The organism is Ensifer soli (assembly GCF_041928815.1).
Lineage (GTDB): Bacteria > Pseudomonadota > Alphaproteobacteria > Rhizobiales > Rhizobiaceae > JBHFEI01.
The window spans coordinates 1-57,270 of sequence record NZ_JBHFEI010000002.1 but is presented as its reverse complement, the minus strand read 5'-3'; the positions used below and the strand labels follow the sequence as shown (position 1 = coordinate 57,270).

Annotated in this window: 48 protein-coding genes and 2 pseudogenes (1 of these 50 only partly in view); 30 read left to right on the top strand and 20 right to left on the bottom strand. The window is 67.2% G+C overall.

Going from position 1 to position 57,270, the window contains the following annotated elements:
- From ACEVQ6_RS02960 to ACEVQ6_RS02950, 3 genes are all read left to right on the top strand, one after another.
- A protein-coding gene (locus tag ACEVQ6_RS02960; protein ID WP_374887413.1) for an NAD(P)/FAD-dependent oxidoreductase crosses the window boundary here: on the top strand, positions 1-1,308 show its 3' portion. It extends 3 nt beyond the left edge of the window; 1,308 of the gene's 1,311 nt are visible here — the last part of the coding sequence; its start codon lies beyond the left edge, outside the window; the stop codon is at positions 1,306-1,308.
- Between the two features lie 94 nt (positions 1,309-1,402).
- Positions 1,403-1,963, top strand: a complete 561-nt coding sequence (locus ACEVQ6_RS02955) for a response regulator (protein WP_374887412.1) — start codon at positions 1,403-1,405, stop codon at positions 1,961-1,963.
- A gap of 155 nt (positions 1,964-2,118) precedes the next feature.
- Entirely contained in the window at positions 2,119-2,535 is a 417-nt protein-coding gene (locus ACEVQ6_RS02950) for a hypothetical protein (protein ID WP_374887411.1), read from the top strand.
- Here the strand turns inward: ACEVQ6_RS02950 and ACEVQ6_RS02945 are convergent.
- Positions 2,527-3,873 (bottom strand): formimidoylglutamate deiminase, encoded by a 1,347-nt coding sequence (locus ACEVQ6_RS02945; protein ID WP_374887410.1) that lies wholly within the window; start codon positions 3,871-3,873, stop codon positions 2,527-2,529. The two genes, ACEVQ6_RS02950 and ACEVQ6_RS02945, sit on opposite strands and share 9 nt — an antisense overlap.
- A 120-nt stretch (positions 3,874-3,993) precedes the next feature.
- On the opposite strand from ACEVQ6_RS02945, the gene hutI reads away from it, so the two are divergent.
- The 5 genes from hutI to ACEVQ6_RS02920 are packed head-to-tail and all read left to right on the top strand — an operon-like array spanning position 3,994 to position 9,853.
- Positions 3,994-5,247 (top strand): imidazolonepropionase, encoded by a 1,254-nt coding sequence (hutI, locus tag ACEVQ6_RS02940; protein WP_374887409.1) that lies wholly within the window; start codon positions 3,994-3,996, stop codon positions 5,245-5,247.
- A gap of 2 nt (positions 5,248-5,249) precedes the next feature.
- On the top strand, positions 5,250-6,785 hold the full coding sequence (hutH, locus tag ACEVQ6_RS02935) for a histidine ammonia-lyase (RefSeq protein WP_374887408.1): 1,536 nt from the start codon (positions 5,250-5,252) through the stop codon (positions 6,783-6,785).
- Between the two features lies 1 nt (position 6,786).
- Entirely contained in the window at positions 6,787-7,599 is an 813-nt protein-coding gene (gene hutG / locus ACEVQ6_RS02930) for an N-formylglutamate deformylase (protein WP_374887407.1), read from the top strand.
- 2 nt (positions 7,600-7,601) lie between these two features.
- The gene (gene hutU / locus ACEVQ6_RS02925; protein ID WP_374887406.1) at positions 7,602-9,275 is read left to right on the top strand and encodes a urocanate hydratase; all 1,674 of its coding nucleotides are present in this window, start codon (positions 7,602-7,604) and stop codon (positions 9,273-9,275) included.
- Positions 9,276-9,277: 2 nt separating this feature from the next.
- On the top strand, positions 9,278-9,853 hold the full coding sequence (locus tag ACEVQ6_RS02920) for a HutD/Ves family protein (RefSeq protein ID WP_374887405.1): 576 nt from the start codon (positions 9,278-9,280) through the stop codon (positions 9,851-9,853).
- Between the two features lie 35 nt (positions 9,854-9,888).
- On the opposite strand, the gene ACEVQ6_RS02915 is transcribed toward ACEVQ6_RS02920, so the two are convergent.
- Positions 9,889-10,788 (bottom strand): transglutaminase family protein, encoded by a 900-nt coding sequence (locus ACEVQ6_RS02915; RefSeq protein ID WP_374887404.1) that lies wholly within the window; start codon positions 10,786-10,788, stop codon positions 9,889-9,891.
- A 249-nt stretch (positions 10,789-11,037) separates the two neighbouring features.
- On the opposite strand from ACEVQ6_RS02915, the gene ACEVQ6_RS02910 reads away from it, so the two are divergent.
- Together ACEVQ6_RS02910 and ACEVQ6_RS02905 are read left to right on the top strand one after the other, a co-directional pair.
- Complete coding sequence (locus ACEVQ6_RS02910) at positions 11,038-11,517, top strand: DUF2938 domain-containing protein (protein ID WP_374887403.1); 480 nt, start codon at positions 11,038-11,040, stop codon at positions 11,515-11,517.
- Between the two features lie 135 nt (positions 11,518-11,652).
- Complete coding sequence (locus ACEVQ6_RS02905; protein WP_374887402.1) at positions 11,653-13,398, top strand: chemotaxis protein; 1,746 nt, start codon at positions 11,653-11,655, stop codon at positions 13,396-13,398.
- Here the strand turns inward: ACEVQ6_RS02905 and ACEVQ6_RS02900 are convergent, their stop codons facing one another.
- The 12 genes from ACEVQ6_RS02900 to ACEVQ6_RS02845 all read right to left on the bottom strand — a co-directional run bounded on the left by ACEVQ6_RS02900 (position 13,399) and on the right by ACEVQ6_RS02845 (position 26,542).
- On the bottom strand, positions 13,399-14,097 hold the full coding sequence (locus ACEVQ6_RS02900; RefSeq protein WP_374887401.1) for an AAA family ATPase: 699 nt from the start codon (positions 14,095-14,097) through the stop codon (positions 13,399-13,401).
- Positions 14,098-14,218: 121 nt separating this feature from the next.
- Positions 14,219-15,307 (bottom strand): protein-glutamate methylesterase/protein-glutamine glutaminase, encoded by a 1,089-nt coding sequence (locus ACEVQ6_RS02895; protein ID WP_374887400.1) that lies wholly within the window; start codon positions 15,305-15,307, stop codon positions 14,219-14,221.
- Positions 15,308-15,312: 5 nt separating this feature from the next.
- A complete protein-coding gene (locus tag ACEVQ6_RS02890; protein WP_374887785.1) occupies positions 15,313-16,155 on the bottom strand; it encodes a CheR family methyltransferase in 843 nt (280 codons plus the stop codon).
- Between the two features lie 130 nt (positions 16,156-16,285).
- On the bottom strand, positions 16,286-16,780 hold the full coding sequence (locus tag ACEVQ6_RS02885) for a chemotaxis protein CheW (protein ID WP_374887399.1): 495 nt from the start codon (positions 16,778-16,780) through the stop codon (positions 16,286-16,288).
- 2 nt (positions 16,781-16,782) lie between these two features.
- Positions 16,783-18,618: a methyl-accepting chemotaxis protein gene (locus ACEVQ6_RS02880; RefSeq protein WP_374887398.1), complete on the bottom strand. Its 1,836-nt coding sequence runs from the start codon at positions 18,616-18,618 to the stop codon at positions 16,783-16,785.
- A 236-nt stretch (positions 18,619-18,854) separates the two neighbouring features.
- Complete coding sequence (locus ACEVQ6_RS02875) at positions 18,855-20,963, bottom strand: HAMP domain-containing methyl-accepting chemotaxis protein (RefSeq protein WP_374887397.1); 2,109 nt, start codon at positions 20,961-20,963, stop codon at positions 18,855-18,857.
- A 56-nt stretch (positions 20,964-21,019) separates the two neighbouring features.
- Entirely contained in the window at positions 21,020-21,508 is a 489-nt protein-coding gene (locus ACEVQ6_RS02870) for a chemotaxis protein CheW (protein WP_374887396.1), read from the bottom strand.
- Positions 21,505-23,490, bottom strand: coding sequence for a chemotaxis protein CheA (locus tag ACEVQ6_RS02865; RefSeq protein WP_374887395.1), 1,986 nt, complete (start codon positions 23,488-23,490; stop codon positions 21,505-21,507). Before ACEVQ6_RS02865 ends, ACEVQ6_RS02870 begins: the two co-directional genes overlap by 4 nt.
- Positions 23,487-23,855, bottom strand: coding sequence for a response regulator (locus ACEVQ6_RS02860; protein WP_374887394.1), 369 nt, complete (start codon positions 23,853-23,855; stop codon positions 23,487-23,489). The genes ACEVQ6_RS02865 and ACEVQ6_RS02860 overlap by 4 nt, the downstream gene beginning before the upstream one ends.
- Positions 23,852-24,175: an STAS domain-containing protein gene (locus ACEVQ6_RS02855; protein ID WP_374887393.1), complete on the bottom strand. Its 324-nt coding sequence runs from the start codon at positions 24,173-24,175 to the stop codon at positions 23,852-23,854. The genes ACEVQ6_RS02860 and ACEVQ6_RS02855 overlap by 4 nt, the downstream gene beginning before the upstream one ends.
- Positions 24,176-24,197: 22 nt before the next feature.
- On the bottom strand, positions 24,198-25,268 hold the full coding sequence (locus tag ACEVQ6_RS02850) for an HD domain-containing phosphohydrolase (RefSeq protein ID WP_374887392.1): 1,071 nt from the start codon (positions 25,266-25,268) through the stop codon (positions 24,198-24,200).
- A 482-nt stretch (positions 25,269-25,750) separates the two neighbouring features.
- Positions 25,751-26,542, bottom strand: a complete 792-nt coding sequence (locus ACEVQ6_RS02845) for a response regulator transcription factor (protein WP_374887391.1) — start codon at positions 26,540-26,542, stop codon at positions 25,751-25,753.
- Positions 26,543-26,631: 89 nt separating this feature from the next.
- Here ACEVQ6_RS02845 and ACEVQ6_RS02840 point away from each other — a divergent pair, with 89 nt between their 5' ends.
- The 5 genes from ACEVQ6_RS02840 (at position 26,632) to ACEVQ6_RS02820 (ending at position 35,068) form a co-directional block, all read left to right on the top strand.
- Positions 26,632-27,387: a winged helix-turn-helix domain-containing protein gene (locus ACEVQ6_RS02840; RefSeq protein WP_374887390.1), complete on the top strand. Its 756-nt coding sequence runs from the start codon at positions 26,632-26,634 to the stop codon at positions 27,385-27,387.
- A gap of 231 nt (positions 27,388-27,618) precedes the next feature.
- On the top strand, positions 27,619-29,484 hold the full coding sequence (locus ACEVQ6_RS02835) for a calcium-binding protein (protein ID WP_374887389.1): 1,866 nt from the start codon (positions 27,619-27,621) through the stop codon (positions 29,482-29,484).
- Positions 29,485-29,652: 168 nt separating this feature from the next.
- Entirely contained in the window at positions 29,653-30,375 is a 723-nt protein-coding gene (locus ACEVQ6_RS02830) for a response regulator (RefSeq protein WP_374887388.1), read from the top strand.
- The gene (locus ACEVQ6_RS02825) at positions 30,372-32,372 is read left to right on the top strand and encodes a PAS domain S-box protein (RefSeq protein WP_374887387.1); all 2,001 of its coding nucleotides are present in this window, start codon (positions 30,372-30,374) and stop codon (positions 32,370-32,372) included. Before ACEVQ6_RS02830 ends, ACEVQ6_RS02825 begins: the two co-directional genes overlap by 4 nt.
- Before the next feature lie 134 nt (positions 32,373-32,506).
- Positions 32,507-35,068 (top strand): GcvT family protein, encoded by a 2,562-nt coding sequence (locus ACEVQ6_RS02820; RefSeq protein WP_374887386.1) that lies wholly within the window; start codon positions 32,507-32,509, stop codon positions 35,066-35,068.
- 147 nt (positions 35,069-35,215) lie between these two features.
- Here ACEVQ6_RS02820 and ACEVQ6_RS02815 read toward each other — a convergent pair whose 3' ends face one another.
- From ACEVQ6_RS02815 to ACEVQ6_RS02805, 3 genes are all read right to left on the bottom strand, one after another.
- Positions 35,216-35,758 carry a copper chaperone PCu(A)C gene (locus ACEVQ6_RS02815; protein ID WP_374887385.1) on the bottom strand — a complete coding sequence of 181 codons (543 nt, stop codon included), beginning with the start codon at positions 35,756-35,758 and terminating at the stop codon, positions 35,216-35,218.
- Between the two features lie 80 nt (positions 35,759-35,838).
- Positions 35,839-36,234, bottom strand: a complete 396-nt coding sequence (locus ACEVQ6_RS02810) for a hypothetical protein (protein ID WP_374887384.1) — start codon at positions 36,232-36,234, stop codon at positions 35,839-35,841.
- A gap of 97 nt (positions 36,235-36,331) precedes the next feature.
- Positions 36,332-37,069, bottom strand: coding sequence for a DUF3750 domain-containing protein (locus ACEVQ6_RS02805; RefSeq protein WP_374887383.1), 738 nt, complete (start codon positions 37,067-37,069; stop codon positions 36,332-36,334).
- 603 nt (positions 37,070-37,672) lie between these two features.
- On the opposite strand from ACEVQ6_RS02805, the gene ACEVQ6_RS02800 reads away from it, so the two are divergent.
- The 4 genes from ACEVQ6_RS02800 (at position 37,673) to ACEVQ6_RS02785 (ending at position 42,411) form a co-directional block, all read left to right on the top strand.
- Positions 37,673-38,584: an alpha/beta fold hydrolase gene (locus ACEVQ6_RS02800; protein WP_374887382.1), complete on the top strand. Its 912-nt coding sequence runs from the start codon at positions 37,673-37,675 to the stop codon at positions 38,582-38,584.
- A 97-nt stretch (positions 38,585-38,681) separates the two neighbouring features.
- On the top strand, positions 38,682-39,866 hold the full coding sequence (locus tag ACEVQ6_RS02795; protein ID WP_374887381.1) for a substrate-binding domain-containing protein: 1,185 nt from the start codon (positions 38,682-38,684) through the stop codon (positions 39,864-39,866).
- A gap of 75 nt (positions 39,867-39,941) precedes the next feature.
- A complete protein-coding gene (locus ACEVQ6_RS02790; protein ID WP_374887380.1) occupies positions 39,942-41,474 on the top strand; it encodes a sugar ABC transporter ATP-binding protein in 1,533 nt (510 codons plus the stop codon).
- On the top strand, positions 41,419-42,411 hold the full coding sequence (locus ACEVQ6_RS02785) for an ABC transporter permease (RefSeq protein WP_374887379.1): 993 nt from the start codon (positions 41,419-41,421) through the stop codon (positions 42,409-42,411). Before ACEVQ6_RS02790 ends, ACEVQ6_RS02785 begins: the two co-directional genes overlap by 56 nt.
- A 110-nt stretch (positions 42,412-42,521) precedes the next feature.
- Here the strand turns inward: ACEVQ6_RS02785 and lhgO are convergent, their stop codons facing one another.
- Together lhgO and ACEVQ6_RS02775 are read right to left on the bottom strand one after the other, a co-directional pair.
- Positions 42,522-43,706 carry an L-2-hydroxyglutarate oxidase gene (gene lhgO, locus ACEVQ6_RS02780; RefSeq protein WP_374887378.1) on the bottom strand — a complete coding sequence of 395 codons (1,185 nt, stop codon included), beginning with the start codon at positions 43,704-43,706 and terminating at the stop codon, positions 42,522-42,524.
- Between the two features lie 22 nt (positions 43,707-43,728).
- Positions 43,729-44,457 (bottom strand): ABC transporter ATP-binding protein, encoded by a 729-nt coding sequence (locus ACEVQ6_RS02775; protein ID WP_374887377.1) that lies wholly within the window; start codon positions 44,455-44,457, stop codon positions 43,729-43,731.
- Positions 44,458-44,658: 201 nt separating this feature from the next.
- Here ACEVQ6_RS02775 and ACEVQ6_RS02770 point away from each other — a divergent pair, with 201 nt between their 5' ends.
- The 11 genes and pseudogenes from ACEVQ6_RS02770 to ACEVQ6_RS02720 all read left to right on the top strand — a co-directional run.
- On the top strand, positions 44,659-45,864 hold the full coding sequence (locus tag ACEVQ6_RS02770; protein ID WP_374887376.1) for an ABC transporter substrate-binding protein: 1,206 nt from the start codon (positions 44,659-44,661) through the stop codon (positions 45,862-45,864).
- A gap of 120 nt (positions 45,865-45,984) precedes the next feature.
- The gene (locus tag ACEVQ6_RS02765; RefSeq protein WP_374887375.1) at positions 45,985-46,740 is read left to right on the top strand and encodes an ABC transporter ATP-binding protein; all 756 of its coding nucleotides are present in this window, start codon (positions 45,985-45,987) and stop codon (positions 46,738-46,740) included.
- An 11-nt stretch (positions 46,741-46,751) separates the two neighbouring features.
- Entirely contained in the window at positions 46,752-47,666 is a 915-nt protein-coding gene (locus tag ACEVQ6_RS02760; protein WP_374887374.1) for a branched-chain amino acid ABC transporter permease, read from the top strand.
- On the top strand, positions 47,666-48,703 hold the full coding sequence (locus tag ACEVQ6_RS02755; RefSeq protein WP_374887373.1) for a branched-chain amino acid ABC transporter permease: 1,038 nt from the start codon (positions 47,666-47,668) through the stop codon (positions 48,701-48,703). The genes ACEVQ6_RS02760 and ACEVQ6_RS02755 overlap by 1 nt, the downstream gene beginning before the upstream one ends.
- Positions 48,700-49,425 carry a GntR family transcriptional regulator gene (locus tag ACEVQ6_RS02750; protein ID WP_374887372.1) on the top strand — a complete coding sequence of 242 codons (726 nt, stop codon included), beginning with the start codon at positions 48,700-48,702 and terminating at the stop codon, positions 49,423-49,425. The genes ACEVQ6_RS02755 and ACEVQ6_RS02750 overlap by 4 nt, the downstream gene beginning before the upstream one ends.
- Before the next feature lie 28 nt (positions 49,426-49,453).
- A complete protein-coding gene (locus ACEVQ6_RS02745; RefSeq protein WP_374887371.1) occupies positions 49,454-51,478 on the top strand; it encodes a hydantoinase/oxoprolinase family protein in 2,025 nt (674 codons plus the stop codon).
- 11 nt (positions 51,479-51,489) lie between these two features.
- On the top strand, positions 51,490-53,187 hold the full coding sequence (locus ACEVQ6_RS02740) for a hydantoinase B/oxoprolinase family protein (RefSeq protein ID WP_374887370.1): 1,698 nt from the start codon (positions 51,490-51,492) through the stop codon (positions 53,185-53,187).
- A 1-nt stretch (position 53,188) separates the two neighbouring features.
- Complete coding sequence (locus tag ACEVQ6_RS02735; RefSeq protein ID WP_374887369.1) at positions 53,189-53,374, top strand: hypothetical protein; 186 nt, start codon at positions 53,189-53,191, stop codon at positions 53,372-53,374.
- 107 nt (positions 53,375-53,481) lie between these two features.
- The gene (gene gabT, locus ACEVQ6_RS02730) at positions 53,482-54,786 is read left to right on the top strand and encodes a 4-aminobutyrate--2-oxoglutarate transaminase (RefSeq protein ID WP_374887368.1); all 1,305 of its coding nucleotides are present in this window, start codon (positions 53,482-53,484) and stop codon (positions 54,784-54,786) included.
- The gene (locus ACEVQ6_RS02725; protein ID WP_374887367.1) at positions 54,783-56,246 is read left to right on the top strand and encodes an NAD-dependent succinate-semialdehyde dehydrogenase; all 1,464 of its coding nucleotides are present in this window, start codon (positions 54,783-54,785) and stop codon (positions 56,244-56,246) included. The genes gabT and ACEVQ6_RS02725 overlap by 4 nt, the downstream gene beginning before the upstream one ends.
- Before the next feature lie 18 nt (positions 56,247-56,264).
- A pseudogene (locus tag ACEVQ6_RS02720) lies at positions 56,265-56,435 on the top strand (IS3 family transposase); the annotation flags it as partial.
- Positions 56,436-56,507: 72 nt separating this feature from the next.
- Here the strand turns inward: ACEVQ6_RS02720 and ACEVQ6_RS02715 are convergent.
- Positions 56,508-56,916, bottom strand: a pseudogene (locus ACEVQ6_RS02715) (IS630 family transposase); the annotation flags it as partial.
- Positions 56,917-57,270 lie beyond the last annotated feature (354 nt).

Below are 57,270 nucleotides of genomic sequence, written 5' to 3'. Positions count from 1 at the left end.
GGAAAGCCCGCCTCTTCCTATGCCGGCGACGGCCGCTATCCGCCGAGCTACTATGCCGCGAGCCGCAACATCCACCGCACGCCCGTCGCGCTCGAGGGCGAGGTCGACACGGATGTCTGCGTCGTCGGTGCGGGGTACACCGGCCTGTCGACGGCGATCCACCTCGCCGAGCGCGGCTATCAGGTGACGATCGTCGAGGGGGCGCAGGTCGGCTGGGGGGCCTCGGGGCGCAATGGCGGGCAGATCGTCAACGGGCTCAATGCCGGCCTCGGCAAGATCGCCCGCTGGTACGGCGAGGAGACCGCCGCCTTCGTCGGCGGGCTGCTGCAGGAGGGCGCGCGGATCATCGACCGGCTGGTCGCCACCTATAAAATCGACTGCGACCTGAAGCGCGGCAACATCTACGCCGCCTATACCGACGCGCACATGAAGGAGCTGGAGGAAAAGCAGGCGCTCTGGCGCCGCTACGGCATGGACGACCACCGGATGCTGGACAAGGCGGCATTGCGCGCGCTGGTCAATTCCGATGCCTATCGCGGCGGCATGCTCGACACCTCCGGCGGCCACATGCACCCGTTGAACCTGACGCTCGGCGAGGCCCGCGCCTTCGAAAGCCTCGGCGGCACGATCTACGAACTCTCTCCGGTGACCCGCGTCGAGCACGAGCAGGCGCGCCCGGTGATCCACACCGGGAAGGGCCGCGTCACCGCGCGTGTCGCCGTCCTCTGCGGCAATGCCTATCTCGGCGACGCGGTGCCGGCGCTTTCAAGCCGCGTCATGCCGGTCTCGACGCAGATGATCGCCACCGAGCCGCTCGGCGCGGATCTCGCGCGGTCGCTGATCCCGAGCGACATGTGCGTCGAGGACGTGCGCTACATCCTCGACTATTTTAGGCTTTCCGCCGACCACCGGATGATCTTCGGCGGGGGCACCGTCTATGGCGGCACCGATCCCGCCGACGTCGTGGCGAAACTTCGCCCCAATCTCGAAAAGGTCTTCCCTCAGCTCAAGGGGCGGAAGATCGAGTTTGCCTGGAGCGGTAATTTCGCTCTTTCCTTCTCCCGCGTGCCGCAGATGGGGCGCATCGGTCCGAACACCTTCTTCGCCCATGGCTATTCCGGCCACGGTGTGACCGGCTCCCATCTCTTCGGACGCACCCTCGCCGAGGCCATCGACGGCGATCCGGCCCGCTTCGAGCGCTTCGAGAGGATCCGCTGGTTTCCCTTTCCCGGCGGCCGGCGGTTTCGCGCGCCCTATTCCACCGTCGGATCCTGGTGGTATGCGTTCAAGGACGCCGTCGGGCTGTAACGTTTTCATGACAGGCGTCGGAACTTTTCCGGTCGGCGAGCATTTGCCCGCAAACGACCGGACTTGCTCGCAGGAGAAGCCGACGCAATAGAGCATGCTTGACGGAATTTTGACGGTTATGGTCCAGACTGCGCCAGGGCGCCGATGGACATCGGCGGAGCCGGCCCTATCTCGTGTCGACAGACGGATGCCGAGACGGAAGAGAGGCACTCCCGGCCTCCGCAAGAGACGGACGATATCGAAGAGTGACGAGATGAGTTTCAAGGTTCTGGTCGTGGAGGACGAGATCTTCGTCGCGACGGAAATCGAATACGCCGTGGCCGACCTCGGCATGAGCCCGGTCGGGATCGCGGCCGACAGGGAAACGGCCCTGTCGCTGGCACCCCTGGCGGAAATCGCCCTGGTCGACCTCAACCTGCGCGACGGTCCGACCGGCATGGACATTGGCCGCCTTCTGGCGCAACAGCATGGGGTCAGCGTTCTTTACATGACGGCCAATCCGGCACAGCTCGGCGACGGCGTTCCGGGAGCGATCGGCGTGATCGCCAAGCCGGTGGCGGAGGACGAGCTGAAACAGGCGGTCCTCTACACGGTGGCGCGGCGCAGCAACGGAGAACCCGTGCCGGCGCCGGCACGGCTCAAGCTGTTCCAGTAAGGCAAGGCTTCATCGGCCAGGATCGGCGAGGCCGGGCGTTCGCGAAGTCGTGAGCGCATTCAGGCGCCAGGGCCATCTTCGGGCGTTGCCGGTGCCGGCTGTTGCGCACGCCCGAATGGCGTGCGAGGGTCCCGTCCCGAGACGAGGAGCCCGTGATGGACCGAACGCCCGACCCGTCCGCACGCTTTCTTCGGGGATCGGCCCGTCGAGCGGACGCATCCCATGGGGCATCGCGCGTCACGAGGGCGTTCCAGATCCTTCTCTCCGGCGCCTATGCCGCGCTCGGGATATTTACGCTGGCGATCATTCCCGTCTATCACTTCCGTATCTTCGGCCTCCAGCCGGGCCTGTTCGACAACCTGCCTGCCATCGTCCTGTCGCTGCCCTGGGCCTACCTCCTGCCGCATATGATCGAGCGACCGGACGCCCTTCCGGTCTTCGCCTTCGGCACCGTCGCGATCGGCGTCAACACCGTCATCGTCTGGCTCCTCGCCGGGGTGCTCGCGCGCCTCGTCGGCCGGATCGTCCGGCGGGCTACCGGAAACAAGCCGGACGGACGCGGCTCAGGCTGACAGCAGGCCGCGCATGACCTTGGCGAAACGCGCCGAGACGGCGTCCCGCGCGACGTGGCGACCGCCGGACACCTGCCTGCGACCAGCGACCCAGACGGCATCGACCGCGGCGCCCCCGGCGAAGATCCACGCATCGAGCAGGCCGTCGCCGCGAAACGGCAGGCCATCGCGCGGCGCAAGCCCGACGAGATCCGCCGGACGGCCGACCGCAAGACCGGTTTCCACGCCAAGCGCCGCAGCACCCCCGGCTGCCGCCGCGTCGAAAAGGGCGCGGCCCGTCGAGGCTTCCGGCCGGGCAAGGACATTGCGGGCGCGGTGGGCGAGGCGCTGCGAATATTCGAGCTGGCGCAGTTCGTCCGCAAGACCGATCAGCACATTCGAATCGGAGCCGACACCGAGGCGGCCGCCGGCCGCGGTGAAACGTGCTGCCGGAAAGGTGCCGTCGCCGAGATTGGCCTCGGTGACCGGGCAGAGGCCGGCAACGGCGCCGCGTCGCGCCATGGCATCGGTCTCGGCCCCGGTCATGTGGGTGGCATGGATCAGGCACCAGCGGCCGTCGACCGGCTGGTGGGCGAGCAGCCATTCGACCGGGCGGGCGCCCGACCAGGCGATGCAATCCTCGACCTCCCTGACCTGCTCGGCGATGTGGATGTGGATCGGTCCGTTACCGGCGAGATCGACGGCAACGGCAAGTTCCTGAGGCGTCACCGCGCGCAGGCTGTGCGGCGCCACGCCGACAAGACCGCCCGGCAGCGGCGCCACGATCTCGCGGCAGCGCGACACGAGCGCGGCATAGTTGTCGGGCGTGTTGACGAAGCGGCGCTGGCCGTCCGCCGGCGCCGTCCCGCCGAAGCCGGAGCGGGCATAGAGCACCGGCAGCAGCGTCAGGCCGATGCCGGTCGCGGAAGCCGCCTCTGCGATGCGGGCCGCGAGTTCCGCGATGTCGGCATAGGGCGTGCCGTCGCGGTCGTGGTGCAGGTAATGGAATTCGCCGACGCGGGTGAAGCCCGCCTCCAGCATTTCGACATAGAGCTGCGCCGCCACCGCCTCGACGTCCTCGGGCGTCATGGCGAGCGCGAAACGATACATCACCGTGCGCCAGCTCCAGAAACTGTCCTCCCCCGGGCCGCGCCTTTCGGCAAGACCCGCCATGCCGCGCTGGAAGGCGTGACTGTGGAGATTGGCCGTGCCCGGCACGAGCGCGGCTTGCCGCGTGTCGCCGGCGCGGGGGCGGGCGGCGGTCTCGATCGCATCGATCCGGCCGTCCGCGAGCGTCAGCCGCACGTCGCGCGCCCAGCCATCGGAAAGCAAGGCTTCGTCGGCAAAGATCGTGGTCATTGGCGGTCTCCCTCCCCCGGGCCGAGGCGGGACAGGAAAAACCCGCTTGCAGGCGACGTCATTATGTATATACATTATTGGCCATCCCGGAAGAGGCAAAACGCGGTGGAGGGCGAAAACATGGAGGAACGGGCGGAGCTGACCCTCTGGCGCAACGCGCGGCTCGCCACCTTCGCGGGTGCGGCCGGAGGTATGGGCCTCGTTGACAAGGGCCTCGTCGCCGTGCGCGACGGCCGGATCGTCCATGCCGGCCCCGAAGACGCGTTTAACGCCAACGCTCCCGTCGCGGAGAGCATCGACTGCGAGGGCCGCTGGATCACGCCTGGCCTGATCGACTGCCACACCCATCTCGTCCATGCCGGCAACCGCGCCGGCGAGTTCGAGATGCGGCTGAACGGCGCCACCTACGAGGAGGTCGCGCGCGCCGGCGGCGGCATCGTCTCCTCCGTCCGCTCGCTGCGCGCCGCAAGCGAGGCCCAGCTCGTCGCCGAGACCCTGCCGCGCCTCGACGCGCTGATCGCCGAGGGCGTCACCACGGTGGAGATCAAGTCCGGCTACGGCCTCGACCTCGACAACGAAAGAAAATCCCTCTCCGCCGCCCGCAAGCTGGCGGAGCGTCGAGATATCGGCATCGTCACGAGCTTCCTCGGCGCCCACGCGCTGCCGCCGGAGATGAACGGCGACAAGACCGCCTATATCGACAGGGTCATTTCCGAGATGCTGCCGGCGATCGCCAGCGCCGGGCTTGCCGATGCCGTCGACGGCTTCTGCGAGGGGATCGCCTTCTCGCCCGCCGAGATCGCCCGTGTCTTCGAGGCGGCCAAGGCGCTCGGCCTGCCGGTCAAGCTCCATGCCGACCAGCTGTCGAATCTCGGCGGCGCGGCGCTCGCCGCCGCCTATGGCGCCCTTTCCGCCGACCACCTCGAATACACCGACGCAGCCGGCGCCGACGCCATGGCGCGTGCCGGCACCGTCGCCGTCATCCTGCCCGGCGCCTATTACGTCATCCGCGAGACGAAGAAGCCGCCGGTCGATCTCTTCCGCAAGGCGGGCGTGGCGATGGCGCTCGCGACCGACTGCAATCCCGGCACGTCGCCGCTGACCTCCCTGCTGCTCACCATGAACATGGGCGCGACGCTCTTCTCCATGACGGTCGCCGAATGCCTTGCCGGGGTCACCCGCGAGGCGGCCAGGGCGCTCGGCCTTGCCGCCGAGACCGGCACGCTCGAAGCCGGAAAATGGGCCGACCTCGCGATCTGGGACATCGAGAGCCCGGCGGAGCTCGTCTACCGCCTGGGCTTCAACCCGCTCCACTCCCGCATCCGCCGGGGCCGCCTCTCGCCGGCACCCGCGCGGCACGACGCCAAGGACTAAGCATGACCCTCGTCCTCCATCCCGGCTCCGTGCCGCTCTCGACCCTCGAAACCCTCTACTGGACCGGCGAACCGGCGCGGCTCGACGCGCGCTTCGACGCCGGCATCGAAAAGGCCGCCGCCCGCATCGCCGAGATCGCCGCCGGCAACGCGCCGGTCTACGGCATCAACACCGGCTTCGGCAAACTCGCCTCGATCCGGATCGACGCAGCCGACACCGCGACGCTGCAGCGCAACCTGATCCTCTCCCATTGCTGCGGCATCGGCGCGCCGCTCGCCGAAAACATCGTGCGGCTGATCATGGCGCTGAAGCTGATCTCGCTCGGGCGCGGCGCGTCCGGCACGCGCCTCGCGCTCGTGCGCCTGATCGAGGCGATGCTGGAGGCGGGCGTCGTCCCGGTCATCCCGGAAAAGGGCTCGGTCGGCGCCTCCGGCGACCTCGCGCCGCTCGCCCATCTCGCCGCGGTGATGATGGGCGAAGGCGAGGCCTTCTTCGCTGGCGAGCGCCTTCCGGGCCGCGAGGCGCTGTCGCGGGCGGGGCTCGAACCGGTGGTGCTCGCCGCCAAGGAAGGGCTGGCGCTGATCAATGGCACGCAGGTCTCGACCGCGCTGGCGCTTGCCGGCCTGTTCCGGGCGCACCGCGCGGCCCAGGCCGCGCTCATCACCGGCGCGCTCTCGACCGATGCCGCCATGGGCTCCTCCGCCCCCTTCCACGCCGACATCCACGGGCTGCGCGGCCATCGCGGCCAGATCGGCGCGGCGGCGGCGCTGCGGGCGCTGCTTTCCGGCTCCGTCATTCGCGAAAGCCATATCGAGGGTGACGAGCGGGTGCAGGACCCCTATTGCATCCGCTGCCAGCCGCAGGTCGACGGCGCCTGCCTCGATCTCCTGCGGTCCGTCGCGCGCACGCTGGAAATCGAGGCCAACGCCGTCACCGACAATCCGCTGGTGCTGTCGGACAACGCGGTCGTCTCCGGCGGCAATTTCCACGCCGAGCCGGTGGCGTTCGCCGCCGACCAGATCGCGCTCGCCGTCTGCGAGATCGGCGCGATCGCCCAGCGCCGCATCGCCCTTCTCGTCGATCCCGCCCTCTCCTACGGCCTGCCGGCCTTCCTCGCAAAGACACCCGGCCTCAACTCCGGCCTAATGATCGCCGAGGTGACCTCGGCCGCGCTGATGTCGGAAAACAAGCAGATGTCGCACCCGGCCTCCGTCGATTCGACGCCGACCTCCGCCAACCAGGAAGACCATGTCTCGATGGCCTGCCACGGCGCGCGCCGCCTCCTGCAGATGACCGAAAACCTTTTCGGCATCATCGGCATCGAGGCGCTGGCGGCGGCGCAAGGCGTGGCCTTCCGCGCGCCGCTCGTCACCAGCCCGGAGCTTCTGAAGGCGATCGCCGCGATCCGCACCCGCGTCGCCGATCTCGCGGTCGACCGCTACATGGCAACGGACCTGAAGGCGGCGCTGGAGCTCGTCGCCGACGGCACGCTCACCGGCGCCGTCTCGCCAGGCATCCTGCCGGCGCTGGAGGCGTGAGATGGGCCCGGCCGTCTTCGAGGTCCGGCAGGGAACGTCGCCCGTCATCCTCGCCTTTCCCCACACCGGCACCGATGTGCCCGCGGCGATATTCGCCCGGCTGAACGACAACGGCCGGATCCTCGCCGACACCGACTGGCACATCCACCATCTCTATGACGGGCTGCTTGCCGGGGTGACGACGGTGCGCGCCACCTTCCACCGCTACGTCATCGACGCCAACCGCGATCCGGCGGGCGTCAGCCTCTATCCCGGCCAGAACACCACCGGCCTCGTGCCTGAAACGGATTTCGACGGCAGGCCGCTCTGGAAGGACGGCGAGGCGCCGACGGAGGCCGACATCGCCGACCGCCTGGCGGCCTTCCACGCCCCCTACCATGCCGCCCTTGCCGCCGAGATCGACCGGGTTAAGGCGCTTCACGGCATCGCCATCCTCTACGACTGCCATTCGATCCGCTCGCAGATCCCCTTCCTCTTCGAAGGGACACTGCCGGATTTCAACATCGGCACCGACGGCGGCCGGACCTGCGATCCCTCGATCGAGGCGGCCGCGCTGACGGCGGCCGGCGCTGCGGGCGGCTACACCCATGTGCTGAACGGCCGCTTCAAGGGCGGCTGGACCACGCGGCACTACGGCCGGCCGGAGACGGGCGTGCACGCGATCCAGATGGAACTGGCGCAATCGACGCATCTTACGACGGAAGCGCCGCCCTTCGCGCTCGACCTGACGAAAGCGGACCGGCTCCGCCTGCACCTGAAAGACATCCTCATGCGCATCGAAGCGCTGGCACCGACACTGAAGACAGGGGAGTGACCATGAGCAACCCACGCCACAACATCCGCGAGATCCGCAGCCCGCGCGGGAAGGAGATTTCCGCGAAGAGCTGGATGACGGAAGCGCCGCTGCGCATGCTGATGAACAATCTCGACCCCGACGTCGCGGAGAACCCGAACGAGCTCGTCGTCTATGGCGGCATCGGCCGGGCGGCGCGCACCTGGGAGGATTTCGACCGCATCGTCGCGACGCTGAAGACGCTGAGCGAGGAGGAGACGCTGCTGGTACAGTCCGGCAAGCCGGTCGGCGTCTTCCGTACCCACCGCCATGCGCCGCGCGTGTTGATCGCCAATTCCAACCTCGTGCCGCACTGGGCGACCTGGGACCATTTCAACGAACTGGACAGGAAGGGTCTCGCCATGTACGGCCAGATGACGGCCGGTTCGTGGATCTATATCGGCACGCAGGGCATCGTTCAGGGCACCTATGAAACCTTCGTCGAGGCCGGCCGCCAGCATTACGGCGGCAGCCTGAAGGGCAAGTGGATCCTGACCGGCGGGCTCGGCGGCATGGGCGGCGCCCAGCCGCTCGCCGCCGTCATGGCCGGCGCCTCCTGCCTCGCGGTCGAATGCAATCCGGACTCGATCGATTTCCGCCTGCGCACCCGCTATCTCGACGAGAAGGCCGAAACGCTCGACGAGGCGATGGCAATGATCGACCGCTGGACCAGGGCCGGCGAGGCGAAATCCGTCGGTCTCCTCGGCAACGCGGCGGAGATCCTGCCGGAAATGGTGAAGCGCGGCATCCGTCCCGACATCGTCACCGACCAGACCTCGGCCCACGACCCGATCAACGGCTACCTGCCGAAGGGCTGGACGCTCGCCGAGTGGAAGGACAAGCGCGAGAGCGACCCGAAGGCGGTCGAGAAGGCCGCCCGCGCCTCGATGCGCGTGCATGTCGAGGCGATGCTCGCCTTCTGGGATGCCGGCGTGCCGACGCTCGACTACGGCAACAATATCCGCCAGGTGGCGAAGGACGAAGGACTGGACAACGCCTTCGCCTTCCCCGGCTTCGTGCCCGCCTATATCCGCCCGCTCTTCTGCCGCGGCATCGGCCCCTTCCGCTGGGCGGCGCTTTCCGGCGACCCGGAGGACATCTACAGGACGGATGCCAAGGTCAAGGAACTCACCCCCGGCAACACCCATCTGCACAGATGGCTCGACATGGCCCGCGAGCGCATCTCCTTCCAGGGCCTTCCGGCACGCATCTGCTGGGTCGGGCTCGGCGACCGCCACGGCCTCGGCCTCGCCTTCAACGAGATGGTGAGAAACGGCGAACTGAAGGCGCCCGTCGTCATCGGCCGCGACCATCTCGACAGTGGCTCCGTCGCCTCGCCCAACCGCGAGACGGAGGCGATGAAGGACGGATCGGACGCCGTCTCCGACTGGCCGCTGCTGAACGCGCTGCTCAACACCGCCTCGGGCGCGACCTGGGTCAGCCTGCACCACGGCGGCGGCGTCGGCATGGGCTATTCGCAGCATTCCGGCATGGTCATCTGCTGCGACGGCACGGAGGATGCCGCCGAGCGCATCGGCCGCGTGCTCTGGAACGATCCGGCGACGGGCGTCATGCGCCATGCCGATGCCGGCTACGACATCGCGCTCGACTGTGCGAAGGAGCAGGGCCTGCGCCTGCCCGGGATCCTCGGCAACTGACGATGCGCGTCCTCCCCGCCGCAGGCCATCGCCGCATGCCGTGGAAGAACGGCGGCGGCGAAACCGTCGAGATCGCCCGCCATCCTGAGGGCGCCGGGCTTTCCGCCTTCGACTGGCGGGTGAGCATGGCGACGGTCGCGGCGGACGGACCGTTTTCCGAATTCCCCGGCGTCGAGCGGACGCTGTCGATCCTTTCCGGCGCCGGCCTCGACCTGTCGGTCGGCGGGATCGGCGAACGACGGCTCGGGCCCGCCGACCCGCCCTTTCCCTTCCCGGCCGATGCGCCGGCCTTCGCCCGCCTCGTCGACGGGCCGGTGACCGACCTCAACGTGATGACGCGGCGCGGCGCTTGCGCCCACCGGGTCCGGCGCCTGCATGTGGCGGGCGTCGAGACGCTGGCGACGGCATCCGTGACGACGGTGCTCGTCTGCCGGGCCGGACCCTGCCTGATCGACGCCATCGGCGCGGGCCTGACGCTCGAGGCGCTCGATGCCGTGTGGCTCGACGCGCCTGCCCGGTTGACCCTCGAGGCGGCGGATGCCGATCTCTTCGTCATCGAGATCGCCATGACGGCCTGAGGCAGCCTGATCGCGCGGAGTCCGACCGCGCGGCGTCAGGCGGTTTCGCGCAGGTCCGTCCCTTCCGCTTCCGTCGTCACGTTGACCTGCACGACCATGTCGTCGAAATCCTCCGCCTCGCCGTCATAGCTGCCGCTGAGCGGCACCGCCTGGCGCGGATCGCGGGTCACCGCGACGCGGATCAGATCCCGGTTGCCGACGATGCCGTTGGTCGGGTCGAACTCGACCCAGCCGGCGCCGGGCAGGTAGACCTGGCACCAGGCATGGGTGGAGCCGCCGCCGCGCGTCATCGACCCGTCGCGCGACGGCACGTAGACATAACCGGTGACGAACCGGGCGGCGAGGCCGAGCGTGCGCGCCGCCTCCATCATCAGAAGGGCGAAGTCGCGGCAGGTGCCGCGCTTCAGCTTCAGCGTTTCGAGCGGCGCCTGCGTGCCGCGCTCGTGGCGCCTCGCATAGGCGAAACTGTCCTGGATCGCCGAGCAGAGCGTCATCAGGAGGTGGCCGGTCTGGGTCGATGTGCCGGCATGCAGGAACTGGCGCGCCCAGCGGCCGAGCGTGTCGTCCGGATCGGCGTAATGGCGGCGGATCGCGGGGGCGAGGTCGAGGATTTCCTCGTCGCTGTACGAGAACGGATAGGTGAGCGCCGCCTCGTCGATCTGGAAGTCGATCGCCTGCGGCGTGTGCTCGAGCCGGATCAGCGTCTCGAAGCTCAGTTCCCGTGCCTTCCCCTCGACCGTGACGAGCGCGACGCAATTGCCGAAGACGTCGTGCACCCAGCGCACCGGTTCGGGGCGCGGCGAGACGATCAGCGTCGCGTCGATCAGCCGCTGGTCGTAGCTGTCGCGCGGACGGAACAGCAGCCGGTGCTCGCCGAAGGCGACCGGGCGCCTGTAGGTATAGGTGGTCAGGTGCCTGACGGCAAAAATGGTCATGATCGTCCGTCTCTTGCCGCCGTCGAAGGGCCGGCGCGCATCGGCGCGGACCATAGCAGCGTAAACGCCGGATCGCAGGAGGAGGATGGCGGAAAAGTGCCGGAGTGTGACGCTTGCGTTACAGGTCCGACCGCTCCGTTCGCCCGCGCGCGTGAAAATCCGCGTTTTCGCGGGCGATGCGATTGCATACCGAGGGGGCGGATGATTTTCTGCGCGCCGTTGCACATTTCTCTCTGACTGGGCTGCCTCATGTTCGACATTCTCTGGCGTTCGATCGCGATCGGCATCGGCGCGACCGTTCTCATGGATCTCTGGGCCATCCTTTACGGCAGGCTCTCGGGCGAAGGCCTGCCGAACTGGGCGCCGGTCGGCCGCTGGTTCTATCACCTGAAGAACGGCAAGGTCTTCCATGACAGCATCGCTGAGGCGGCCCCCTACGAGGGCGAGTTGGCGCTCGGCTGGATCGGCCATTACGCCGTCGGTATCCTCTACGGCATCCTCCTGATCGTCTTCACTGGCCCCGGCTGGCTCGACGCGCCGACCTTCCTGCCGGCCTGGATCTGGGGCATCGTCACGGTCGCGGCCGGCTGGTTCCTGCTGCAGCCCGGCCTCGGCATCGGCTGGGCCGCGTCGAAGACGCCCAATCCGACCAAGGTGCGCATCCTCAATCTCGTGGCGCATACCGTCTTCGCCCTCGGCATGTACGGCACGGCCCTGATCCTGCGCTGAACCTGCCGGCGGCGACGGGCCGCATGCGGATTCCGTTCACCATTCCGGCACGAGGCGGCCCGGCGCGCGCGGCGGTTTACGGCTTGTTCGCACGTCTTCAATAGCTTGGAGACCGAACAGGGTCAGAGTCTCGCCATGCACAGCCATCTGAAGCGCATCACGATCGAAGCGGAGCCGCGGCCCGTCCTGGAGCAGAAGCTCTCTATCGCCCATGCGCGGATCGAGAAGAGCTTCCTCGACGGCGGCGCCGTGCTGGTGTCGGTGATGGAGATCCTCAACCGGCTCGTCGAGCTCCTCGACCGCCTGACCGGCACGCTCGACGGCGAGACGACCACGGGCACCATCGCCGGCCTCAAGGGCACCGTCGCCGAACTGGCGAAGCTGCCCGGCATCGAGGAGGCGCGCCAGTCGACCTTCCGCGACCTGACCGGCATCTGCGCGTCGACCAACCGCCATGTCGAGGACATGCGCGAGACGATCCGCTACCTGCGCACCTTCGCCGTCACCGTGAAGATCACCGGCGCCGGCCTTGCCGAATTCGCCGAATTCGCCGACGAGATCCGCGAGCGCATCCAGTCGGGCGGCCGCGAGGTCGACAGCTTCGCCGGGCATCTTGCCGACATGCGGCGCAAGCTCGAGGGCGCCCGCCGCTTCTCCGGCGAGATCCTCACCGATTTCAACGCAACGATCCCGCGCATCGTGCGGGATCTCACGGAAAGCTCCGGCGCGCTCGCCAGCCAGCACCGCGAGATGAGCGACATCGCCGCCGAGGTCAAGCGGGTGGCGCAAGGCGTGCAGATGAAGATCGCCACGGTGCTGTCGGCGCTGCAGATCGGCGACATCACCCGCCAGCGCATCGAGCATATCCAGAGCACGTTCGACGCCTTCGACGCCTTCGCCCGCTCGGACGCGGGCACGGCGCTCGGAAAAGCCGCGCTCGCCGACCTCGAGGGCGCCATCCTGCAGCTTTGCGAGGCGCAGATCCGCGAGATGGTCGCCGATTTCGAGAAGGAGGCCCGCAACATCCATGGAACGATCGCGCGCTTCACCCGCGACGCCGGCGAGATCCTCGCGCTGCACGAGCGTCTCGGCCGAAAGCTCGTCGGAGAGGGGATCGGTGGCGAGCGCCGCACCGTGCTGCAGTCGATGGAGGCGACGATCGCCGATGCCTGCCGGCTGGTCGGCCGGGTCGAGGGATCGAGCCGCGACGCCGACGAGGTGGTGCTGACCGTCGTCGGCACGGCGGACGACCTGATGAAGGGCATCGAGGTGATCCGGGCGATCAAGACCGATATCCATTACATGGCGCTCAATTCGAACCTGCGCTGCTCGCGCCTCGGCGACGAGGGCCGCGCCGTCAACGTCGTCAGCGGCGAACTGCGCCATTTCGCCGCCCAGCTCGAAGGCCCGGCCGACGCGACGGTCACCGAATTGCGCAAGGTGGAGGCGGCCGCGCAGGCGCTGACCCGCAAGGACGGCGTTACGGTCGGCGACATCGGCGGCCCGCTGACCGACGCGCTCGCCGCGATCCGCGGCGTCTGCGCCGAGATGGAGACGGGGCTCACCGCCTTTTCCGAGGAAGGCCAGGCCGTCTTCAGCCGGATGAACGCGGCGATTGCCACGCTCGACTTCCAGACGGAACTCGGCGGGGTTCTCGGCGAATGCGTCGACCTTGCGGCGGGCCTCGCCCCGCGCGGCACGATCGACCTCGACGGGATCGCCGAGGCGATCGCGCCGCTCAGCGCCGGGATCCACGGCGTCTACACGATGGCGCAGGAGCGGGTGATCCATGCGGCCTTCCTGCCGCTTGCGGCAAGCGCCGCCCTGCCTCCCGTCACGGCCGAAAACGAGGAAGACCTCTTCGCCGACGCCCTGTTCTGATCAGGCGGCCTGCGGCATCATCGCCGCGGGGCGGCCGGCAGCCGGCACCAGCCTCAGCACCTCCTCGGCGTAGAGATCGGCGTTCTTCAGCGCCTTGTCGAGGTTGCTCACCTTTTCCGGATTCATCTGCGTGATCGGCCCGCGATGGTCGAACATGTCGCGATAGGCGGAACGCTCGATGATCGGCGTGTCGAAGACATGCACACGCCGGTCGGCGAGCAGCGTCTTCACCGCCTGCAGCGCCCGCGTCGTCACCATCGAATTGACCCGCGACAGGAGCACCGAATGGGGGATGCGGATGCCGGCGCGGCGATCGAGATAGTGCAAGAGCTCGAGCACCTGGGCGCCGCCCTGGGCATCCATCGCGCAGCCCTGGATCGGGATGATCACATGGTCCGAGAGGCCGATCGCGGTCGCCATCAGCGGCGTGCAAGCGCCGGGCAGATCGATGATGACGTAATCGGCCTGCCGCCGCGCCTGATCGACATGGTGCTGGAGTGAGGCGGCGGTGACGTAGCTGACCACCGACAGCCCGTCCATCCGGCCGGCCGTCTCGTGCCAGCGCGAGATCCAGCGCTGCGGATCGGCGTCGATGATGGCGATGCGATGCCTGCGCCGCAGCAGTTCGGTCGCAAGCAGCAGCACCGCCGTCGTCTTGCCGGCGCCGCCTTTGGTGTTGGCGAATGTTATGACGGGCATCGCGGGGGTCCTCGCAACGACGAGCCTTGCCATCGCTCTTGAGCCGGCGCCTTCGATTCATGGCGCGGTGCGACGAGTGTCCCCGATTATGGTTAACGACCGCCTAACCGCGACACGCCGTTCAGCGGCGACGGTCCTGGGCCAGGATCTCGCGCGCGATCTGGTCGAGGGGAACGATCCTGTCGACGCCGCCGCGCGCGATCGCCTCCTTCGGCATGCCGAAGACGACGGAACTCGCCTCGTCCTGCGCGATCGTCAGGGCGCCGGCCTGGTGCATCTCCTCCATGCCGCGCGCGCCGTCGTCGCCCATCCCGGTCATGATCACGCCCATCGCATTGGCGCCGGCGGAGCGGGCGGCGGAGCGGAAGAGGACGTCGACGGAGGGGCGGTGGCGCGAGACGAGCGGCCCCGACTTGACCGAGACATAATACCGCGCGCCCTGCCGCTCGAGCAGCATGTGGCGGTCGCCGGGCGCGATCAGAACATGGCCGCGCAGCACCGTGTCGCCGTCCTCGGCCTCCTTGATCTCCATCTCGCAGAGCCCGTTCAGCCGCCGGGCGAAGGCGGCGGTGAATTTCTCCGGCATGTGCTGGACGATGACGATGCCGGGTGCGTTGCCGGGAAGCTGCTCCAGCATTTCCCGCAGCGCCTCGGTGCCGCCCGTCGACGCGCCAACGCAGACGACCATTTCGGTCGTGCGCGCCATGGCCTTGCCGGTCGGCGGCGGCAGCACCGCGTCGGCCGTCAGCTTCGCCTGCGGCGAGGCGCCGCCCACCGGCCTTCGCGCGGAGCGGCCGGAGCCGATCCGCGCCTGGGCCGCGCTCTTCACCACCTCGCAGATGCGCATGCCCGATTCGGCGAGGTAGTCGGCAGCACCGATGCGCGGCTTGACGATGATGTCGACCGCGCCTGCCTCAAGGGCCTGGAGGAGCGTCTCGGACCCCGCCTCCGTCAGCGACGAGCACATCACCACCGGGATCGGCCGCTGCGCCATGATCTTGCGCAGGAAGGTGATGCCGTCCATGCGCGGCATTTCCACGTCGAGGGTGATGACGTCGGGAATGTCCTCCTGGATCCGCTTCGCCGCCATGAACGGATCAGACGCCGTTCCGATCACCTCGATCGCCGGATCGGCCGCAAGCACCGATGTCAGCGTCTGGCGGACGCTGGCGGAGTCGTCGATGATCAGCACACGGATCTTTTTGCCCATGCGGTTCAGACCTTCCTGAAGATGGTGTTGGCGACCTGGCGGACGGGAAGCGGGATGCCCGTCACCGATTCCGAATGGCCGATGAAGAGGTATCCGCCGGGCGCGAGGCAGTCGCACAGGCGCGACAGCACATGCGCCTGCGTCTGCTTGTCGAAATAGATCAGCACGTTGCGGCAGAAGATCATGTGCATCGGGTCGCCGACGCCGTAGGACGCGTCCATCAGGTTCAGCCGGGCGAAGCCGATACGGGCGCGAAGCGACGGCACGATGCGCACCTCGCGGCGCTTTCGGTCGATCGCCGTCATCACGTATTTCGCCTGCATCGCCGGGGGGACGGGCGAGATCAGGTCCCGCGGATAGATCCCGGCACGGGCGGTCTCCAGCACCTCGGTCGACAGGTCGCTTGCCAGGATCTTGAATTCGATGCCGGGCGTCGCCTCGGCGAAATCGGCGAGCACCATGGCCATCGTATAGGGTTCCGCGCCGGTCGAACAGGCGGAACTCCAGGCCCTGACGCGGCGATGGCCGGCCCTGGCGAGTTCCGGCAGCACGACGGAAGCCATATAGTCGAAATGGTTCGGCTCGCGGAAGAAATCCGTCTTGTTGGTCGTGACGGCGTCGATCAGGTAGATCGATTCCGTCTCCAGCCCGCCGTCGCGGAAGAGAAAGTCGCAATAGCGGTCGAACGTCGCAATGCCGGTGGCGCGCAGCCGCTTGCGCAACCGCCCCTCCAGCATGGTCAGCTTGCTCGGCGGCATCTTGATGCCGCTGTAATCGTAGATGTACTTCGACAGGCGGGCAAAGTTCCTCGAACTCAGCCTGTCCTCGAAGGACGAGGTCCTGGTCATCGCGCTCACGCAAAACTCTCCTTGGCGCCCGTGCCCGGCGCGCAAGCGCCTTCGAGAAGGCGCTTGCGCGCGAGGACACCGTCGGCCGTCACAGCATGATGCCCCGGGCGGCAGGCGCCCGGGCCTCGCCTCAGGCGGGAACCGCCATTCGCCCGGCCGCGCCGCCCAACGCACCGGCATCGCCGGAGAACAGCCGGACGAGGTCGATGATGACGACGAAGCCGCCATTGCGGCGCACCACGCCGGCGATATAGTCGGAGTTCCAGCGTGCGCCGATGTCCGGCGCCTGCTCGATCTCGTCGTGGCGGAAGGGCGTGACCTCGAACACCTTGTCGGCGACGAGGCCGAGCGCCAGCGTCCTTTCGCGCATCGGCACGTCGAGGACGAGAATGCGGGTGTGCGGCGTGCGGACCGTGCGGGTCATGCCGAGCTTCAGCCGCAGATCGATCACCGGCACCCCCTGGCCGCGCACATCCCGGAGGCCGAGGAGATAATCCGGGCCATGGGGGATCTTGAACGCCTCCTCGTGGTCGAGGATCTCGCGCACGACCGAGACCGGCAGGGCGAAGACCTCGTCACCGAGGCTGAAGGTGACGAACTGGGATTCGGAGGAGGCGCCGGCCATGATCAGGCGCTCTCACGGAAGTCGGCGTCGTCGGCGTCCGGTCCACCCATCGACATGTCGAGGGCGAAGCCGCGGGCGCGGGCCTGCTGCGCCGCGACGCTGTGCTGCGCCGGGGCGGCGACCTTCTTCGGCGCCGCGCTGGCGGCGGGACGCGCGACCGGCTTTGCCTGCGGGCGGAAGACGGGTTTGTGCGCAACCGCCGGCTTCGCCTTGGCACCGGTCTGGTCGACGCGGAAGAAGGCGATGGAGGCCTGGAGTTCCTCGGCCTGGGCGGCCAGTTCCTCCGAGGTCGCCGACATCTCTTCCGACGCGCCGGCATTCTGCTGCGTCACCTTGTCGAGCTGCTGGATCGCCTCGTTGATCTGGCTCGCGCCGATGTCCTGCTCGCGGCAGGCCGCAGAGATCTCCGAAATCAGTTCGGCGGTCTTGCGGATGTCCGGCACCAGCCGCGTCAGCATCTCGCCGGCCTCGGTCGCCACCTTGACGGTGTCGCCGGACAGCGCGCTGATCTCGGCGGCCGCCGCCTGGCTGCGCTCGGCGAGCTTGCGCACCTCCGAGGCGACGACGGCGAAGCCCTTGCCGTGCTCGCCCGCGCGCGCCGCCTCGACGGCCGCATTCAGCGCGAGAAGGTCGGTCTGGCGGGCGATCTCCTGCACGATCGAGATCTTCTCGGCGATGGTGCGCATGGCGCCGACGGCACGGCTGACCGCCTCGCCGCTCGCCTCGGCGTCCTTCGACGACTGGCGGGCGATCTTTTCCGTCTGGGCGGCATTGTCGGCGTTCTGCTTGATGTTGGCGGCCATCTCCTCCATCGAGGCGGAGGCTTCCTCGGCGGACGAGGCCTGCTCGGTCGCGCCCTGGGAGAGCTGCTCCGAGCTCGACGACAGTTCCTGGCTGCCCGACGAGACGTTGTCGGAGGCGGCAAGCGCGTCGGCGACGATCGCGCGCAGCCGCTCGACCATGCTTTCGAGCGACTTGCCGAGCGTGTCCTTGTCGGAGAGCGGCTTCGGCGAGACCGTCAGGTCGCCATTGGCGATCTGGTCGGCGATGTTGGCGGTGTTGCGCAGGTTGCCGGTCATCACCGCGACCGAGTTGGCGACGTCGCGGATCTCGTCATTGGTCCTGATTTCGATATTCTGGTCGAGGTCGCCGATCGCCACCGCGTCGGCAATCGCCTTGATCTTCTTCAGCCCCGAGTTGACGCTGACGGCAATCCATGTGGCGATCACGATCGATACCACCGCCATCACGGCGAGGCCGGAAAAGAGCATGGTGAGCGAATTCGTATAAAGGTCGTTCGTCTCCGCATCGGTGGCACGCAGATCGTCGGTGACCGAGGTATTGATGGCGTCCAGCGACAGGCTCATGTCGGTCGCCAGTTTTCGCCCTTGCCCCATCGAGATTTCCCCTGCCCGACGGTTGCTGTCCGGGGTGTTCTCGATACCAAGCCGCAGAACAGCCTCCTGTGTGGACTCGAATTCCGGCAGGATGGCCTTAAACTTGTCCGTCTGCTCCCGGATAGGGCCCGTTGCATTGCTTTCCAGCTTGGATAGAACCTCGCCGATCTTCGCGCGCTCGGTACGTGCTTCCTGAGCAAATGACGAGATCTGGGTCGCATCGGTATTGATGACGACATTCTTCTCCGCGCGGATCGAGCGCATGACCGCATCGGAGAGATCGAACGAATGCTGAAGGTTCGTTGCCGGCCCCTGCACGATCGACGTAACGGATGTATTGAGGGACGAAAGATTGTTGATCGCCAGCAGCGCCAGGCCGCAGGAAAACAGGATGATGAGCCCGAAGGCCAGGGCAAGTTTCAGTTTGATGGTCACGCGCATGGTCCAGTTTCCCCAAATCGGACAGGATGCATTCTGAAGCGCCGCCCCCCGGGCGTATCGCATTCGGCGATGTCGCCCGGCCTGCTCATGCGGGCCTGCGACAGGATCGCCCGGAAGCCGGGCCCGGCGCGATCATGCGCCGGTCATTCCTCAATCCGGCCATCCCCCGCCCCCGGCGGATGTCCCGGGCCCGGGCGGGACCGGAGCCCCGCCGCCCTTTTCCAGCCTGAACCGCCTCAGGCGCTTTCGCGGAAGTCGGCATCGTCGGCATCCGGTCCGCCCATCGACATGTCGAGGGCGAAGCCGCGGGCGCGGGCCTGCTGGGCGGCGACGCTGTGCTGCGGTGCGACCGGCCGGCGCGCCGGGGCGGCGGCGCGATGGGCCGCGGGCTTCGCCGACGCGACGGGCCGGGCGGCGGATTTTCTCACCGGCTGCGGACGGGAAGCGGGTGCATCCTCGACCCGGAAGAAGGCGATGGAGGCCTGGAGTTCCTCGGCCTGGGCGGCCAGTTCCTCCGAGGTCGCCGACATCTCTTCCGACGCGCCGGCATTCTGCTGCGTCACCTTGTCGAGCTGCTGGATCGCCTCGTTGATCTGGCTCGCGCCGATGTCCTGCTCGCGGCAGGCCGCAGAGATCTCCGAAATCAGTTCGGCGGTCTTGCGGATGTCCGGCACCAGCCGCGTCAGCATCTCGCCGGCCTCGGTCGCCACCTTGACGGTGTCGCCGGACAGCGCGCTGATCTCGGCGGCCGCCGCCTGGCTGCGCTCGGCGAGCTTGCGCACCTCCGAGGCGACGACGGCGAAGCCCTTGCCGTGCTCGCCCGCGCGCGCCGCCTCGACGGCCGCATTCAGCGCGAGAAGGTCGGTCTGGCGGGCGATCTCCTGCACGATCGAGATCTTCTCGGCGATGGTGCGCATGGCGCCGACGGCACGGCTGACCGCCTCGCCGCTCGCCTCGGCGTCCTTCGACGACTGGCGGGCGATCTTTTCCGTCTGGGCGGCATTGTCGGCGTTCTGCTTGATGTTGGCGGCCATCTCCTCCATCGAGGCAGAGGCTTCCTCGGCCGAAGACGCCTGCTCTGTCGCGCCCTGCGACAGCTGCTCCGAGCTCGACGACAGTTCCTGGCTGCCGGACGAGACGTTGTCGGAAGCGGAGAGTGCGTCGCCGACGACGGCGCGCAGGCGCTCGATCATCGTGTTGACATAGCCGAGCAGGTCGCCGATCTCGTCCTTCGTGGTGATCGTCGCATAGCGGGTCAGGTCGCCTTCGGCCACGCTGCGCACGGCCTCGTTCGCCTTGCGCAGGCCCTTGCCGATCGACAGCACGATCCAGAGCGCGGCGAGGATGGCGATCAGCGTCGAGGCGACGAGCAGGCCGGTCAGCAGGGCACGGCTCGAGTCATAGGCCGCCGCGGAGGCGCGCAGTTCTTCCGCCTGCCGCTCGCCGTTGAAGGTGATGAGGTCGTTGAGCGAGCTCATCGCCTCCTCGCGGGCAGCGCGCATTTCGGTGTTGGCAAGCTTGTTGGCGAAATAGTTGCTCTTCTCGATCGACAGCGCGTTCGAGCGGTCGGCTGCATCCTTGACGTCGGCGAAGGCCTTTTCGAGCGCGACCGCCGTCTGGCGCTGCTGGCCGGCGAGCCCCGAGGACAGGGCGGCAAGAGTGGAGGCGACGTCCGCCCCAGCCGCGTTGTAGTCCTCGACCCAGACCGCCTGGCGTTCCGGGTCGCCGCTGGCGAGCAGGATGTTGCGGTGCTGGCGGAAGAAATCGCTGATGTCGGTGCGGACCTCTGCGATCTCGGCAAATTTCTCAAGCGCACCCGGCTCCGCCCGCGCGGCGGCGTCCTTCATCTGGAGGAAAAGCGCGTCCGACACTTTCGACGCGGCATCGATGGCCGCGCTGCCGTCGGTCGTCGAGATGCGCAGCGCCTCGACATCGGTGTTCTTCAGCGTCATGCCCTGCAGTTCGATGTTGCGCGCCCAGTAATCGGCCCATTTTTTCTTGAAGGCGTCGAGATAGCCCCGGCCGGTGTCGGTCGTCAGCTTGGCGCGGACCTGATCGGATTTCTCCAGGATCTCGGCGTTCCGGGCGGCGAGCGCCTTCCCGATCGCCTCCATCTCCGCCGGATCCGAGCTGAGGATGATCTGCCGCGTGTTCGACGCCACGTCCGTTGCCAGCGTCTGCAGCTGGCTGAGACCGAGCGTCGCGGCGGCGCGGCCGTTGACGACCTTGTCCATCGTCTCGTTGAGCTGGGCCAGATTTTGCACAGCCACATACATGCTGACGCCGGACAGGAGGATCACGGCGGAGAAGGTGGCGATGAGTTTCGTCTTGATGGCCAGTCGCATGGTGTCAGTCCACTTCTGTCAATGTCTCGATCTGGGATCCGCGGGCCGCCCCGGCCTCACGATTTCCTGGCGAAGATTTCCCCAAGGTTCGGAATGATGATGAATTCGCTGTCACGCTTGACCAGGCACTGGATGTAGTCCGGGCGCCAGCGCATGCCGACGCTCGGCGGCGGCTCGCCCGAGGCGCGGGCGAGCGTGGTGACCTCGTTGACCTTGTCGGTCTTCAGCCCCACCAGCGTCGCCTCGCCCTCGATCACCTGCTCGAGCACGATGATGCGGCTGTCGATCGTCGCCTCGGCCGGCTGCATGCCGAAGGCGAGCCGGATGTCGGCGAGCGGGATGACCTTGCCGCGGAAATTGATGACGCTGGAGACGAAGGCCATGCTGCCGGGAACGCGCGTCTCCGGCACCAGGTCGAGGATCTCCTGCACGATCGTCGCCTCCAGCGCGAAGGTTTCGCCGTTCAGGCAGAAGATCAGCACCTCGAGTTGCTCGGCACCGTTCCAGATCTGGTCGAATTCCTGTTTCCGGGCGATCTGGTTCATCCTGCCGCGCGCATATGCGCCTCCTGTTTCTGGCCGGCGGCCACGAGATGGCCGACATCGAGGATGAGCGCCACGCCGCCGTCTCCGAGGATGGTGGCGCCCGAGAAGGTGACGACGTCCTGATGCAGCTTCGACATCGACTTGATCACCGTCTGGTGGTCGCCGATGATCTGGTCGACGACGAGGCCGACGCGCTCGGTGCCGGTCGAGACGACGACGACCTTTTGGTGCAGTTCGGGTTCGGTCCCGGTGGCAAACAGCTCCCGCAGCCGGATGTAGGGGATCAGGCTGTCGCGCAGCGAGATGAAGCTGCGCCCGCGCGAGCGCAGGTCCTCGTCGAGCGACAGTTCGAGGCATTCCTCGACGGCGGAGAGCGGAATGACGTAGCGGCCCTTGCCGACACGGATCAGCAGCCCGTCGATGATGGCGAGCGTCAGCGGGATGCGCAGCGCCACCTCCGAGCCTTCGCCCGGCCGGCTGACGATGTCGATCGTGCCGCGCAGCGCCTCGACCGTCTTCTTGACCACGTCCATGCCGACGCCGCGGCCGGAAAGGCTGGTGATCTGCTGCGCCGTCGAGAAGCCCGGCTGGAAGATCATCTGCAGGAGGTCCTGGTCGGCGAGCGCAGCGCCGGGCTGGATCAGGCCGGAGGCTTCCGCCTTGGCGCGGACCCGTTCGCGGTTGATGCCGCGCCCGTCGTCGCGGATGGTGATGATCACCTCCCCGCCCGACTGGGTGGCGGCAAGCACCACCGTGCCGGTCTCGCCCTTGCCGCTCGCGCGCCGCTCGGCGGGCGTTTCGAGGCCGTGGTCGATCGCATTGCGCACCAGATGCACGAGCGGATCGGAGAGGCGCTCGATCACCGTCTTGTCGACCTCGGTCGTCTCGCCCTCGGTGACGAGCTCGATCGACTTGCCGGTCTCGCGGGCGAGATCGTGCACGAGGCGGCGGAACCGGCCGAACAGGCTGCCGACCGGCACCATCCTCAGCACCATCATTGTGTCGCGCAACTCGCCGGAGAGGCGCTCGACATCCTCGGAGACGTTGCGCAGGTGGATGTCGATGCTGGCATGGGCGAGCTGCGACAGGCGCGACTGGGCGATGACGAGCTCGCCGACCCGGTCCATCAGCTCGTCCAGGCGCTCGGCCGGAACGCGGACGTTTTCGGCCGCCTTGGCCGGCTTGACATCGGCCGGCACCGGCGCGGAGGCGGTCTCGCGCCGGACCGGCTCGGCGGCCTGTTCGGCGGTGCGGGGTTCAGCCTCGGCCTCCGGCGGGGATGCCTCGACCTGAAGCTCCATGTCGTCCATGACGAAGATGAAGACGTCGTCGATCGCCGAGCGCGGCGCATCGGTGACGAGATGCACGTGCCAGCCGAGATAAAGGTCCGTCGGCACGAGTTCGGCGAGCGACGGCAGCCGGGTCAGATCGACGCGGATCTCGCAGGCGCCGAGCTCGGCGAGTTCGTCGAGAAGGCCGAGCGGATTGGTGCCGTTGGCCATCGCGTTGGCCGGCAGGCGGAAGCGGATGTCGTAGGCGGTGGCGGCGGGCGCCTCGGCCGGCCTGCGCGGCCCGGATGCGGGCGGCGGCGCCCCGGCGCCGGGCGCAGCCCCTGCGCCGACGGCGGCATGGAGCCGCGCGAGCAGCCGGTTTCCGGCCTGTTCGTGGTCACCATGCGGCGTCTCGACGAGGGCGCGCATGTGGTCCTGCGCCTCGAGGACCACCGCGACGAGCTCGCTCGTCGCCGGCACCTCGCCCTTGCGCACACGGTCGAAGGCCGTCTCGCAATGATGGGTGAAGGCCGCGAGCGCGTCGAAGCCGAACATCGCCCCCGAGCCCTTCAGCGTGTGCAGCCCGCGGAACACCGCATCGATCTGGTCGTGGTCGGAGAGGTCGTGCAGGAGGTCGAGCAGGCCGCTTTCGATCTGCTCGAAAAGCTCCACCGCCTCCGTGCGGAAGACCTGGATGGGGTCGAGGGTCATTTGCCGAGCACCTTGCGCGCGATCTTGACGAGCGTTTCCGGATCGAAGGGCTTGGTGATCCAGCCGGTGGCACCCGCCGCCTTGGCCTTCGCCTTCATGTCTGCATCCGATTCCGTCGTCAGGAAGATGATCGGGATGCCGGTATGGGCAGGCGACTTGCGCAGTTCCTCGATCATCCGGATGCCGTTCATGTTCGGCATGTTGAGGTCGGTGACGATGAGGTCGAACTGGCCGCTCTTCGCCTTGTTCAGTCCGTCGAGGCCGTCCACCGCTTCGGTCACCTTGTAGCCGGCGTTCGAAAGCGTGATCTTCGTGGTCATCCGGATGCTGGCGGAATCATCGACGGTGAGAATGCTGGCACTCATTGGACGTCCTTTCGGTGAAACCAGAACCTGGACGCGTCCGCATCCATGTCCGACAGGAAGCCGGCGCGGCCGAGCGTTTCGCGGATCCGCGCGCCGACGGGGTTCGACAGGGTGAGGGAAACGCCGCGCTCGCGGGCATAGCGGCGCGCCGCCTCGAGAAGCTGGAGCACGCTCAGATCGCAATCGGCCTCCGTCTCGATCTCGAGGACGACGGAGCGACCGGCCTGCAGCGGCGCGAGCAGGCGGGCGTGCAGCCCGTCGATCGACCGGATCGTCAGCGGCGGCGTTAGCGTGAGGGGTTCCGGAACGGTCTGGCTCATGGCCGGTCTCCTTGGTTCGTCATCAGGCGACCGCCCGGACGGGGGGCGCCGGCTCCAGCGGCGGGCAATCGGAAAGGCCCATCATCGCGGCGATCTGCGGCCACTGCCGGCAGAAGGCGGCAACGCAGGCCGGGTCGAAATGGGAGCCGCTGCCGGCCACCACTTCGGCGGCTGCCTTCGTCAGCGGCCAGGCCGCCTTGTAGGGGCGCTCCGATGAGAGCGCCTCGAACACGTCGGCGACGGCGACGATGCGCCCCTCGATCGGGATCGCGCTTCCCGCAAGGCCGCGCGGATAGCCGCTGCCGTCCCATTTTTCATGGTGGCCGGCGACGATGCGCGCGGCGACGCGCACGAGTTCGGAAGAGCCCCGGTCGAGGATGCGCTCGCCGATCGCCACATGCTCGCGCATGCGGGCGAACTCGTCGGCCGTCAGCCGTCCCGGCTTGTTGAGGATGCCGTCGGGGATGCCGATCTTGCCGACGTCGTGCAGGGGCGCGGCGAGATAGACCATGCGGCAGAAATGGGCGTCATGGCCGAGCGCCTCGGCGATCAGCCGCGAGATCTCGGCGACGCGCGAGACATGGTCGCCGGTGTGGCCGTCGCGAAACTCGATCGCCCGGGCGAGCCGCCAGATCATCTCCTCCTCGCGCGCCGCGAGATCGCGCGTCGCGTCGGTGACCGCGACGGCGAGCTTTTCAGCGCGGCCGGCGATGGCGGTCTGGGCCTCGCGCAGCGACAGGAGATTGCGCACGCGCGCCTTCAGCTCGATCGAATCGAAGGGCTTGCGCAGGAATTCGGTCGCGCCCGCCTCGATCGCCTCGATCCGGATCGCCCGGTCGCTTTCGGACGTGATCATCACGATCGGCACGAGCGCATAGGCGTCATAGCGCTTCAGCGCCCGGATGACGTCGATGCCGGTCAGCCTCGGCATGGTGTGGTCGACGATGACGAGGTCGAAGACGGTGTTGCCGCAGGCGACGAGCGCTTCGGCGGGATCCACGAAGGACTGGATCTCGACGCCGCCGAGCTCCGAGAGGGCGAGCGTCAGCGCGAAGAGAACGGAGCGGCTGTCGTCAATCAGGGCAATGTTCAACGGCGTGGTCCCATGGGCGGCGGCAGTCGGACCACGACGGCGCGCAGTCACGCCGGCGGTCCGGCGGCGCTCGACGTCGCGGATGTTCGATCTGTCAGAAGACGTTCGGTAACGGCCGCATCATGCGACGGTGCATGCGTGGCGATTCCGGCGAGGAAGGACGCGCGCGGGCGATGATGACGCCGCCCGGCAAACGCCGCTGTTCGCCCGCCGCCACAACCGGTGGAAGAGGAAATGTCTTATCCTTGAAGGGCAGGTCCGTTGGAGGGAGCACTGCTTGCTATGCAGGACCATCCTAGGAACCAGTGGTTAATCCAAGGTTAAGGATGTCGCCAAGTTTGTCCGACAAAGCTTGGGATCGGAAAGGCCATCTCCTTGGAATTGTTGAAGCCTCATGACCTAGCAGGATTGACTATTGACACGATGCGAAGTGATTCGCCGACCCCCTGCCTTCCCTTGGGGAATGCCCGCTCTTTCCGCGGTCATCCGCCGTCACGCGAACGGAATTCACGCATGGAGTGTATTTCATACCGATACCCTTCGTTCCTGACCGTGACGATCAGGCGCGCGGGCGCGGCCTCCGTCTCGATCTTGCGGCGCAGGCGCGCGACGGTGACGTCGACCGCGCGGTCGCCCGGCCCGGGGCCGCGCTCGCGCAGCGCCCCGCAGAGAACGGCGCGGCTCAGAATGCGGTTCGGCCGCTCGGCGAACAGGCAGGCAAGCGCGAATTCGGCCGGCGTCAGGCCAAGATCGTTGCCGGCCGCGTCCGTCAACCTGCGGCCGGCACGGTCGAGCCGGTGAGGACCCAACATCATCAGGCCGGGCCTTTCGTCGACGGCCGCAGGCGCCGGATCGCGGAGCGGCGCGGCAGCAGGACGCCTGAGCAGGGCACGGATGCGGGCGACGAGTTCCCGCAGATCGTAGGGCTTGACGACATAGGCATCCGCACCGGCCTCCAGGCCGACGATCCGGTCGAGCGGTTGCGCCGCGCCGGTCGCGAGGATGACCCGGGCCCGGCTTTCCCGCTTCAGCCAGCGGCAGAGCGACAGGCCGTTCTCGCCGGGCAGATCGATGTCGAGCAGCACCAAAGCCGGGGGAGCGGCCGCCGTAAACAGCGCGCGCAGCGACGCCCCGTCGCCGAGTCCCTCGACGTCGAAGGCCCTCATGCGCAGATAGTCGACCACCGTGTCGCGCAGGTCCGGATCGTCCTCCACCACCACGATGCCCGTCCGCTCCGACCCGTCCGCGATCGCTCGGGATCCAGCCGTTGTCATCCGCCTGCCGCCATGAAAGAAAGGACGATGTCGCCTGCCTAGCACGGGCCGCGGCGCACGACCATCCGGCCAAGGGACGAGGACGCCGCATGCCCTCCGACGACAGACCGCGTGTCCTTCTGGTCGACGACGACGTCGTGCTGGCCGAAACGCTCGCCGACTATCTCTGCGCCCATGGCTTCGATGCACGGCCCGCCGCCGACGGCACCGAGGCGCGCTGCATCCTTGCCGGTTTCCATCCCCAGGCGATCGTGCTCGACCTGCATCTCGGCACGGAAAGCGGCCTCGACATCGCCGACGGACTTGCGGCCCGTTTCGACGACGCCGCGATGCCGGCGATCCTCTTCCTCAGCGGCGCCGCCAGCCCCTTCGAACGGGTGCTGGGACTGGAGACGACCGCCGACGATTTCCTTGAGAAGCCGATCTCCCCGCGCGAGCTTCTGGCAAGGCTTCGAGGGCTCCTGCGGCGGAGCGGCCATCCGGCCGCACCAGCGCGGCTGATGCGTCTCGGCGCGGTCGCCATCGACCTCTCGGCCCAGAAGATCGTCCATGCAGACGGAGGGGAAGATCCGCTCGGGCCGTCGGAATTCGCCCTTCTCAAATGCTTCCTCGACCGGCCGGGGCATGTGCTCAGCCGCGACGACCTCCTGGAACGGGCACCGGCGAGCGACGGCGAGGCCGCCGACCGCTCGATCGACCGCCGCATCGCCCGGCTCCGCCGAAAGCTCGAACGCGACGGTGGGAACGTGATCGAGGCGGTGCGCGGCCGGGGCTACCGTCTCGTGGCGGATGAAGGCCCGACACAGGGAGGATCGGCGCAGGGGGGATCGGCGCAGAAGGGCTGACGGACATTCGCCGTCGCATGCCGGTTCAAGCGCCTGATTTCCAGACTCTCTTATCTCGTCACCCGCGGACCCGACCCGCCGGCGCCGCCCTATCGTTTGTAGTGAAACAATTGAAACACGACGGCCGCTCCGGCCGGGATCGTGTCGTAACGTCCGTCACCGATAACAGCGTCATCCAACCGGCGGGGCCGGGGATCACGCAACAGCGACAACGGGACACGGGAGAGCGACATGGCTTACAAGAAGATCACGCTGACCAACGGCAACGACTACTGGAGCGCCGCGGACGACAGCGACTACCTCGTCTTCGGCAATGACGGCAAGGACACGATCATCACCGGCGACGGCGACGACACGATTCTCGGCGGCAAGGGCGACGACGCCCTCTACTCCGGCGATGGCGACGACATCATCGACGGCGGCGAAGGCAACGATTTCCTCGAACTCGGCTTCTATGACGAAGGCCGCGGGACGGCGCGCGGCGGCGACGGCAATGACGTCATCCGCCTGCGCACCGGCGGCGCGGAGACCGCCAAGGCCTATGGCGATGCCGGAAACGATCGTTTCGAACTGTTCGGCGGCGCGACCGCCTATGGCGGCACCGGCGACGACACCTTCGTGCTGAACGTCGACAACAACTTCCACGCCGTTCTCCAGGGCGGCGAGGGCAACGACGTCTACAGCAACATCGGCGGCGATTCGACGGCCTCCATCGTCGAGAAGGCCAACGAAGGCATCGACACGGTCCGGGTCCTGCTCGGCACCAGCTACACGCTGGGCGCCAACCTCGAGAACATCGAGGTTGACGGCTCCGTCTACGTGTCGAGCTGGGACGACCCCTTCGACTTCGAGACGCCTGCCGGCGGCGGCACGCTGAGGGGCAACGAACTGGACAACAGGATCACCGGCTCCAACCGCGGCGAGACCTTCTACGGCAATCTCGGCAACGATACGATCGACGCCCAGAACGGCCATGATACGCTTTATGGCGGCAGCGGCAACGATGCGCTTTATGGCGGAGAGGGCAAGGACAAGCTCTACGGCGAAAGCGGCAACGACAAGCTCTTCGGCGGCATCGACAACGACGTCCTCGACGGCGGCATGGACGGCAACGACTATCTCGACGGCGGCCTCGGGGCGGACGTGATGATCGGCGGCATCGGCATGGACACCTATGTCGTCGACAATGCCGGCGACCAGGTCAGCGAGGCCGGCGGCGGCGGCATCGACACCGTCAACACGACGCTTGCCTCCTACACGCTCGGCGCCGACATCGAGAACCTCAACCTCGACGGCACCGGCAACCAGAACGGCACCGGCAATGCCTCGGCCAACGTCATCGGCGGCAATGCCGCCAAGAATACGATCGACGGCATGGCCGGCAATGACAAGCTCTACGGCTACGAGGGCGACGACACGCTGATCGGCGGCGCGGGCGATGATCTCCTCGACGGCGACGACGGCAACGATACGCTCCAGGGCGATGCCGGCAACGACACGATCCGCGGCGACAACGGCGTCGACTTCGTCTGGGGCGGCGATGGCAACGACACGATCCAGGGCGGCGCGGACGGCGACGTGCTCAACGGCGGCAATGGCAGCGACACGGTCGACGGCGGCACCGGCAACGATTTCGTCAACGGCGATGCCGGCTTCGACATCCTGCGCGGCGGCGACGGCAACGACAAGATCAGCGGCGGCGCCGACATCGACGCGCTCTACGGCGATGCCGGCAACGATACGCTGATCGGCGGCGCGATGATGGACAGCCTCTGGGGCGGCTCGGGCAACGACATGTTCAAGTTCAACGCCGTCTCCGAAACCTCGACGACCGGCTGGGACACGATCAAGGACTTCGTCCGCGGCCAGGACAGGATCGACCTGTCGGCGATCGACGCCGACACGACGACCGCCGGCAATGGCAGCTTCTTCTTCTCGCCGACGAAAAGCTTTTTCGGCAGCGCCGGCGATCTCTGGACGGAAACCGCGAACGGCAACACCACGGTCTATGGCGACGTCAACGGCGACGGCATGGCCGACATCCGCATCGACGTCGTCGGCGTCACCGGCCTGACCGCCTCCGACTTCCTGCTCTGACGAAAGGCGGGCGGACAGGGAAACGGCAAGGCAGGCAGCGGCGCCCGTTCCGGAAGGAGCGGGTGCCGCTTCCGTTTCGCATATGTCTTTCCCATTGCGTTCTAAAGCACTCTTGCGCAAAATCGGTAGGGGCGCCGGCATCGCGGCGTAAGGGCGGAACGGTGGTCGATGACGTCACAGAAAGGCGCACGCCTCGTCGTCGTCGATGACGAGGAGGATGTCCGGGACATGGTGGCCGACTATCTCGGCCAGCACGGTTTTCTCGTGCGCACGGCAGACGGCGGAGCCGCGCTCGACCGCTGCCTCGCCGAGGACCCGGCCGATCTCGTGCTGCTCGACGTCAACATGCCGAGGGAGGACGGTTTCTCGATCGCGCGGCGGCTGCGCCGGCAGGGTCGGACGCCGATCCTGATGGTCACCGCCAATGACGGCATCGTCGACCGCGTCGTCGGCCTGGAGATCGGCGCCGACGACTACATCACCAAGCCCTTCGACCTCAGGGAACTGAAGGCGCGGATCCGCTCGGTGCTGCGCCGCGCGGCGATGCAGCCGGAGCCCGACCGGACCTCAGCGGCGGCGCCGCGCTTCGGCCGCCTGACGCTCGACCTCGAGGGGCGGCGGCTCGTTTCCGGCGACGGCGCGGAAGAACCGCTGACGGCGATGGAATTCGACCTCCTCAGGATCTTCGCCGGCCATCCCGACCGGCCGCTGAGCCGCGAGGAACTGCTGGCGAAGGCGCATCTGAAGGCGGCGGACGGCGCGGACCGCAGCATCGACATCCGCATCACCCGGCTGCGGCGCAAGATCGAGGCCGACCCGTCCAAGCCCGAGGTGATCCGCACGGTGCGCGGCGTCGGCTATGTCTACACCCCCTCGCGGAGCACGCCATGAACGTCACGCCGCTGACGATGACGGAAATGCCGGTCGTGGCCGGCGCCGGCGCCATCCCCGGCCGAAACGGGCTGCAGGCGTTGATCGACGCCATGCCGGCGCGCGCCGTCTTCCTCGACCTCGGGCGGCGCTATCGCTACGTCAACCGCGAGTTCCTCGATTTCGTCGGGCGGCAGGCAGAGGCCGTGATCGGCCGGCGCATCGGCGAGATCCTCGGTGAGCCCGTCGAGCGCGGCTATGCCGGCGTCGAGGCGCGGCTGATGGCCGGCGAGACCGTCCGCCGCGAGGGCTGGGCGATCTACGAGGGCCTCGGCCGGCGCTATGTGCAGGAAAGCCTGACGCCCTACCGCAGCGAGGGCGTACCGGTCGAGGGCGTGATCGCCGTCGGCCGCGACCTCACCGACCTGAGGCAGCGCGAGGACGAACTCGCCGAACAGGCGGAAATCCGCGCGGGCCAGCAGGCGCTGCATCGCGCGGTGGTCGATTCCGCGCTCGACTGCATCGTCGTCGTCGACGAGGACAGCCGGGTCGTCGCCTTCAACCGGGCGGCGGAGGCGACCTTCGGCTACCGTGCCGCCGAGGCGATCGGCCGAGCGATCGGGTCGCTCATCATCCCGCCGGAATACCGCGACCGTCACAACGCCGGCATGCAGCGCTACATGGCGACCGGCCAGGCGACCGTGCTCGGCCGCCGCGTCGAGATGGAGGCGATGCGGGCGGATGGATCGCGCCTTCCCGTCGAGCTGGCGATCACGGAAGTGCGGATTGCCGGCTCCAGGCTCTTCACCGCCCATCTGCGCGACCTGACGGCGGTGCACCACGCCCGCGCGGAAATCGAGCGCCAGCGCGACGCGCTCTACCAGACGGAAAAGCTCGCGGCCCTCGGGTCGCTGCTCGCCGGCGTGGCGCACGAGCTCAACAATCCGCTGTCGATCGTCGTCGGCCAGGCGCTGATGCTGCGGGAGCTGACGGAAACGCCCGGAACGCCGCTCGATCCGGCGAAGATGGCGCAGCGCGCCGGCAAGATCGAGGCGGCGGCCAACCGCTGCGCCCGGATCGTGCGCACCTTCCTTGCCATGGCGCGCCAGCGCAAGGCGGAACGGGCACCGGTCGACATCGACGCCCTCGTCACCGGCGCCGTCGAGATGCTCGGCTACGGCCTGCGCACGGCCGGGATCGAGGTAAGCCGCGACATCGCGCCTGGACTGCCGCGCATCGCAGCCGACAGCGACCAGTTGCACCAGGTGCTGGTCAATCTGCTGATGAATGCCCGGCAGGCGCTGGAGGAAAGCCCCCTGCCCCGGCGGATCCATCTGACGGCCGCCCATGACGCGGCCGAGGACCGCATCACGCTCAGCGTCGCCGACAACGGCCCCGGCGTGCCCGAAGCGATCCGCAGCCGCATCTTCGACCCCTTCTTCACGACCAAACCGCAAGGGACGGGCACCGGCATCGGCCTCAGCGTCTCGCGCGGCTTCATCGAGGGGCACGGCGGCACGCTGGCGCTCACGGACGGGCAAGGGGGCGGCGCCTGCTTCACCGTCAGCCTGCCGCTCGCCGCGGACACGGCCACGGACGCGGAGATGCGGCACGACGCGGGGCCTCCCGCGCCGATCATGGCGCGCCGGGCGCTCGTCGTCGACGACGAGGTCGACGTCGCCGGGCTTCTGAGCGACATGCTGGCGCCGTCGGGCTTCTCCTGCGATATCGTCACCAGCGGCGCAGCCGCGCGACGGACGCTCGACGCGGCGCCGGACGCCTATGACGTCATCATCTGCGACATCCGCATGCCGGACGAGGACGGCCCGACGCTGTTCGACTGGCTGGCGCGCACCCATCCGGCGCTTTCAACCCGCATCGGCTTCGTCACGGGCGACACGCTGGGGCCGGCCGCCGGCCGCTTCCTCGCCCGCAGCCGCTGCCCGGCGGTGGAAAAGCCGTTCACGGCCGCCGATATCGACCGGCTGGTCGACGCCGTCCTGCAAGGTCCGCGGTAAGCGCCCGACCGGCGCGCGCCGCGCGGACGCCGGCGGGGGTCGTGCACCTTTTTAAGAATGTCGTAGACAGGCTGTGATGGCTGGGGCAAGGGCCGTAAAATCCGCCGCACCAGGATTATGAGGGTCGCAAGAACATGGCAGGGTTTCCGCAAAAGGCGAAGGTCGTCATCATCGGTCTCGGGGGCATCGTCGGCGCCTCGATCGCCCACCACCTGATCGAACGCGGCTGGGACGACATCGTCGGCATCGACAAATCCGGCATCCCGACCGACATCGGCTCGACCGCGCACGCGTCCGACTTCTGCTACACCACCAGCCACGACTATCTCTCGGTCTGGACCACCCAGTACTCGATCGACTTCTACGAGAAGATGGGCCACTACGCCCGCATCGGCGGCCTCGAAGTGGCGCGCACCGGCGACGAGACCTGGATGGAGGAGATCCGGCGCAAGGTCACCTCGGCCAAGGCCTTCGGCACGCGCGCGCGTCTTGTCACGCCGCCCGAGATCAAGGCGATGTTCCCGCTGATCGAGGAGGACCAGGTGATGGGCGGCCTGTTCGATCCCGATGCCGGCCTCGTCGTGCCGCGCTCGCAGACGGTGGCCGGCAAGCTCGTCGACGCGGCGGAGAAGACCGGCAAGCTGCAGATCTTCGGCAACACGCCGGCCACAGGCCTCCTCGTCGAGAAGGGCCGCATCAAGGGCGTCGTCACCCATCGCGGGACGATCCACGCCGAGCACGTCATCGTCTGCGCCGGCATCTGGGGCCGGCTGATCGCCGAGATGGTCGGGGAGGACCTGCCGGTGATGCCGGTCGACCATCCGCTGACCTTCTTCGGCCCCTATACCGAATTCGAGGGCACCGGCAAGGAGATCGGCTATCCGCTGCTCCGCGACCAGGGCAATTCGGCCTATATGCGCGACACCGGCGACCCGAAGACCACCGAGGGCGGCCAGATCGAGTGGGGCTATTACGAGCAGACCAATCCGCGCCTCTGCCATCCGCGCGACATCCTCGAAAAGCACGAGGCGCGCCTGTCGCCCTCGCAGCGCGACCTCGACATGGAGCAGATCCTCGCGCCGCTCGAACGCGCGATGGAGCTGACGCCGATCCTCGGCGAGCTCGGTTACAACGAGGGCCATTCCTTCAACGGCCTGCTGCAAGTCTCGGCCGCCGGCGGCCCCTCCTGCGGCGAGAGCCAGAAGGTGCGCGGCCTCTGGTACTGCGTGGCGATCTGGGTCAAGGACGGCCCCGGCTACGGCAAGCTGATCGCCGACTGGATGACCGACGGCCGCACGGAGATCGACCACAATTCGATCGACTATGCCCGCTTCTACCCCCACCAGCTTGCGGAATCCTTCATCGAGGGCCGCACCTTCGAGGCGGCGCAGAAGATCTATTTCCCCGCCGTCCATCCGCGCGAACCCTATGCGACGGGGCGCGACGTCAAGCGCTCGCCCTTCTACGAGCGCGAGGTCGCGCTCGGCGGCCATTTCATGGAGCTCGGCGGCTGGGAGCGCGCCCACGGCTACAAGGCCAACGAGCACCTCCTGGAAACATACGGCGACCGCGTGCCGGTACGCGAGAACGAATGGGACAACCGCCATTTCTGGCGGGTCTCCAATGCCGAGCACCTGGCGATGAGCGAGGATTGCGGCATCGTCAACCTCAGCCACTTCTACATGTTCGACGTGGAGGGACCCGACCATGTGGCGCTGATGGAATGGGTCTGCGCCGCCAGGATCGGCGGCGATGCCAATATCGGCAAGGGCATCTACACCCATTTCCTCGACGACGAAGGCATGGTGCGCGCCGATCTGACCGTGATCCGCATGGCCGACCGCTGCCGGGTCATCGACGGCGCCGATGCGGGCCCGCGCGATTTCCACTATGTGAAGCGGCTGGCCGAGGACAAGGGTTTCGATGTCACCGTCACCGACGTCTCGGAACGCTTCGTCACGATCGGCATCTGGGGGCCGAATGCCCGCGACACGCTGAAGAAAGTGGTCGCCGATCCGGCCGGCCTCGATCCGGACGCCTTCCCCTTCGCCGCGATCCGGCCGATCGAGATCGCGGGCAAGGCGGTGACCGCCTTCCGCATTTCCTATGTCGGCGAGCAGGGCTGGGAGCTGCACATGGCCTACGCGGACGGGCTCGCGGTCTGGGATGCGCTGCGCGAGACCGGCGTCATGGCCTTCGGCGTCGAGACCTATGCCAATTCCCGCCGCATGGAAAAGAGCCTGCGCCTGCAGAACGCCGATCTGCTGACGCAGTACAACCTCATCGAATGCGACCTCGCCCGGCCGAAGGTGAAGGAGGCCGACTTCCGCGGCAAAGCGAAGCATCTCGAATACAAGGCAAGGCCCCACCAGCCGGCCATGCTCTGCACGCTGGTGATGACCGAAAACACCGACCGCCACGGCGTCAAGCGTTACCCGGTCGGCAACCTGCCGGTGCTCGACCCCGAGACCGGGGAGACGCTGGTCGACGCGCTCGGCCGCCGCTCCTACACGACCTCGATCGCCTATGGCCCGACGATCGGCAGGAACATCGCGCTCGCCTACCTGCCCTGGTCCCATTGCCAGGAGGGCCGGATCCTGAACGTCGACTATTTCGGCGATATCTATCCGGTCGAGGTCGCAGGCATCGGCTACAGGCCGCTCTACGACCCGCAGAACATGAAGCCCCGGACGTAGACGCACGCGACCACATCGGCCGGGAAACACCCGGAACGACGACGCCACCGCATCCTGCCCGATGCGGTGGCGTTTCCAGATCATGTCCAGCCGAAACGGGGTCGCTTCGGCTGGACATGGTGCGGGTGTCGGGATCGGCGCGGTGCCTCAGCCGCCATGGCCCTGATGCTCGTGCGCCGCGCCAGCGCCGTGATCGTCCTGCTTCTGCGGCGCGCCGCCGGCCTTGTCGACCGCATACTCGACGTCGATACTGCCGGCCTTCTCGAAGGTCAGGGTTCCCTTGAACTTCACCCCTTCCTTCGCCGGCTCCTTCAGGTCGAGGAACATGATGTGGAAGCCGCCCGGCTTGAGCTCGACCTCGCCGCCGGCCGGGATCTCCAGCCCGTCGGGCAGCGGACGCATGGTCATCACGCCGTTTCCATCGACGTTCATTTCATGGATCTCGCCGCGCCCGGCAATCGCGCCCGTGACGGAGACGAGGCGGTCCGGCGCCGATCCGTCGTTGCGGATCTTCAGATAGCCGGCCGCGACCTTCGCTCCGGGGGGCGTCGCCCGCGACCAGGGATGGACGATCTCGAGGTCGCCAAGCTTGAATTCATGCGCAAAAAGCGGCGCTGATGAGAAAAGGCCCGCGGCAAGCGCCAGGGTGGCGAGGCCGAAACGGGCGGACGAGGACATGCGGATGTTCATGGCGGATCTCCGGCTGCGCCGAGGCCTTGCCTCAAGGCGCGTCGAAAGGAAGGGGGAACAGTCGGAATGGCAAAGGCCGTCTAGGAGAGGAACGGCGGCGCCCTCGGCTGGCCCGTCTCGCGCGCATCCGGCGTCGGCGAGGGAATGGCGCGGTCAGGCGACGACAGGACAAAAAGGAAGGCCGCGCTTTGCGGAAACGGAAATTTCGCGGCCGTCCGGTCGGGCGGCACGGCGGAGGTGCCCATGCCGCAGGCAAGCGCCATACAATCCGCAGGCGAATGCGGCGGCGGCGACGACGGCTGCCCCTCCGCGGGGCCTGCACTGCAGAGCGGATTGCCGAAAGCATCGAGGACGGGCCGGTCCGCTCCGGCGGCATGGGCAAGACCAACGGCCATGGCCTGGAAGACGAGCAGGCAGGCAAGCGCGATTGCCCGCCAAAGCCGCTTCTCTCCCCGCAGGCGTCGTCCCATCGTCATCCCCCTGTCCGGGCAAGCTCTAGCAACGATGCGGCGGATTGGAAAGAGCCGAGGCTCGGCCGGCGGACATGGCCCGGCGCGACAGAAGGGCGCGCCGTCAGATGCCGAAACGCCCGAACGCCGGGATCTTGATGCCCGGCCTTGCGAGGTCGAGGCCGGCGACGAGGCCGAGGAAATGCAGTTCGAGGCCGCTGCGCACCCCGGCGGAGACGCCGAGAAGCCCGTAAAGCGTGGCGTGGAGATCGAGGCCGTCCTCGTCGAGCGCGAAGAATGCCCCGCCGGGCAGGTAGTCGCGCCCGACGGCATCGGGCGGAAGCACCGCGCCGAGCGTCGGCACGGAGCGCAGCACATGGGCGACGAAGGTGTTGGAATTGGGTCCCGGCCAGATCCGGTAGGCGCCCGCGCCGGCATGGGGATAGGACCGGATCGCCGTCTCCACTTCGGGCACCAGTCTCTCCGCCGCCTCGCCCCTGATCGCCACCACGATCCGCGGCGTGTTGGAATACCAGGCGCCATCGGCATCGCGCATGTTGCGGCGGATCGGCGTTCCCCAGCCGACCTTGTCGTAGCGGTTGTAGGTCTGGTCGCCCTTCCGTTTGGTCACGATCCAGGCATGGCTCGCCACCGCACCCTTCAGCCCGCCGGTCGGCGCCGAGAGCACGTAGACCGCCGCCTCCCGGTCGGCCTCGGGCCGCGGCAGGATCCCGGAAGACGACCAGTCAGCACTGTGCCAGGTGTCCGGCCGTTCCTTGAGATACCAGAGCCCCGCCGAGGCGAGCGTCGGCAGGATGTAGACGAAAAGAATGGCAAGAAGAGCGAGGCGAAAGAGCTTCATGGAGGGTCCGGATGGTGTCATGGCGCCCGTCATCGTCTTTCCCGTTTGACCGCGTCGGACGTATGGCGCTGAACTCATAAGGCGGGGCATTTGGCCAGCATTATGACGGCGCCGGCAGCGAAGCCCCTGCGGCGATCGGCCGACGAGAAATCCGCGGGCGTCCGTCGAGGGCAGGTTGCAGGAACGCAACAAGGCGCTTGGAGCCGATGCCGCCCTTCAGCCTCCGCATCCAGCGGTTTCGACCATTTTCCCTCCGGGCATGACCATGACCTTCCTCCGGCGCCCTGCGTCAAACATTCGCAACCGAAAGGCAAAGCGCCTCGCGGGGCGCCGCCAAGGGCCGCCCCTTCGGTCCGCGGTTGAACAGACACTCGATGTAGGCTCGTGATGTTCACTGTCGTCGGATCCCCTTCCCGGGAGAGCCAGGAAAAAACGGCCTGTTCCATACGCGTCGACATGACAGCATGCATCGGATCTCCGTCGCTTTCGGCGTGGGGGCCGGGCTTTTGCCGAAGCGACGCAACAGAGAGGGATTGACACTTTCCCTGAACAATTGTAAATGATCAACACGATTTGTTCTAAAAGCTTGCGGGAGGATAGGCTTTGGTCGAAATCTACGATCACACGGGTGCCGCGGTGAAACATGGCCGCGCGCGGGTCAACGGCATCCGGATGCATTACGTGACGGCGGGCGAAGGCGAGCCGCTCCTGCTTCTGCACGGCACGCCGAAGACACATTACTACTGGTACAGGCTGATCCCGCTTCTGACGCCGCATTTTCGCGTCGTCGCGCCCGACCTGCGCGGCTTCGGCGACACCGACAAGCCGCCGGCGGAAGAAGGATATGATTCCCTGACGACGGCCACGGACGTCGCCGAGCTGATGACGGCGCTCGGCCACGAGCGCTTCCACCTTCACGGCGAGGACCGCGGCGCCGAATTCGCCTATGCGCTTGCGGCCTCCCGGCCGGAGCGGGTGAAGACCCTGTCCTTCTGCGAGATGCTGCTCTCGGGGCAGGGTCTCGAGGAATGGTCGAACTTCACGCCCGAGAAGGTCTCGTCGCAGTTTCGCATGGACGGCGTCTGGCTCTGGCACATTCCGTTCTTCTGGATCCCGCATCTTCCGGAGATGCTGATCGCCGGGCGCGAGCGGGCATTCTGGGAATTCTGGATCAAGGCCGAGACCTGGAACCCGAATGCCATCACCGACGAGGCGATCAGCGAATGGATCGCCAGGCTTTCGGCGCCGGGCGGGCTGCGCGGCTGCCTCGAAACCTACCGGGCCGGCCTGAAGAACGCGCGCATCAACGAGGAACTGATCAAGACGAAGCTGACGCTGCCGATCATGACGATCGGCGCGCCGGAATTCTTCGGGACCCTGGTGCGCGACCAGATGGAGCGCGTGTCGCAGGGCGTCACCCGCTCCGAGGTCTTCGAGGAATGCGGGCACAGCCTGGCGCTGGAGGCGCCGGAACGCCTTGCCCGCGCGCTGACCGAATTCATGCTGGACCGGTAGCGGGCGAAATCGCCCGGCTCCGGCCCGAAATCCCTGAAAATGCCGATCGCCGGCGTCCGTCTCCGGGCGTCGCTCAACCTTGGGAGGAAACCAAGCCATGACTGCGCATGTCTTCAAGAACCGTCTCTTCAGGAAACTCGCCGCCGCGCTTCTGGTCGCCGCGGTGCCCGGTCTCGCGGCCGCCGACAACACGGAGGGCGTCAAGCATCCGCTCTGGTTCAAGGAGCCTTCGGCCAAGACGATGGAGCTCGCAAAGATCGACGACCTGACCAACACGGTCGTCAGCGACGGCCAGCGCGGCGAGGAGGGCTTTCCGGCCTCCAAGATCGTCATCACCGACGAACAGGCTGCCAAGATCAAGGCAGGCAATTTCACCGTCGGCATCTCGATGGGCTGGCTCGGCGACGACTGGGCATCCCAGCAGCTGATCGGCCTCAAGGAGCAGTTCGAGGCGCTCGGCATCAAGGTGGTGGCCGAGACTAACGCGAACTGGAACGACGCCAAGCAGATCGCCGACCTCGAGGCGATCTCGGTGCTGAAGCCCGACCTCCTGGTCAGCATTCCCCTGAACGGCCAGACGACGGCGAGCGCCTACAAGAAGATCTCCGAGGCCGGCACCAAGGTGGTGTTCATCGACCAGGCTGTCGACGGCATGGATCCGGGCAAGGACTACGCCTCGATCATCTCCTCCGACAATCTGGCGCTCGGCATGTATCTCGCAGACGAGCTCGCCACCGCCATCGGCGGGTCCGGCGATGTCGCGGCGATGTATTTCGCCAACGACTTCTACGTGACGAACCTGCGCTACGAGGGCTTTATCGCCCGCCTGCGCGCGAAATATCCCGATGTGCGCCTCGTGGTCGCGGCCGGCCACAACGATCCGAACAAGGGGCAGGAAGTGGCGCAGGGCGTCCTGGCGCGCTATCCGAACCTCAAGGGCATGTATGCGAGCTGGAGCATCCCGGCCATGGGTGCGGTCACCGCCGCCCGCGTCGCCGGCAAGTCGCCGGCCGACTTCAAGATCGTCAACGAGAACTTCGACCAGATCGTCGCGCTCAACATGGCGCAGAACGACTTCATCGCCGGCATCTCCTCGCAGCGCCCCTATGACCAGGGCACGGCCGAAGCCAAGATCGGCGCGCTGGCGCTGATCGGCGAGAAGACGCCGCCCTACGTCGTCGTGCCGCCGCTGGCCGTTCGCCGCGACAACCTTCCCGCCTCCTACAAGACGATCTATCGCGTCGATCTTCCCGAGGAGATGCAGCAGGCGCTGTCGCAGTAACGGCGACGGCGGCGGGGCGTCCCCGGACGCCCCGCCGCCCCGCACACTGAGGACCAACTTGTCGAGGATCCGACCATGGACGGCAGCAGCATCCTGTTGGAAATGCGGAACATTGAAAAGTCGTTTGCCACGGTGCCGGTGCTGCGCAAGGCGAGCTTCTCGCTGCGCAGGGGCGAGGTCCACGCCCTGATGGGCGGGAACGGTGCCGGGAAATCGACCCTGATGAAGATACTGACCGGGGTCTACACCCGGGACGGCGGCTCCATCCTCATCGATGGCGTGCCGGTCGACATCACCGACGCCACCAGCGCCCGCGACGCCGGGATCGCGATGATCTTCCAAGAGTTCAGCCTGATCCCCACCCTGTCGGTGGCGCAGAACATCTTTCTCAAGCGCGAGTTCCGCCGCGGCTCGGTCTTCATCAACGATCGCGAGGCGATCCGGCGGGCCCGCGCCATCCTCGACGAGCTCGGCGTCGACATCGATCCGACGACGCCGGTCAGCGAGCTCAGCGTCGGCTACGCGCAGATGGTGGAGATCGCCAAGGCGCTGTCGCAGAACGCGCGGATCCTGATCATGGACGAGCCGACCGCGTCGCTGTCGGAAAGCGAGACGGCGTCCCTGTTCGAACTCGTCGGCCGGCTGCGCAGAAGCGGCATCTCGGTGATCTACATTTCCCACCGCATGGCCGAGATCTTCGCGCTCTGCGACCGCGTGACCGTCATGCGCGACGGCGACATCCGCTTCACCCGCGACTGCAAGGACGTGACCGTCGCGCAGCTGGTGGAAAGCATGCTGGGCGCTACGCCGGCAACCGCCTTCGCCTGGCAGGACCGCGGCTATGAGCCCGCCGGCAAGCCGCTCCTGACGGTGCGCAACCTGTCATTGCCGCCCCGCGTCGTCGATGTCAGCTTCGACATCCATCCCGGCGAGATCGTCGGGCTCGCCGGCCTGATGGGCAGCGGCCGCACCGAGATCGCCGAAGCCATTTTCGGCTTGCGCGCGGCTGGGGGCGTCATCGAGATCGACGGCAGGCCGGTGGCGAGCCAGGGCGCGGCGATCGCGGCGGGCATCGCGCTCGTGCCCGAGGACCGGCGCCGCCTCGGACTGGTGCTCGACCATTCCGTGCGCGACAACCTCGTCCTTCCAAACCTTGCCCAGTTCACCAGGGCGGCCTTTGTGCAGGATCGCGGTGCGCTGGCGATGGTGACGCAGATGATCGCACGGCTCGCCATCAAGACGGACGGGCCCGACAAGGCGGCGCGACTGCTGTCGGGCGGCAACCAGCAGAAGATCGTGCTCGGCAAATGGCTGGCGCGAGACCCCCGCCTGCTGATCCTCGACGAGCCGACCATCGGCGTCGATATCGGCGCGAAGGCGGAGATCGCCCGCACCGTCCGGGCCATGGCCGATCAGGGCGTCGCCGTCCTCGTCATCTCCTCCGAGCTGGAGGAGCTGCTGGTCATGAGCGACAGGCTCCTCATTCTTCACAACGGAAAAATCTTCCAGCAGCTTCAGCGCAAAAACATCGACTCCGAGGAGGAACTTCACCATGCCATCCAGGGCCATCACCTCGGGAGCAGCCGCGATGCCGTCGCAACCGCCTAGAACACTGTCGCTCCGCGTCTTCCAGGACTATGTCGTCTACATCTTCTTCGCCATGGTCCTCGTCTATTTCGCGATCACCATCGGCGACAGCGGATTCCTGACGGTCACGAACCTGTTCAACATCGCCCGCACCACGGCGATGATCACGGTGATCGCGGTCGCGATGACCTTCGTCATCGCGTCGGGCGAACTGGACCTGTCGGTGGGCTCGACCGCGGCATTGTCCGCGCTGACCTGCGCCCTCGTCATGCAGGCGGGATATGGCTGGATCGCCGCGGTCGTCGCCGCGCTCGGCGCGGGCCTGCTGGTCGGATGTCTGAACGGCTTCTTCGTCACGGTCGTGCGCATCCCCTCCTTCCTGGTGACGCTCGGCATGATGCAGTTCATCCGCGGGCTGGACATGCGCATCACCTACACCAACCCGGTGTCGATCTCGAACAAGACCTTCAATGCCCTGTTCGGCTCCGGCAGCATCGCCGGCATTCCCTCGCTGCTGATCTGGTCGGTCGTCGCCACCGTCGCCGGCCATGTCGTGCTGAAATACACTGCCTTCGGCCGCCAGATCCTGGCGACGGGCGGAAACCGGCTCGCGGCGGAATATTCCGGCGTGAAGACGCGCCGCATCAAGTTCTATGCCTTCCTCCTGTCGGGCGCGGCGGCGGCGATCGCCGGCATGCTCTACTCCGGCATGATGCAGACCGCCCGCTTCAATTTCGGCGAAGGCGCGGAACTGATGGCGATCGCGGCCGTCATCCTCGGCGGCACCAGCCTGTTCGGCGGCAAGGCGACGATCGTCGGCACCTTCACCGGGGCCTTGATGATCGGCGCGATCAACAACGGCCTGATCATCATGGGGCTCGATGTCAGCGAGCAGATGATGGTCGCGGGCGCGATCATCATCCTTGCCGTCGCCTTTGCCCGCAAGCCCGCCCACTGAGGTCCGCGGGCCGTCGGCCGGCGACGCCCGGCAGGAGACGGCCACGGCCGATGGGTGCGAAGAAGCTGGAAAGCAAGCCCCGCGCCGAGGCGACCCCGCCTCGGCGTGTCCTATCGCGCCAGTTCCGCGACGATGCGGTCGGCGATCGGGAGCGCGGAGGTCGCGGCCGGCGACGGCGCGTTGCAGACATGCAGCATCCGCACCGTGCGGGCGAAGATGAAGTCGTGCACCAGCGTGCCGTCGCGCTTCACCGCCTGGGCGCGAATGCCGGCCTCCTGCGGCTGCAGGTCGTCGAGCGTGAGGCTCGGGCAGTATTTCCGGCACTCGGCCAGGTAGCCGCGCTTCCACAAGGAATTTTTAAGTTCGGTGGCGGCCGATCTGCGGTTGCGCAGCACGGTTTTCCAGAAGCCGGGGAAGCCCGCATAGTCGAGCACGTCCGCGGCGTTGAAGGAGAGCCGCGGATAGCCTTCGCGGGCGAAGCCGATCACGGCGTTCGGACCGACGGTGACGCCGCCGTCGATCATCCGCGTCAGGTGGATGCCGAGAAACGGCAGGTCCGGATCGGGGATCGGATAGATCAGATGGTTGACGATGCCGTTTCTCGACGGGGGCAGCCGGTAATATTCGCCCCTGAACGGAATGATGCGATGATCGATGGCGACACCGGCCATCATCGCCAGCCGGTCGGATTGCAGTCCGGCGCAGACGACGAGGGCCCTTGCCCGCCATGACGCCCCGTCGGCGCTGACAGTCACCCCCTCGGCGGTTTCGGCGATGCCATCGACGGCGCGGCCGAGCACGATCTCGCCGCCCGCCTCAGCGATCACGCGCCCCATCGCCAGGCAGACCTCGCGATAGTCGACGATGCCGGTCGAGGGCACAAGCAGCGCCCCGAGGCCCGATATGTTGGGTTCCCGTTCGCGCAGTTCCCCGGCGGAGACCGGTCGAACCTCGATCGCATTGGCCGCCGAGCGCTCGAGGAGCGCCTGCATCCGTTGCAGCTCGACCGCATCGGTGGCGACGAGCAGCTTGCCGCAGACGTCGAAGCGGATGCCGTGTTCGGCACAAAAATCCTTGGTCGCCCGTGCCCCGAGGCGGCAGAGCTCCGCCTTCAGGCTGCCGGGCTGATAATAGATGCCGGCATGGATGACGCCGCTGTTGTGGCCGGTCTGGTGCTGTCCGAGCCGCGCCTCTTTCTCGATTAGGACAAGCCGGCAATCCGGCCGCCGCTGCTTCAGCCGCATGGCGGTGGCAAGGCCGACGATGCCGCCGCCGATGACGCAATAGTCGTACATGATGATCGGTCCGCAGCTTCGGTCAGGCCACCGCGTGGCCATCGGCGACATAGCCGAAATAGGCGTCTTCCAGCGCATTGCCCTCCGCCAGTTCCGGCGCCGTGCCCTCCAGCACGACATGACCGTTGCGCAGCACATAGACGCGCGAGGCAAGGTCGAGGATGCGCGCCGTCGACTGCTCCACGACGAGGAGCGTTAGCCCGCCGGCGTTCAGCTGCCTGAGGCTCTCGTAGACCTGGTCGATGACCAGCGGCGCAAGGCCGAGCGACGGTTCGTCGATCATCATCAGCGCCGGGCGCTGGAGGATGGCGCGGGCGATCGCCAGCTGCTGCTGCTCGCCGCCCGAAAGGTGGCCGGCAATGCCCTTGAACCGGTCGCGCAGGATCGGGAAGGTGTCGAGCACCTTTTCGAGATCCTCGGCGAGCGCCGCCTTGTCCTTGCGGATCATCGCGCCGACGGCGAGGTTTTCCTGAACCGTCAGCGTGCGGAAGATGTGGCGTCCCTCGGGTACGAGCACGAGGCCCTGGCGGCAGAGCTCCTCGGGAACCCTGCCGGCGATCGGCCGGCCGCGAAAGCCGACAGTTCCGGCGGTGGGCGCCATCAGGCCGGCGACGGTCTTCAGCAATGTCGACTTTCCCGCCCCGTTCGGGCCGACGATGAAGACGATCTCGCCCTCGTCGACGCGGATGTCGACGCCCTTCAGCGCCGTCAGTCGACCATATCCGGCGGTCAGGCCGTTCACTTCGAGCATCGTTGCGTTCCCCGGTTCGTCCCGCCGGCCTTGACTGCAGCGGCTTGAACCCGATGCGGCCGGCTGATGGCCAAAGCGGTTTTTGGATCCAAACCGCGTTGACAAGCCGATTCATAATTCCTAATCTGTCCACAGTCCACAGTGGACGTACAAAAAAGATCATGTGCGGCGGACCCGCGGGCCGCAGCCGAAGGGGAACTGATGACACGATTTCTGACAACGGCCGCCCGGGCCGCGCTCATGGCGTCTGCGCTGTTTTCGACGGCCTTTGCCGAGGACGCCAAGCCGATCAAGATCGGCTTCGCCATCGCCGAATCCGGCTGGCTCTCCAATTATGACAGCGCGCCGTTCAAGGCGGCCGTGATGAAGATCGACGAGATCAACAAGGCGGGCGGCCTGCTCGGCCGCCAGATCGAATATTCGGTCATGGATACAAAGACCGATCAGGAGCGCTCCGCCACCGCCGGCGCGCAGCTCGTCGACACCGGCATCGACATGCTGGTCGTCTCCTGCGACTACGATTTCGGCGCGCCCGCGGCGCTTGCCGCCAAGCAGGCCGGGCTGATCGCCTTCAGCCTCTGCGCCGGCGATCCGAAGATGGGCGTGCAGGGCGTCGGCCCCTATGCGTTCACCGCCAACAGCGCGGCCCAGTCGGAAGGCATCGCCATTGCCGAATACGCGCAGACCAAGATGAATCTGAAGACGGTGTATGTTCTCGAGGACGTCACCATCGAATACAACAAATCGGCCTGCGCCGGCTTCCGCGCCGCCTGGATCGCCGGGGCCGGCGAGGCATCCATCCTCGGCAACGACACGTTCAAGAACGACGATCCGTCGATCGCCTCGCAGATCACCCGCCTGAAGGGCCTGCCGACCGCGCCCGACGCGGTGTTCATGTGCTCGGTGACGCCGGGCGGCGCCTCGGCGCTGCGCCAGCTGCGCGCCGCCGGCGTCGACGCGCCGATCCTCGCCAACACCGCGATGGTCGACAATTACTGGCTGAACGCCGTGCCGGGCCTCAAGGATTTCTACCTCGCCGCCTTCATGTCGCTCTATGGCGACGATCCGCGCCCGGAAATGAACGCCTTCCTCGACGCGCACAAGGCGCGCTGGGGCGAACCGCCGGTCTCGTCCTATGCCGTTCTCGGCTACAGCCTCGTCGAGCAGTGGGCCTATGCCGTCGAGAAGGCTGAGACGACGGAGACCGAGCCGGTCGTCGCGGTGATGAATTCGTTCACCGACCAGGCGTTCACCGCTGGCCCGACCACCTTCACCGACCAGCTTCACATCCAGGTCGACCGCCCCTGGCTGATCATGAAGGTCGAGAACGACAGTTTCCGCGCCGTGGAAGTTTACCGCAACACGTTCAAGCCCGACATGAAGCTGCTGTTCCGCGTCGGGCAGTAACGGCCTCACCCGTCTTCACGCCCGGCCGGTGCCGTCCGGCCGGGCCCTCAGTTCCGGCGGCGGATGCGATCCGCCGCCCTCTCCCGGCATGCCTGCCGGACCGAAGCGAGAGCCGGCAAGATGACGCGTTCACGAAAACAATTGCTCGAGGCGCGCGGCGTCCATGTCGCCTTCGGCGGCATCCGGGCTCTCGGCGGCGTCGACCTCACGCTGAGGAGCGGCCAGATCCTCGGCCTGATCGGCCCGAACGGCGCCGGCAAGACGACGATGGTCAATGTGCTGAGCGGCTTCCAGCGACCGACGGAAGGGAGGATCGAGATGGACGGCGTCGATGTCTCCGCGCTGTCGCCGCGCAGGATGGCGCAGGCCGGCGTCGGCCGCAGCTTCCAGGCGGCACGGCTCTTCCGCGACCTGACGGTCGAGGAAAACCTCGCGGTCGCCGGCATCGGCACCGGGCTTTCGGGCCGTCTCGCCGCCGAGCGGGCCCGCGACATCCTCGACTGGATCGGCTATGCCGGCCGGCACGACCAGCGCTGCGACAGCCTCTCCTATGGCGACGAGCGGCGCATCAGCATCGCCCGCGCGCTCGCGCTGCATCCGTCCTTCGCCCTGCTCGACGAACCCGCCTCCGGCATGAACGACGCCGAATGCGACGCGCTGATGGCGGTGATTTCCGGCATTCCCGGGCGCTTCGGCTGCGGCGTGCTTTTGATCGAGCACAACATGAAGGTGATCATGGGCGTCTGTGAACGCATCCACGTGCTCGACGGCGGGCGCAGCCTTGCCGAGGGCACGCCGCAAGAGGTGCGCCACGATCCCGTCGTGCGCCGCGCCTATCTCGGCGAAAAGGCGTCGAACGACGCCATCGCGATCTAGGAAAGAGGACCATGGCCAATCTCGTTCAGGTTCTCGTCGATGCCATCGCGCTCGGCAGCCTCTATGCGCTGGTGGCGCTTGCCATCGGCCTCGTCTTCGGCGTCATGCGGCTGATCAATTTCGCCCAGGCCGACTACATGACCATCGGCGCCTATGCGCTGGTCGTGCCGACCGCGAGCGTCACGCCGCCGCTTCTGATGGGCGCCTGGCCGGTGGCGCTGATGGTGGCCGGCGTGCTGACCGTCGTCGTCGTCCTGGCGCTGCTGACCGAGCGGATCGCCTTCCGGCCGATGCGCCAGTCGAACCCGGCGACGCTGCTGATCTCCTCCTTCGCCGTCAGTTATTTTCTCCAGCACCTGATCGTGCTCATCCATACCGGGCGGCCGAAATCGGTTGGCATCGGCGGGGCGCTGACCAGCGCGGTCGAGATCGCCGGCATAAGGCTTCCCGGCATCCAGTTGCTCACCATGGCCGTCACCGTGACCCTGCTCGTCGCGCTGGTGCTGTTCCTGAAGAAGACGCCGCTCGGCACGCAGATGCGGGCGTCGGCGGAAAACTTCCAGATGGCGCGGCTGCTCGGCGTTCCCGCCAACCGGGTGATCGCCGTCGCCTTTGCCGTCAGCGGCCTGCTCGCCGGCACCGTCTCGCTTCTCCTCGTCATCCAGACCGGCACGCTCGACGTCCGCATGGGGCTGATGCCCGTCGTCTATGCCTTCTTCGCCACCGTCATCGGCGGCATGGGCTCGCTGCCGGGTGCCGCGCTCGGCGGCTTCGTCGTCGGCGTCGCCAGCGTGCTCCTGCAAACCTATCTTCCCGCCGATCTCCGGCCCTTCCGCGACGCCGGCGTCTTCGCCCTCGTCATCCTCATCCTGCTCGTCCGGCCGCACGGCCTGATCGTCACGGCCGCATCGAAGGAGCGCGTCTGATGGAAAAGACCCGCTCCGCGAACCTGCTGCGGTACTGGTTCCCGGTTCTCGCCCTCATCGTGCCGCTCATCCTCCTCGTGCTGCTGTCGGAGACTTTCGGCCCGCTGACGCTGCAGCGGACGGTGACCGAAGCGCTGATCCGCATCGTCGTCGTCGTCGGGCTCTATATCTTCGTCGGCAATTCCGGCGTCATCTCCTTCGGGCATGTCACCTTCATGGCGATCGCCGCCTATGCCACCGCCTGGCAGACCTGCTGCGAGATGCTGAAGCCGATCACCATGTCCGGCCTGCCGCCATTCTTACGCGACCAGAGCTTTCCGCTGCTGCCCGCGGCCCTTTCCTCCGTTGCGCTCGCCGGTGGCGTCGCCTTCGTCACCGGGCTGATCCTGATGCGGCTTTCCGGCCTCGCCGCCTCGATCTCGACGCTGGCGCTGCTCTTCATCCTCAACGTCGTCTATTCCAACTGGGACGGCGTGACGATGGGAACCGCCTCGATCGTCGGCCTGCCGAACTATGTCACCGCCTGGCTGGCGCTCGGCTGCGCGGCGCTGTCGATCCTCGTCGCCTGGCTCTACCAGACCTCCTCGAAGGGGCTTGCCATCCGCGCGACGCGGGAGGACGAGGTGGCGGCGGCCGCCTCCGGCATCTCGCTCTACTGGTCGCGCCTCTTCGCCTTCACGCTTTCGGCCGTCGTCATGGGCCTCGGCGGCGTGCTGCAGGCGCATTACCTCGGCACGGTGTCGATCAACACCTTCTTCCTCAACCTCACCTTCATCGCGCTCGCCATGCTGGTGGTCGGCGGCATGCGCAGCCTCGCCGGCGCGGTCGTCGGCGTCGTCGTCGTCACCGCGATCATCGACATCTTCCGCCGCATCGAGGCGGGCGTCACGCTCGGCTCGACGCAATGGTCGCTGCCGGCCGGCACGCAGGAACTGGTGCTCGCCGCCGTCATGCTGCTCATCCTCGTGTTTCGCAAGGACGGAATCATGGCAGGACGGGAGTTCAGCCTTGGACGCCGGAAGGAAAGCACGCGATGATCGATATCCAGAGACCGAAAATGCCCGGCGACGCGGAATTTTCGAGCGCCACGCTCGACACCCGCATGCTCTCCGACCAGGTGGCGACCTACCTGATCCGCGAGTTGGTCTTCGGCCGGCTGCAGCAGGGCCAGCGCATCAACGAGGCGGAACTCGCCCGCCATCTCGGCATCAGCCGCAATCCGATCCGCGAGGCGGTGCGCCGGCTCGAGGAGCGCGGCCTGCTCGTCTCCTCGCCAAGGCGCGGCACCTTCGTCCGGACGTTCTCGCGCCGCGACATCGACGACATCTTCTCCTTCCGCGTCGTCGTCGAGACCTTCGCCCTGGAACAGGCACTGCCGCGCATGACCGACGCCGATTTCGACCGGATCGCCGGCTTCGTCGACGCGATGGTGAAGGCGGCGCACGAGGACAACGAGGTGGGCCTCGTCGAGAACGACCTCGCCTTCCATCTGGAGATCTGCAAACTCTCCGCCAACCGCCAGACGCTGCACGCCTTCATGAACATCCAGGCCGAAGTGCAGATGCTGATCACCATGGCCGAGCAGCGCTTCGAGACGCTCGAGGCGGCCGCCGTCGACCACTGGCCGGTGGTGGCGGCGCTGCGCAGCCGCGACATGGCGAAATCCATCGAGGCCATCCAGGAGCACATCAAGGATTCCTGGCGGCGCCTCGCCGAGGAATACGGGCGGAGCGATCCGCCGGCGGCCTCATCCACCTGACACCAGACATAAGAAGGGAACACCGTCCGTGAGCAAAGTCATCGGCATCGATATCGGGGGTACGTTCACCGATTTCGTCTCCTACAATTCCGCCACCGGCGCGATCGACAACTGGAAGAACCTGACGACACCCAAGGAACCGATCGAGGGCGTGCTCCAGGGGCTGGAGCAGGTCGACAACCTTTCGGGTGTCGCCAAGATCCGGCTCGGCACCACGATCGCCACCAACGCGCTGCTGACGCGGCGCGGCGCGAAGATCGCCTATGTCACGACCAAGGGCTTTCGCGACGTTCCCTTCATCCAGCGCGGCGACCGCCGCAGCCATTACGACATCACCTGGATCAAGACCAAGCCGCTGGTGAAGCGCGCCGACTGCTTCGAGATCGCCGGACGCCTCTCCGCCAAGGGCGAGGAGGTCGAGCCGCTGGACGAAGGGGCAGTGCGCGAACTGGCAGCGACGATCAGGGCGGACGGCACGATCGAGGCCGTCGCCATCTGCACGCTGTTTTCCTATATCGATCCGGTGCACGAGACACGCATCCGCGACATTCTCGCGGCCGAACTGCCGGACATGCCGATTTCCATTTCCTACGACGTGCTGCCGAAGTGGAAGGAATTTGACCGCGCCTCGACCACCATCGCCGACGCCTATCTGAAGCCGATCGTGTCCGACAATTTCCACCGCATGCAGGCGCGGCTCGACGGCATCGGCCTCGGCGAGAAGGTCGGGGTCATCAAGTCGAACGGCGGTGAATCGACGCTGAAGGGGGCGGCCGAGGCGCCGGTGCAGATGACGCTCTCCGGCCCGACCGGCGCGGTCGTCGCCACCCGCGTGCTCTCCGAACTGACCGGCATCAAGAACCTCGTCACCTTCGACATGGGCGGCACCTCCACCGATTGCTCGACGGTCGTCGACGGCATGGAGCACGTCACCACAAGTTTTGAGATCGAATGGGGCATTCCGATCCAGATCCCGATGCTCGACATCCACACGATCGGCGCCGGAGGGGGCTCCATCGCCTGGATCGACAAGGGCGGCATGCTGCGCATGGGGCCGCAATCGGCGGGCGCCGCGCCGGGGCCGGCCTGCTATGGCCGCGGCGGCGAGAACGCCACCGTGACGGATGCCAATGTCGTGCTCGGCCGCATCAACCCGGATTACTTCCTCGGCGGCCGGATGAAGCTCGACGCGGACGCCGCCCACCGCGCGGTGAAGGTCATCGCCAACCAGCTCGGCCTTGAGGTCGATGCCGCCGCCTTCGCCATGGTGCAGATCGCCAACAACAACATGCTCGGCGCGTTGCGTGCTGTCCTCCTGCAGCGCGGCCTCGACCCGCGCGATTTCACGCTGGTTGCCTCCGGCGGCGCAGGCCCGGTGCACATCTGCGATCTCATGGACATCTCGGGCATCCCGCAGGGGATCGTGCCGAACTATCCCGGCCAGTTCTCCGCCTTCGGCTTCATCATGACCGACGCCCGCGTCGACCGTCACCGCACCGTGCAGCAGATCTCGAAGTTCTTCGACGGCGCGCGGGCGACGGCCGCGATGACCGAGCTGGTCGACGGCGCCATCGCCGAGCTGGTGTCTCAAGGCTACAGCCAGACGATCGAGATCTACCGCTCGATCGAGGCGCGCTATCTCGGCCAGAACCACGAGCTGGAGTTGAGCTTCCCCGGCAATGATTTCTCCGATGCGACCGTCGAGGACATGTGGAAACGCTTCCACGAGGAGCACGAGGCCCGTTTTGGCTTCTCCATCCCCGGCGAGACCATCGAGACCGTCAACCTGAAGGTTGTCGCCGTCGCCGTCTCGGACAAGCCCGTCCTGCGCGAACTCGAAAAGGGCACCGGCACGCCGCAGGCCTCCGGCAGCCGGAGGGTGCGCTACGAGGACGGCTGGCACGAGGTGCCGACCTATGATCGCGGCGCGTTCCTTCAAGGCCAGACGATCGCCGGCCCCGCCATCATCGAGGAAAGCGCCTCGGTGACCATTCTCCAGCCGAAGCAGACGCTCAGCGTCGACCGCCTCGGCAATCTCGTCATCACCGCCTGAGGGAGACTGTCATGGATTTCGTGACGATGAACATTCTGGAATCGACCATGGTCTCGCTCTGCCGGGAGATGGGCATTGTCCTGATGAAGACGTCCTATTCGACGATCTTCAACGAGGCGCTCGATTTCACCTGCGGCCTTGCCGACATGAACGGCGACATGATCGCGGTCGCCGACTATTGCCCGGCGCAGATCGGCGGCATGCCGCTTCTGGTCAAGTCCTGCCTGAAGGAAATCCCGGCTTCCGAAATCGAGGAAGGCGACATCATCCTGCACAACGACCCCTATCGCGGCGGGCTGCACACGCCGGAGCACACCTTCTTCAAGCCGATCTTCGTCGATGGCGAGATCATGGGTTTCGCAGTGGCGATCGGCCATATCGCCGAGGTCGGCGGCATGGCGCCGGGCGGCTTCTGCGGCGAGGCGACGGAAATCTTCCAGGAAGGCCTGCGCATCCCGCCGGTGAAGATCAAGAAGCGCGGCAAGGACAATATCGAGGTCTGGAAGCTGCTGCTCGCCAATGTGCGCACGCCGCGCGTCAACTACGGGGATCTCCGCGCGCTGATCGCCGCCGTCGATCTCGGCGAGAAGCAGATGACGCAGATCTACCAGAAGTACGGTAAGGAGAAGGTCAAGGAGACGGTCAGCGACCTGCTGCTCTACTCCGAGCGTCGCATGCGCGCCGAGCTGGAGGCGATCCCCGACGGCATCTACCCCTTCGAGGATTTCGTCGAGAGCGACGGCATCGACGCCGACAGGAAGTACCGGATCGCCGTCGAGGTGCACAAGAAGGGCGGCGAGATCATCGTCGACTACAACGGCTCGTCGCCGCAGGCGTCCGGCCCGATCAACGCCACGCTCGGCGTCGCGACGTCGGCCGCCTACAACGCCGTGCTGCACATGACCGATCCGTCGATCCCGCGCAATTCCGGCTGCTTCCGGCCGATCCGCGTGATGGCGCCGCCCGGCACCATCGTCAATGTCGACTTTCCCGCTCCCGAGGTCGGCGGCAACACGGAAACCCATCCGCGCATCGTCGGCACCATCCTCGGCGCCATGCACAAGGCGGTCCCCGACCGCGTCATGGCGGCGGAAGGGGCGACGCATTGCAACTTCGTCTTCGGCGGCGTCGATGCCGAGACCGGCGAATATTTCGCCTGCTACGACCTCGAAGCGGTCGGCTGGGGCGGACGCTCCTTTGCCGACGGCAATGACGGCGTCGATTCGATCAACGGCAATTGCCGCATCACGCCGGTCGAGGTCTACGAGACGCGCTTCCCCTGGCGCATCGAAAGCCTCGCCTTCAACGTCGACGCGGGCGGCGCCGGCGAGTATCGCGGCGGCGTCGGCTACACCAAGCAGATGCTGTGCCTCAACGACGAGATCATCTGCTCGCAGATGACCGACCGCCACCTCTTCGCCCCCTGGGGCCTCGAAGGCGGCACCGAGGGCGGGCTCGGCGCGACGCTGGTGATGAAGGCCGGCAAGGACGAGTGGCAGACGATGCGCGAGGCCTACGGCAAGGCCTCGACCAGCCGCTATTCCAACGTCTCGATCCGCAAGGGCGATCGCGTCCAGCTCGTCACTCCCGGCGGCGGCGGCTATGGCGACCCGGCGAGACGCGATCCGCAGGCCGTCGCCAACGACGTGCGCGAAGGCTACGTCTCGAAGGAAGCGGCCCGCAAGCATTACGGCTATCAGGAGGCATGAGATGAAATTCTCGCTGAACGGGCTCTACATCGAGAGCTACACCAAATGCGCCAATTGCGGCGTCCTCATCTACGAAAACTCCGAGGAGGACAGCCGGAGGAAGACCCTGCATGAGGGGCGCATCTACTGCTCACAGGAATGCGTCGACTGGAAGATCGCCCGCGACGCGCGCCACGCCGGCGCCTGACGGGCCATGACGGTCCCGCACCCTTGGCGGGACCTCTCCTTACGGATCGCCGGCGTATCGGCCCGCCTCCGCACACAACAAGACGACACTCCCAAGGAGGGACACCGATGTCCACCAATGCCTCGTTCACGGCGCGTCGCAGCGCCGCCATTCCGGCCGGCCTCTCGAAACATCTCGACGTCTATATCGACCGTGCCGAGAATGCCGAGCTCTGGGACATCGAGGGCCGCCGCTACATCGATTTCGCTGCCGGCATCGCCGTCAACAACACCGGCCACCGCCATCCGAAGGTGATCGAGCGGGTGCGCGCCCAGCTCGACAAGGTGACGCACACCTCGTTCCAGACGACGCCCTATGTCGATTACGTCATGCTCTGCGAGAAGCTGAACGACCTGCTGCCGGGCGATTTCCCGAAGAAGACCTTCCTCGTCTCGACCGGCGCAGAGGCGATCGAGAACGCGGCGAAGATCGCCCGCGCCGCCACCGGCCGCAGCGGTTTCGTCGCCTTTTCCGGCGCCTTCCACGGCCGCACGCTGATGGCGATGACGCTGACCGGCAAGACCGCGCCTTACAAGGTCGGCTTCGGCCCCTTGGTGCCCGACGTCTACCACCTGCCGTTCCCGATCCCCTATCACGGCATCAGCGAGGAGGAGGCGCTCACGGCCCTCGACCGCCTGTTCAAGTCGGAGATCGATCCCTCGCGCATCGCCGGCATCTTCGTCGAGCCGGTTCAGGGCGAGGGCGGTTTCTATCCGGCGCCCGCCTCCTTCCTGAAGGCCCTGCGCGAGACCTGCGACCGGCACGGCATACTGCTCATCGCCGACGAGATCCAGACGGGTTTCGCCCGCACGGGAAAGATGTTCGCGATGGAGCATTCCGGCGTCGCCGCCGATCTCGTCACCATGGCCAAGGGACTCGGCGGCGGCTTTCCGATCGCCGCGATCACCGGCCGCGCCGAGATCATGGATAAAATTCCGGCCGGCGGCGTCGGCTCGACCTTCGCCGGAAACCCGCTCTCCTGCGCCGCCGCACTCGCCGTCCTCGAGGTGATCGCGGAGGAAAAGCTCGTCGAGCGCGCCGGCGAGATCGGCACGCATCTGCGCCGGACCTTCGACGCCTGGCAGGCCGGCAATGAATTCGCCTGCATCGGCGAGGTGCGCAATCTCGGCGCGATGGTGGCGATCGAGTTCGTCCGCGACCGGGAGACCCGCGCGCCCTGGCCGGAGCTGGTGAAGGCGCTGACGCAGAAGGCGGCGCAGAACGGGCTTTTGCTGCTCTCCTGCGGCACCTATGGCAACGTCATCCGCGTGCTGGCGCCGCTGACGATCCCGCTGCCGCTGCTCGACGAGGGCATCGCCGTGCTGAAGGACAGCCTCAGTGCCACGCTCGCCGATCTCGGGAGTGCCGCATGACCCCCGCCGCCGCCACGCTTCTGCGCGACCGGGCGCTCGTCGACGGCGAATGGGTCGCCGCCACCTCACGAGCGACATTCGACGTCCTGAACCCGGCGACCGGTGCGGTGCTCGCTGCCGTACCCGATCTTTCGGCAAGCGATGTCGACACTGCGATCGATGCCGCCGAGCGGGCGCTTGCCGCCTGGCGGGCGATGACGGCCAAGGAGCGGGCAAAGCTGCTGCGCGCCTGGCACGACCTGATCATCGCCCATACGGAGGACCTGGCGGCGCTGATCACCGCCGAACAGGGCAAGCCGCTCTACGAGGCGCGCGGCGAGGTCGCCTTCGGCGCCTCCTTCGTCGAATGGTTCGCCGAGGAGGGCAAGCGCGTCTATGGCGACGTCATCCCGTCCGCCGGCCGCGACCGCCGCTTCGTCGTGCTGAAACAGCCGATCGGCGTCACCGCCGCGATCACGCCGTGGAATTTCCCGCTGGCAATGATAACCCGAAAGGCGGCGGCCGCCCTCGCCGCCGGCTGCACCATGGTGGTCAAACCCTCCGACGAGACGCCACTGACGGCGCTGGCGCTCGGCGAACTGGCGCAACAGGCGGGCATCCCGGCCGGCGTGCTCAACATCGTTACGGCGAAGGACGCGGCTCGTGTCGGCCAACAGCTCTGCGCGCATCCGGCGATCCGAAAACTCTCCTTCACAGGCTCGACCGCCGTCGGCAAGCTCCTGATGCGCCAATGCGCCGACACGCTGAAGAAACTGTCGCTGGAACTCGGCGGCAACGCGCCTTTCATCGTGTTCGACGATGCCGATCTCGACCGCGCGGTCGAAGGCGCGATTGCCTCGAAATACCGCAACTCCGGCCAGACCTGCGTCTGCACCAACCGCATCTATGCGCAGGCCGGCATCCACGACGCCTTCGTCGAAAAGCTTGTCGCCCGCGTCGCGGCGATGAAAGTCGGCAACGGCGCCGAGGAGGGCGTGCTGCAGGGCCCGCTGATCAATGCCCGCGCCGTCGCCAAGGTGGAGGAGCTGATCGGCGACGCGACGGAGAAGGGCGCGCGCGTCGAGACCGGCGGCGCCCGCCATGCGCTCGGCGGCACCTGGTTCGCGCCGACGGTCTTGAGCGGCATGGACGCCACAATGCGGTTGGCCACGGAAGAAGCCTTCGGCCCCGTCGCCCCGGTCTTCCGCTTCGAGGATGAGGCCGATGTCATCCGTCTTGCCAACGACACGCGCTACGGCCTGATGGCCTATTTCTACGCCCGCGACATCAACCGCGTCTGGCGCGTGCTGGAGGATCTCGAATTCGGCATGGTCGGCATCAATGAAGGGCTGATCTCGACGGAACTCGCTCCCTTCGGCGGCATCAAGGAAAGCGGCATCGGCCGGGAAGGCTCGAAATACGGGATCGAGGAGTATGTCGAGCTGAAATACGCCTGCTTCGGCGGCCTGACGGCGGGGTGATCGGGAGGGCCAAGCATACGCGCACCGATGCTGCTTCCGCTTGCCGCGAATGATCGCCGATCCCTCGACTTCGCGTCGGATCAAATCACCGATGGGCGCAGGTTCCGGGTGCTGACCGTCGCCGACGATTGCGCCAGGGAGTACCTGGCTCTCGTCGCCGATACGTCCCTTTCCGGCATGCGGGTAGCCGGTGATCAGGCCTGAACCACTCCCCGATCTTTGGACGGATTTCGGCTGATTTAAACGGATTGTCACTGATCGGAACTCATTGGTCCATTGCCTGCGTCCGATAGACATGATGCGCCGAGGCTGGCTTTCGAGCTTTCTCCAGGCATCGCAGCAATGAGCGACGATGTCGTCGTAGGACTTGAAGATGCGGTTTGACAACCAGTTCTCGCGCATGAAGAGCCAGAGGTTCTCAACCGGGTTGAGCTCCGGCGACTTCGGCGGGAGCGGCATGATCGAGATGTTTTTCGGGCACGACGAGAGTGTTCGACATGTGCCATCCCGCCTGGTCCATGACGTGGATGGCATGCGCGTCATCGGCCACATGACGACAGATTTCGGCCAGATGCTGCGTCATGGCGTGAGTATCACACCAGGGCATGACCAGCGCCGCCGCCTTGCCGAGCTTGGGGCAGATGGCACCGAAGATGTAGGCGGACCGGGTTGGCGTTGCGCCGTTGATCGACGGCATAGAGTTTGATGCCCTGCTCGGTGACAAGGCTTTCGCCTGCTCCGCTCCGGCTTCCTTGGTGCTGACGCGGTACTGGCGGCCCTTGAGGGAGGTGAGCAATGCCACGCCCTCCTCACACGTCTGTAGACCTGTACCAGTCCACCGAGGATTTCACGGCTGGCCATACTGCCTTTCCGTTCGCCTTATCGTTGATCTAGCGACATGGGATCACGGGACGCGTATTTCGTCAAACGGGAGGGTCGATATGTGCTAGAGCGTCTTCGATGAACGCGGAGTCGGATTGATGATTCACGCGGTCGGGCTTGTCTGATTCACTGGTCCTGGTGA

Bases quoted from the DNA above. Each gene is read 5' to 3' on its own strand.
- ACEVQ6_RS02750 (WP_374887372.1), top strand. From the start codon at position 48,700: ATGATCGATATCCAGAGACCGAAAATGCCCGGCGACGCGGAATTTTCG.
- ACEVQ6_RS02870 (WP_374887396.1), bottom strand. From the start codon at position 21,508: ATGAACCAGATCGCCCGGAAACAGGAATTCGACCAGATCTGGAACGGT.
- ACEVQ6_RS02755 (WP_374887373.1), top strand. From the start codon at position 47,666: ATGGAAAAGACCCGCTCCGCGAACCTGCTGCGGTACTGGTTCCCGGTT.
- hutU (WP_374887406.1), top strand. From the start codon at position 7,602: ATGAGCAACCCACGCCACAACATCCGCGAGATCCGCAGCCCGCGCGGG.
- ACEVQ6_RS02775 (WP_374887377.1), bottom strand. From the start codon at position 44,457: ATGCTCGAAGTGAACGGCCTGACCGCCGGATATGGTCGACTGACGGCG.
- ACEVQ6_RS02760 (WP_374887374.1), top strand. From the start codon at position 46,752: ATGGCCAATCTCGTTCAGGTTCTCGTCGATGCCATCGCGCTCGGCAGC.
- ACEVQ6_RS02830 (WP_374887388.1), top strand. From the start codon at position 29,653: ATGACGTCACAGAAAGGCGCACGCCTCGTCGTCGTCGATGACGAGGAG.
- ACEVQ6_RS02795 (WP_374887381.1), top strand. From the start codon at position 38,682: ATGACTGCGCATGTCTTCAAGAACCGTCTCTTCAGGAAACTCGCCGCC.
- ACEVQ6_RS02790 (WP_374887380.1), top strand. From the start codon at position 39,942: ATGGACGGCAGCAGCATCCTGTTGGAAATGCGGAACATTGAAAAGTCG.
- ACEVQ6_RS02740 (WP_374887370.1), top strand. From the start codon at position 51,490: ATGGATTTCGTGACGATGAACATTCTGGAATCGACCATGGTCTCGCTC.
- ACEVQ6_RS02955 (WP_374887412.1), top strand. From the start codon at position 1,403: ATGCTTGACGGAATTTTGACGGTTATGGTCCAGACTGCGCCAGGGCGC.
- hutI (WP_374887409.1), top strand. From the start codon at position 3,994: ATGGAGGAACGGGCGGAGCTGACCCTCTGGCGCAACGCGCGGCTCGCC.
- ACEVQ6_RS02910 (WP_374887403.1), top strand. From the start codon at position 11,038: ATGTTCGACATTCTCTGGCGTTCGATCGCGATCGGCATCGGCGCGACC.
- ACEVQ6_RS02815 (WP_374887385.1), bottom strand. From the start codon at position 35,758: ATGAACATCCGCATGTCCTCGTCCGCCCGTTTCGGCCTCGCCACCCTG.
- ACEVQ6_RS02905 (WP_374887402.1), top strand. From the start codon at position 11,653: ATGCACAGCCATCTGAAGCGCATCACGATCGAAGCGGAGCCGCGGCCC.
- ACEVQ6_RS02785 (WP_374887379.1), top strand. From the start codon at position 41,419: ATGCCATCCAGGGCCATCACCTCGGGAGCAGCCGCGATGCCGTCGCAA.
- ACEVQ6_RS02735 (WP_374887369.1), top strand. From the start codon at position 53,189: ATGAAATTCTCGCTGAACGGGCTCTACATCGAGAGCTACACCAAATGC.
- ACEVQ6_RS02835 (WP_374887389.1), top strand. From the start codon at position 27,619: ATGGCTTACAAGAAGATCACGCTGACCAACGGCAACGACTACTGGAGC.
- ACEVQ6_RS02840 (WP_374887390.1), top strand. From the start codon at position 26,632: ATGCCCTCCGACGACAGACCGCGTGTCCTTCTGGTCGACGACGACGTC.
- hutG (WP_374887407.1), top strand. From the start codon at position 6,787: ATGGGCCCGGCCGTCTTCGAGGTCCGGCAGGGAACGTCGCCCGTCATC.
- ACEVQ6_RS02805 (WP_374887383.1), bottom strand. From the start codon at position 37,069: ATGAAGCTCTTTCGCCTCGCTCTTCTTGCCATTCTTTTCGTCTACATC.
- ACEVQ6_RS02875 (WP_374887397.1), bottom strand. From the start codon at position 20,963: ATGCGACTGGCCATCAAGACGAAACTCATCGCCACCTTCTCCGCCGTG.
- ACEVQ6_RS02860 (WP_374887394.1), bottom strand. From the start codon at position 23,855: ATGAGTGCCAGCATTCTCACCGTCGATGATTCCGCCAGCATCCGGATG.
- ACEVQ6_RS02920 (WP_374887405.1), top strand. From the start codon at position 9,278: ATGCGCGTCCTCCCCGCCGCAGGCCATCGCCGCATGCCGTGGAAGAAC.
- ACEVQ6_RS02765 (WP_374887375.1), top strand. From the start codon at position 45,985: ATGACGCGTTCACGAAAACAATTGCTCGAGGCGCGCGGCGTCCATGTC.
- ACEVQ6_RS02890 (WP_374887785.1), bottom strand. From the start codon at position 16,155: ATGACCAGGACCTCGTCCTTCGAGGACAGGCTGAGTTCGAGGAACTTT.
- lhgO (WP_374887378.1), bottom strand. From the start codon at position 43,706: ATGTACGACTATTGCGTCATCGGCGGCGGCATCGTCGGCCTTGCCACC.
- ACEVQ6_RS02770 (WP_374887376.1), top strand. From the start codon at position 44,659: ATGACACGATTTCTGACAACGGCCGCCCGGGCCGCGCTCATGGCGTCT.
- ACEVQ6_RS02855 (WP_374887393.1), bottom strand. From the start codon at position 24,175: ATGAGCCAGACCGTTCCGGAACCCCTCACGCTAACGCCGCCGCTGACG.
- ACEVQ6_RS02820 (WP_374887386.1), top strand. From the start codon at position 32,507: ATGGCAGGGTTTCCGCAAAAGGCGAAGGTCGTCATCATCGGTCTCGGG.
- ACEVQ6_RS02810 (WP_374887384.1), bottom strand. From the start codon at position 36,234: ATGACGATGGGACGACGCCTGCGGGGAGAGAAGCGGCTTTGGCGGGCA.
- ACEVQ6_RS02885 (WP_374887399.1), bottom strand. From the start codon at position 16,780: ATGGCCGGCGCCTCCTCCGAATCCCAGTTCGTCACCTTCAGCCTCGGT.
- ACEVQ6_RS02900 (WP_374887401.1), bottom strand. From the start codon at position 14,097: ATGCCCGTCATAACATTCGCCAACACCAAAGGCGGCGCCGGCAAGACG.
- ACEVQ6_RS02865 (WP_374887395.1), bottom strand. From the start codon at position 23,490: ATGACCCTCGACCCCATCCAGGTCTTCCGCACGGAGGCGGTGGAGCTT.
- ACEVQ6_RS02825 (WP_374887387.1), top strand. From the start codon at position 30,372: ATGAACGTCACGCCGCTGACGATGACGGAAATGCCGGTCGTGGCCGGC.
- ACEVQ6_RS02895 (WP_374887400.1), bottom strand. From the start codon at position 15,307: ATGGGCAAAAAGATCCGTGTGCTGATCATCGACGACTCCGCCAGCGTC.
- ACEVQ6_RS02945 (WP_374887410.1), bottom strand. From the start codon at position 3,873: ATGACCACGATCTTTGCCGACGAAGCCTTGCTTTCCGATGGCTGGGCG.
- ACEVQ6_RS02845 (WP_374887391.1), bottom strand. From the start codon at position 26,542: ATGACAACGGCTGGATCCCGAGCGATCGCGGACGGGTCGGAGCGGACG.
- ACEVQ6_RS02880 (WP_374887398.1), bottom strand. From the start codon at position 18,618: ATGCGCGTGACCATCAAACTGAAACTTGCCCTGGCCTTCGGGCTCATC.
- hutH (WP_374887408.1), top strand. From the start codon at position 5,250: ATGACCCTCGTCCTCCATCCCGGCTCCGTGCCGCTCTCGACCCTCGAA.
- ACEVQ6_RS02725 (WP_374887367.1), top strand. From the start codon at position 54,783: ATGACCCCCGCCGCCGCCACGCTTCTGCGCGACCGGGCGCTCGTCGAC.
- ACEVQ6_RS02915 (WP_374887404.1), bottom strand. From the start codon at position 10,788: ATGACCATTTTTGCCGTCAGGCACCTGACCACCTATACCTACAGGCGC.
- ACEVQ6_RS02950 (WP_374887411.1), top strand. From the start codon at position 2,119: ATGGACCGAACGCCCGACCCGTCCGCACGCTTTCTTCGGGGATCGGCC.
- gabT (WP_374887368.1), top strand. From the start codon at position 53,482: ATGTCCACCAATGCCTCGTTCACGGCGCGTCGCAGCGCCGCCATTCCG.